This is a genomic window from Streptomyces sp. NPDC051041, assembly GCF_044456065.1.
Taxonomy (GTDB): Bacteria; Actinomycetota; Actinomycetes; order Streptomycetales; family Streptomycetaceae; genus Streptomyces; species Streptomyces glaucus.
Genome location: NZ_JBITFM010000002.1, coordinates 470,774 through 524,962 on the forward strand (window position 1 = coordinate 470,774; position 54,189 = coordinate 524,962).

59 protein-coding genes (2 of these 59 only partly in view) are annotated in these 54,189 nt (G+C 72.4%); 34 read left to right on the forward strand and 25 right to left on the reverse strand.

What is annotated here, in order from left to right; translation table 11 throughout:
- The 5 genes from ACIBAI_RS05430 to ACIBAI_RS05450 form a co-directional block, all read left to right on the forward strand.
- Nucleotides 1-875: the 3' portion of a PfkB family carbohydrate kinase gene (locus ACIBAI_RS05430; protein WP_399031148.1), read on the forward strand. 280 nt of this gene lie to the left of the window's left edge; only the last 875 of its 1,155 coding nucleotides appear in the window; its start codon lies off the left edge, out of view; its stop codon occupies nucleotides 873-875.
- A complete protein-coding gene (locus ACIBAI_RS05435; RefSeq protein WP_344605859.1) occupies nucleotides 872-1,636 on the forward strand; it encodes an IclR family transcriptional regulator in 765 nt (254 codons plus the stop codon). Before ACIBAI_RS05430 ends, ACIBAI_RS05435 begins: the two co-directional genes overlap by 4 nt.
- Entirely contained in the window at nucleotides 1,633-2,043 is a 411-nt protein-coding gene (locus ACIBAI_RS05440) for a RidA family protein (RefSeq protein ID WP_399031150.1), read from the forward strand. Before ACIBAI_RS05435 ends, ACIBAI_RS05440 begins: the two co-directional genes overlap by 4 nt.
- Before the next feature lie 107 nt (nucleotides 2,044-2,150).
- Entirely contained in the window at nucleotides 2,151-3,626 is a 1,476-nt protein-coding gene (locus tag ACIBAI_RS05445) for a GntP family permease (RefSeq protein WP_399031152.1), read from the forward strand.
- A 65-nt stretch (nucleotides 3,627-3,691) separates the two neighbouring features.
- A complete protein-coding gene (locus tag ACIBAI_RS05450) occupies nucleotides 3,692-4,288 on the forward strand; it encodes a hypothetical protein (RefSeq protein WP_399031154.1) in 597 nt (198 codons plus the stop codon).
- 18 nt (nucleotides 4,289-4,306) lie between these two features.
- On the opposite strand, the gene ACIBAI_RS05455 is transcribed toward ACIBAI_RS05450, so the two are convergent.
- Nucleotides 4,307-5,644, reverse strand: a complete 1,338-nt coding sequence (locus tag ACIBAI_RS05455) for a M14 family metallopeptidase (RefSeq protein WP_399031156.1) — start codon at nucleotides 5,642-5,644, stop codon at nucleotides 4,307-4,309.
- 306 nt (nucleotides 5,645-5,950) lie between these two features.
- Between ACIBAI_RS05455 and ACIBAI_RS05460 the strand changes: the two genes are divergently transcribed.
- The 4 genes from ACIBAI_RS05460 to ACIBAI_RS05475 all read left to right on the forward strand — a co-directional run bounded on the left by ACIBAI_RS05460 (nucleotide 5,951) and on the right by ACIBAI_RS05475 (nucleotide 11,303).
- Nucleotides 5,951-8,323, forward strand: coding sequence for an ATP-binding protein (locus tag ACIBAI_RS05460; RefSeq protein ID WP_399031158.1), 2,373 nt, complete (start codon nucleotides 5,951-5,953; stop codon nucleotides 8,321-8,323).
- 75 nt (nucleotides 8,324-8,398) lie between these two features.
- Nucleotides 8,399-9,310: an anti-sigma factor RsbA family regulatory protein gene (locus ACIBAI_RS05465; protein WP_399031160.1), complete on the forward strand. Its 912-nt coding sequence runs from the start codon at nucleotides 8,399-8,401 to the stop codon at nucleotides 9,308-9,310.
- Nucleotides 9,311-9,409: 99 nt separating this feature from the next.
- On the forward strand, nucleotides 9,410-9,880 hold the full coding sequence (locus tag ACIBAI_RS05470; RefSeq protein ID WP_399031162.1) for an ATP-binding protein: 471 nt from the start codon (nucleotides 9,410-9,412) through the stop codon (nucleotides 9,878-9,880).
- A 100-nt stretch (nucleotides 9,881-9,980) separates the two neighbouring features.
- Entirely contained in the window at nucleotides 9,981-11,303 is a 1,323-nt protein-coding gene (locus ACIBAI_RS05475; protein WP_399031164.1) for an Nramp family divalent metal transporter, read from the forward strand.
- A 103-nt stretch (nucleotides 11,304-11,406) separates the two neighbouring features.
- Here the strand turns inward: ACIBAI_RS05475 and ACIBAI_RS05480 are convergent, their stop codons facing one another.
- The 7 genes from ACIBAI_RS05480 to ACIBAI_RS05510 all read right to left on the reverse strand — a co-directional run bounded on the left by ACIBAI_RS05480 (nucleotide 11,407) and on the right by ACIBAI_RS05510 (nucleotide 17,854).
- Nucleotides 11,407-12,648 carry a hypothetical protein gene (locus ACIBAI_RS05480; protein ID WP_399031166.1) on the reverse strand — a complete coding sequence of 414 codons (1,242 nt, stop codon included), beginning with the start codon at nucleotides 12,646-12,648 and terminating at the stop codon, nucleotides 11,407-11,409.
- Between the two features lie 58 nt (nucleotides 12,649-12,706).
- A complete protein-coding gene (locus ACIBAI_RS05485) occupies nucleotides 12,707-13,216 on the reverse strand; it encodes a SigE family RNA polymerase sigma factor (protein ID WP_399031168.1) in 510 nt (169 codons plus the stop codon).
- A gap of 155 nt (nucleotides 13,217-13,371) precedes the next feature.
- Nucleotides 13,372-15,069 carry a chitinase gene (locus ACIBAI_RS05490; protein ID WP_399031170.1) on the reverse strand — a complete coding sequence of 566 codons (1,698 nt, stop codon included), beginning with the start codon at nucleotides 15,067-15,069 and terminating at the stop codon, nucleotides 13,372-13,374.
- Between the two features lie 76 nt (nucleotides 15,070-15,145).
- Nucleotides 15,146-15,535 (reverse strand): hypothetical protein, encoded by a 390-nt coding sequence (locus tag ACIBAI_RS05495; protein WP_399031171.1) that lies wholly within the window; start codon nucleotides 15,533-15,535, stop codon nucleotides 15,146-15,148.
- Entirely contained in the window at nucleotides 15,535-15,714 is a 180-nt protein-coding gene (locus tag ACIBAI_RS05500) for a hypothetical protein (protein ID WP_399031173.1), read from the reverse strand. The genes ACIBAI_RS05495 and ACIBAI_RS05500 overlap by 1 nt, the downstream gene beginning before the upstream one ends.
- A gap of 2 nt (nucleotides 15,715-15,716) precedes the next feature.
- On the reverse strand, nucleotides 15,717-16,277 hold the full coding sequence (locus tag ACIBAI_RS05505; protein ID WP_399031175.1) for a hypothetical protein: 561 nt from the start codon (nucleotides 16,275-16,277) through the stop codon (nucleotides 15,717-15,719).
- Nucleotides 16,278-16,297: 20 nt separating this feature from the next.
- Entirely contained in the window at nucleotides 16,298-17,854 is a 1,557-nt protein-coding gene (locus ACIBAI_RS05510) for a hypothetical protein (protein WP_399031176.1), read from the reverse strand.
- Nucleotides 17,855-18,191: 337 nt separating this feature from the next.
- On the opposite strand from ACIBAI_RS05510, the gene ACIBAI_RS05515 reads away from it, so the two are divergent.
- From ACIBAI_RS05515 to ACIBAI_RS05580, 14 genes are all read left to right on the forward strand, one after another.
- Nucleotides 18,192-19,034, forward strand: coding sequence for a hypothetical protein (locus ACIBAI_RS05515; RefSeq protein WP_399031178.1), 843 nt, complete (start codon nucleotides 18,192-18,194; stop codon nucleotides 19,032-19,034).
- A 121-nt stretch (nucleotides 19,035-19,155) separates the two neighbouring features.
- Nucleotides 19,156-19,866: a Flp pilus assembly protein CpaB gene (gene cpaB, locus ACIBAI_RS05520; RefSeq protein ID WP_399031180.1), complete on the forward strand. Its 711-nt coding sequence runs from the start codon at nucleotides 19,156-19,158 to the stop codon at nucleotides 19,864-19,866.
- Nucleotides 19,867-19,875: 9 nt separating this feature from the next.
- Nucleotides 19,876-21,129, forward strand: coding sequence for a CpaE family protein (locus ACIBAI_RS05525; RefSeq protein ID WP_399031182.1), 1,254 nt, complete (start codon nucleotides 19,876-19,878; stop codon nucleotides 21,127-21,129).
- Nucleotides 21,126-21,536, forward strand: a complete 411-nt coding sequence (locus ACIBAI_RS05530) for a pilus assembly protein (RefSeq protein WP_399031184.1) — start codon at nucleotides 21,126-21,128, stop codon at nucleotides 21,534-21,536. Before ACIBAI_RS05525 ends, ACIBAI_RS05530 begins: the two co-directional genes overlap by 4 nt.
- Before the next feature lies 1 nt (nucleotide 21,537).
- A complete protein-coding gene (locus ACIBAI_RS05535; protein WP_399031185.1) occupies nucleotides 21,538-21,957 on the forward strand; it encodes a TadE/TadG family type IV pilus assembly protein in 420 nt (139 codons plus the stop codon).
- A gap of 40 nt (nucleotides 21,958-21,997) precedes the next feature.
- Nucleotides 21,998-23,335, forward strand: coding sequence for a CpaF family protein (locus ACIBAI_RS05540; RefSeq protein WP_399031187.1), 1,338 nt, complete (start codon nucleotides 21,998-22,000; stop codon nucleotides 23,333-23,335).
- 18 nt (nucleotides 23,336-23,353) lie between these two features.
- Complete coding sequence (locus ACIBAI_RS05545; protein ID WP_399031189.1) at nucleotides 23,354-24,298, forward strand: type II secretion system F family protein; 945 nt, start codon at nucleotides 23,354-23,356, stop codon at nucleotides 24,296-24,298.
- A gap of 21 nt (nucleotides 24,299-24,319) precedes the next feature.
- Nucleotides 24,320-25,207 carry a DUF5936 domain-containing protein gene (locus tag ACIBAI_RS05550; protein WP_399031191.1) on the forward strand — a complete coding sequence of 296 codons (888 nt, stop codon included), beginning with the start codon at nucleotides 24,320-24,322 and terminating at the stop codon, nucleotides 25,205-25,207.
- 20 nt (nucleotides 25,208-25,227) lie between these two features.
- Entirely contained in the window at nucleotides 25,228-26,853 is a 1,626-nt protein-coding gene (locus ACIBAI_RS05555; protein ID WP_399031193.1) for a sensor histidine kinase, read from the forward strand.
- A 47-nt stretch (nucleotides 26,854-26,900) separates the two neighbouring features.
- A complete protein-coding gene (locus ACIBAI_RS05560) occupies nucleotides 26,901-27,791 on the forward strand; it encodes a response regulator (protein ID WP_399031195.1) in 891 nt (296 codons plus the stop codon).
- A gap of 154 nt (nucleotides 27,792-27,945) precedes the next feature.
- Nucleotides 27,946-28,179: a hypothetical protein gene (locus ACIBAI_RS05565; RefSeq protein ID WP_344605668.1), complete on the forward strand. Its 234-nt coding sequence runs from the start codon at nucleotides 27,946-27,948 to the stop codon at nucleotides 28,177-28,179.
- Nucleotides 28,179-28,793: a pilus assembly protein TadG-related protein gene (locus ACIBAI_RS05570; protein WP_399031197.1), complete on the forward strand. Its 615-nt coding sequence runs from the start codon at nucleotides 28,179-28,181 to the stop codon at nucleotides 28,791-28,793. Before ACIBAI_RS05565 ends, ACIBAI_RS05570 begins: the two co-directional genes overlap by 1 nt.
- A 16-nt stretch (nucleotides 28,794-28,809) precedes the next feature.
- Nucleotides 28,810-29,388, forward strand: a complete 579-nt coding sequence (locus tag ACIBAI_RS05575; protein WP_399031199.1) for a hypothetical protein — start codon at nucleotides 28,810-28,812, stop codon at nucleotides 29,386-29,388.
- Between the two features lie 8 nt (nucleotides 29,389-29,396).
- A complete protein-coding gene (locus ACIBAI_RS05580; protein ID WP_399031388.1) occupies nucleotides 29,397-30,047 on the forward strand; it encodes an OmpA family protein in 651 nt (216 codons plus the stop codon).
- A 98-nt stretch (nucleotides 30,048-30,145) separates the two neighbouring features.
- Here the strand turns inward: ACIBAI_RS05580 and ACIBAI_RS05585 are convergent, their stop codons facing one another.
- The 3 genes from ACIBAI_RS05585 to ACIBAI_RS05595 form a co-directional block, all read right to left on the reverse strand.
- Nucleotides 30,146-30,337: a hypothetical protein gene (locus ACIBAI_RS05585; protein ID WP_399031201.1), complete on the reverse strand. Its 192-nt coding sequence runs from the start codon at nucleotides 30,335-30,337 to the stop codon at nucleotides 30,146-30,148.
- Nucleotides 30,338-30,415: 78 nt separating this feature from the next.
- Nucleotides 30,416-30,610: a Scr1 family TA system antitoxin-like transcriptional regulator gene (locus ACIBAI_RS05590; protein WP_399031203.1), complete on the reverse strand. Its 195-nt coding sequence runs from the start codon at nucleotides 30,608-30,610 to the stop codon at nucleotides 30,416-30,418.
- 13 nt (nucleotides 30,611-30,623) lie between these two features.
- On the reverse strand, nucleotides 30,624-31,145 hold the full coding sequence (locus ACIBAI_RS05595; RefSeq protein ID WP_399031205.1) for a Scr1 family TA system antitoxin-like transcriptional regulator: 522 nt from the start codon (nucleotides 31,143-31,145) through the stop codon (nucleotides 30,624-30,626).
- A 438-nt stretch (nucleotides 31,146-31,583) separates the two neighbouring features.
- Here ACIBAI_RS05595 and ACIBAI_RS05600 point away from each other — a divergent pair, with 438 nt between their 5' ends.
- Complete coding sequence (locus ACIBAI_RS05600) at nucleotides 31,584-33,935, forward strand: hypothetical protein (protein ID WP_399031206.1); 2,352 nt, start codon at nucleotides 31,584-31,586, stop codon at nucleotides 33,933-33,935.
- Nucleotides 33,932-34,795, forward strand: a complete 864-nt coding sequence (locus tag ACIBAI_RS05605) for a hypothetical protein (protein ID WP_399031208.1) — start codon at nucleotides 33,932-33,934, stop codon at nucleotides 34,793-34,795. Before ACIBAI_RS05600 ends, ACIBAI_RS05605 begins: the two co-directional genes overlap by 4 nt.
- Before the next feature lie 176 nt (nucleotides 34,796-34,971).
- Here ACIBAI_RS05605 and ACIBAI_RS05610 read toward each other — a convergent pair whose 3' ends face one another.
- A complete protein-coding gene (locus ACIBAI_RS05610) occupies nucleotides 34,972-35,346 on the reverse strand; it encodes a DUF192 domain-containing protein (RefSeq protein ID WP_399031210.1) in 375 nt (124 codons plus the stop codon).
- Nucleotides 35,347-35,427: 81 nt separating this feature from the next.
- On the opposite strand from ACIBAI_RS05610, the gene ACIBAI_RS05615 reads away from it, so the two are divergent.
- The 6 genes from ACIBAI_RS05615 to ACIBAI_RS05640 all read left to right on the forward strand — a co-directional run bounded on the left by ACIBAI_RS05615 (nucleotide 35,428) and on the right by ACIBAI_RS05640 (nucleotide 43,453).
- Nucleotides 35,428-36,234, forward strand: a complete 807-nt coding sequence (locus ACIBAI_RS05615) for a prepilin peptidase (protein ID WP_399031211.1) — start codon at nucleotides 35,428-35,430, stop codon at nucleotides 36,232-36,234.
- A gap of 286 nt (nucleotides 36,235-36,520) precedes the next feature.
- Nucleotides 36,521-37,309 (forward strand): class I SAM-dependent methyltransferase, encoded by a 789-nt coding sequence (locus tag ACIBAI_RS05620; protein ID WP_399031212.1) that lies wholly within the window; start codon nucleotides 36,521-36,523, stop codon nucleotides 37,307-37,309.
- A 1,111-nt stretch (nucleotides 37,310-38,420) separates the two neighbouring features.
- Complete coding sequence (locus tag ACIBAI_RS05625; protein WP_344605691.1) at nucleotides 38,421-39,194, forward strand: isoprenyl transferase; 774 nt, start codon at nucleotides 38,421-38,423, stop codon at nucleotides 39,192-39,194.
- 327 nt (nucleotides 39,195-39,521) lie between these two features.
- Nucleotides 39,522-40,847: a PhoH family protein gene (locus tag ACIBAI_RS05630; RefSeq protein ID WP_399031214.1), complete on the forward strand. Its 1,326-nt coding sequence runs from the start codon at nucleotides 39,522-39,524 to the stop codon at nucleotides 40,845-40,847.
- A gap of 440 nt (nucleotides 40,848-41,287) precedes the next feature.
- Nucleotides 41,288-41,995 carry a transglycosylase SLT domain-containing protein gene (locus tag ACIBAI_RS05635; RefSeq protein ID WP_399031216.1) on the forward strand — a complete coding sequence of 236 codons (708 nt, stop codon included), beginning with the start codon at nucleotides 41,288-41,290 and terminating at the stop codon, nucleotides 41,993-41,995.
- A gap of 132 nt (nucleotides 41,996-42,127) precedes the next feature.
- Nucleotides 42,128-43,453, forward strand: coding sequence for an AI-2E family transporter (locus ACIBAI_RS05640; protein WP_399031217.1), 1,326 nt, complete (start codon nucleotides 42,128-42,130; stop codon nucleotides 43,451-43,453).
- Between the two features lie 67 nt (nucleotides 43,454-43,520).
- Here the strand turns inward: ACIBAI_RS05640 and ACIBAI_RS05645 are convergent, their stop codons facing one another.
- Together ACIBAI_RS05645 and ACIBAI_RS05650 are read right to left on the reverse strand one after the other, a co-directional pair.
- Entirely contained in the window at nucleotides 43,521-44,054 is a 534-nt protein-coding gene (locus ACIBAI_RS05645) for an alkyl hydroperoxide reductase (RefSeq protein WP_344605699.1), read from the reverse strand.
- A gap of 6 nt (nucleotides 44,055-44,060) precedes the next feature.
- Entirely contained in the window at nucleotides 44,061-44,624 is a 564-nt protein-coding gene (locus ACIBAI_RS05650; protein WP_399031219.1) for a peroxiredoxin, read from the reverse strand.
- Between the two features lie 229 nt (nucleotides 44,625-44,853).
- Here ACIBAI_RS05650 and ACIBAI_RS05655 point away from each other — a divergent pair, with 229 nt between their 5' ends.
- Entirely contained in the window at nucleotides 44,854-45,948 is a 1,095-nt protein-coding gene (locus ACIBAI_RS05655) for a hypothetical protein (RefSeq protein ID WP_399031220.1), read from the forward strand.
- A 48-nt stretch (nucleotides 45,949-45,996) separates the two neighbouring features.
- Here the strand turns inward: ACIBAI_RS05655 and ACIBAI_RS05660 are convergent, their stop codons facing one another.
- Nucleotides 45,997-46,314 (reverse strand): hypothetical protein, encoded by a 318-nt coding sequence (locus tag ACIBAI_RS05660; RefSeq protein ID WP_399031222.1) that lies wholly within the window; start codon nucleotides 46,312-46,314, stop codon nucleotides 45,997-45,999.
- A gap of 62 nt (nucleotides 46,315-46,376) precedes the next feature.
- Nucleotides 46,377-47,591, reverse strand: a complete 1,215-nt coding sequence (locus tag ACIBAI_RS05665) for a helix-turn-helix domain-containing protein (protein ID WP_399031224.1) — start codon at nucleotides 47,589-47,591, stop codon at nucleotides 46,377-46,379.
- Between the two features lie 179 nt (nucleotides 47,592-47,770).
- Here ACIBAI_RS05665 and ACIBAI_RS05670 point away from each other — a divergent pair, with 179 nt between their 5' ends.
- Both ACIBAI_RS05670 and ACIBAI_RS05675 read left to right on the forward strand, forming a co-directional pair.
- Nucleotides 47,771-47,983, forward strand: coding sequence for a hypothetical protein (locus tag ACIBAI_RS05670; RefSeq protein ID WP_399031225.1), 213 nt, complete (start codon nucleotides 47,771-47,773; stop codon nucleotides 47,981-47,983).
- A gap of 162 nt (nucleotides 47,984-48,145) precedes the next feature.
- Nucleotides 48,146-48,388, forward strand: coding sequence for a hypothetical protein (locus tag ACIBAI_RS05675; protein ID WP_399031227.1), 243 nt, complete (start codon nucleotides 48,146-48,148; stop codon nucleotides 48,386-48,388).
- 127 nt (nucleotides 48,389-48,515) lie between these two features.
- Here ACIBAI_RS05675 and ACIBAI_RS05680 read toward each other — a convergent pair whose 3' ends face one another.
- The 9 genes from ACIBAI_RS05680 to ACIBAI_RS05720 form a co-directional block, all read right to left on the reverse strand.
- Nucleotides 48,516-48,791 carry a hypothetical protein gene (locus ACIBAI_RS05680; RefSeq protein ID WP_399031228.1) on the reverse strand — a complete coding sequence of 92 codons (276 nt, stop codon included), beginning with the start codon at nucleotides 48,789-48,791 and terminating at the stop codon, nucleotides 48,516-48,518.
- 74 nt (nucleotides 48,792-48,865) lie between these two features.
- A complete protein-coding gene (gene nrdJ, locus ACIBAI_RS05685) occupies nucleotides 48,866-51,010 on the reverse strand; it encodes a ribonucleoside-triphosphate reductase, adenosylcobalamin-dependent (protein ID WP_399031390.1) in 2,145 nt (714 codons plus the stop codon).
- On the reverse strand, nucleotides 51,007-51,414 hold the full coding sequence (locus ACIBAI_RS05690) for a hypothetical protein (RefSeq protein WP_399031230.1): 408 nt from the start codon (nucleotides 51,412-51,414) through the stop codon (nucleotides 51,007-51,009). The genes nrdJ and ACIBAI_RS05690 overlap by 4 nt, the downstream gene beginning before the upstream one ends.
- On the reverse strand, nucleotides 51,411-51,794 hold the full coding sequence (locus ACIBAI_RS05695) for a hypothetical protein (RefSeq protein ID WP_399031232.1): 384 nt from the start codon (nucleotides 51,792-51,794) through the stop codon (nucleotides 51,411-51,413). Before ACIBAI_RS05695 ends, ACIBAI_RS05690 begins: the two co-directional genes overlap by 4 nt.
- Entirely contained in the window at nucleotides 51,791-52,111 is a 321-nt protein-coding gene (locus tag ACIBAI_RS05700) for a hypothetical protein (RefSeq protein ID WP_399031233.1), read from the reverse strand. Before ACIBAI_RS05700 ends, ACIBAI_RS05695 begins: the two co-directional genes overlap by 4 nt.
- Nucleotides 52,108-53,304 (reverse strand): hypothetical protein, encoded by a 1,197-nt coding sequence (locus ACIBAI_RS05705; protein WP_399031234.1) that lies wholly within the window; start codon nucleotides 53,302-53,304, stop codon nucleotides 52,108-52,110. The genes ACIBAI_RS05700 and ACIBAI_RS05705 overlap by 4 nt, the downstream gene beginning before the upstream one ends.
- Before the next feature lie 206 nt (nucleotides 53,305-53,510).
- Nucleotides 53,511-53,666, reverse strand: coding sequence for a hypothetical protein (locus ACIBAI_RS05710; protein WP_399031235.1), 156 nt, complete (start codon nucleotides 53,664-53,666; stop codon nucleotides 53,511-53,513).
- A complete protein-coding gene (locus ACIBAI_RS05715) occupies nucleotides 53,663-54,028 on the reverse strand; it encodes a hypothetical protein (protein ID WP_399031236.1) in 366 nt (121 codons plus the stop codon). Before ACIBAI_RS05715 ends, ACIBAI_RS05710 begins: the two co-directional genes overlap by 4 nt.
- Nucleotides 54,025-54,189, reverse strand: partial view of a hypothetical protein gene (locus ACIBAI_RS05720; protein ID WP_399031238.1) — the final stretch only. Its footprint extends 300 nt past the window's final position; only the last 165 of its 465 coding nucleotides appear in the window; the start codon falls outside the window, past its right edge; it ends in the stop codon at nucleotides 54,025-54,027. Before ACIBAI_RS05720 ends, ACIBAI_RS05715 begins: the two co-directional genes overlap by 4 nt.

Here is a 54,189-nt window from a genome sequence, read left to right on the forward strand (position 1 = left end):
CGGAGCGCCCCACCGGCGTCTACTTCCGCACCGCCGGGGACCGGGCGTCCGCCGCGCACGAGGTGGCGTACTACCGGGCCGGATCCGCGGCCTCGGCGATGGCGGTAGGGAACGTGGACCTGGACGCCGTCCGCTCCGCGCGGATCCTCCACCTGTCCGGCATCACGGCCGCCCTCTCCGGCGACTGCCTGGAGCTGATGCGCGAGCTCACCGCCCGCCGCCCCGGACGCCCGCTGGTCTCCTTCGACGTCAACCACCGGCCCGGGCTGTGGCGGGACGCCGACGGCCCGCGCGTGCTGCTGGAACTGGCGCGCGGCGCGGACATCGTGTTCGTCGGCGACGACGAGGCCCGCGCGGCCTGGGGCCTGCACGGCCCGCGGGCCGTGCGCGACGCGCTGCCCGAGCCCGGGACGCTGGTGGTCAAGCAGGGCCCCGCCGGCGCGCTCGCCTTCGGCGGGCGGGCCGGCGGGCCGGCGGCGGACACCGACGGCGCCGTCACCCGCGTTCCCGCCCCGCGCGTCGAGGTCATCGCCGCCGTCGGCGCCGGGGACGCCTTCGCCGCCGGGTTCCTCTCCGCCACCCTGCGCGGGCTGCCCGTGCGCGACCGGCTGCGGTACGGGCACCTGGCGGCCGCCGCCGCGCTCACCGTCCCCGGCGACCTCGTCCCGCCGCCCGCCCGCCCGCCGGCCACCGTCCCGCCCGGGGCCGACCCGGAAACCGGGCGCCCGGCGCCGTCCCCGGCGCGCCGCCCCTCCTGGATCGACCACGCCGGCCGCCTGGCCGCCCTCGACGACCGGGCGTGGGGGAGACTTCGACTCGGCCCCGGGTGGACCGACGCCGTGGACCGGGCCGAGGAGGAGGTACGCACGCCATGAGCCAGACCGTCGACCGCGCGCTCAGCATCCTGCCGCTGCTCGCCGAGGGGCCCGCCGACCTCGGCCAGGTCGCCGACCGCCTCGGCGTGCACAAGTCCACCGCCCTGCGCCTGCTGCGCACCCTGCACGAGCACGGCTTCGTCTACCGCCAGTCCGACCAGCGCTACCGCCTCGGCGCCCGCCTGATCGCCCTCGCCCAGGAGGCGATGGAGAACCTCGACGTCCGCGAGATCGCCCACCCCCACCTGGTCCGCCTCAACGAGAGGTGCGGGCACACCGTGCACCTCGCCGTCCACGAGGAGGACGAGGTGCTCTACATCGACAAGGTGGAGAGCCGCTACCCGGTGCGGATGTACTCCCGGATCGGCAAGCCCGTCGCCATCACCGTCGCGGCCGTGGCGAAGCTGCTCCTGGCCGACCTGCCCGAGCCCGAGCGGCGGGCGGTGGCCGAGAAGCTCGACTACCCCCTGTACACGCCCCGTTCGACACCGAACGCCGAAGCCTTCCTGGCGGAACTGGCCAAGGTGCGCGAACAGGGCTGGGCCACCGACCTCGGCGGCCACGAGGAGTCCATCAACTGCGTCGCCGCGCCCATCCGCGGCGCCGACGGCCGGGTCGTCGCCGCGATGTCGGTCTCCGCGCCGAACGTCGTCGTCACCGCCGACGAACTCCTCACCCTGCTCCCCCTGGTGCGCCGCACGGCGGACGCCATCAGCGGCGAGTACTCCGGCAGGACCCCAGCCAAGGAAGCCAGTTCATGACCGAGAAGACCGCACTCACCCCGAAGACCCACACCACCCCGCCCGCCCGCTTCTCGCACGGCGTGCGGAAGGGCAACATCCTCCAGGTCGCCGGCCAGGTCGGCTTCCTGCCGGCCGAGCCGGGCAAGCCGCCCACGCCCGCCGGGCCGACCCTGCGCGAACAGACCCTGCAGACCCTCGCCAACGTCGAGGCCGTCCTCCGGGAGGGCGGCGCCGGCTGGGACGACGTGATGATGATCCGGGTCTACCTCACGGACACGGACCACTTCGCCGAGATGAACGAGATCTACGACGCCTACTTCGAGGAGCAGGGCCTCACCCAGCCGCCCGCCGCCCGCACGACGGTCTACGTCGGCCTCCCCGCCGGGCTCCTCGTCGAGATCGACGCGCTCGCCGTCCTGGGCTGACACCCCCTCACCTCCCGCACGCCGCAGTCCGGCACGGCGCACCCGGTGCGCCGTGCCGCGATCCCCCCTGCCCGAAAGCTGTATGCGTTCACGTAGAGGACCCCCGAATGCCCCATCCGCTCGCCGCCGCCACGCCCGAAGCGCCACCCCACACCGGAGGCCTGCTCCTCCTCGTCGACGGCACCGCGGGCCTGCTGCTGGTCGCCGCCCTCGGCATCGCGCTGCTGCTCTTCCTGATCATCAAGGTCCGGCTCCAGCCGTTCGTCGCCCTGCTCGCGGTCTCCATAGCCGTCGGCCTGCTCGCCGGGCTCTCCGTCACCGAGCTCTTCGGCACCGTCCAGCGTTCGGACGCCGTCTCCACCATCGAGTCCGGCATGGGCGGCATCCTCGGCCATGTCGCCGTCATCATCGGCCTGGGCACCATGCTCGGCGCGATCCTCGAAGTCAGCGGCGGCGCCGAGGTCCTGGCGTCGCGGCTGCTGAACCTGTTCGGCGAGAAGCGCGCGCCGTGGGCCATGGGCCTCACCGGCCTGATCTTCGGCATCCCGGTCTTCTTCGACGTCGGCATCTTCGTCCTCGCGCCGCTCGTGTACGCGGCGGCCAAGCGGTCCGGCAGGTCGATCCTGCTGTACTGCCTGCCCCTGCTGGCCGGCCTGTCCATGACCCACGCCTTCCTGCCGCCGCACCCCGGCCCGGTGGCCGCCGCCGGCCTGCTGCGCGTGGACCTCGGCTGGGTGATCCTCATGGGCGTCGTCTGCGGCGTCCCCGCGGTGCTCGCCGCGTGGGCGTTCTCGGCGTGGATCGGGCGGCGCGTCTTCGTCCCCGTCCCGCAGGACATGGCCGAGGCGGCCGACGAGGCGAGGAACGCCGTACTCGCCGAGCAGCGCGCGGCCGGGGTGGAGCCCCGTGAGCAGCCGGTCGCCCTCGGCACCGTCCTCGGCATCATCGGCACGCCGCTGGTCCTGATCCTCGCCGCCACCTTCTCCTCGATCGCCCTGGACCCGTCCACCCTCCGCTCGGTGATCGAGTTCCTCGGCCACCCGTTCGTGGCCCTGACCCTGGCCCTGCTCCTGGCGTACTACCTCCTCGGCGTCCGCCGCGGCTGGTCCCGCACGTCCCTGGAGACGGTGTCGACCTCCTCCCTCAAGCCGGTCGGCAACATCCTGCTGGTGGTCGGCGCGGGCGGGGTCTTCGGCGCCGTCCTCAAGGCCAGCGGAGTGGCCCAGGCCCTGTCGGACACCTTCGCCGACGTGGGCCTGCCGGTGATCGTGCTGTCGTACCTGCTGTCGCTGGTGCTGCGGGTGGCCCAGGGCTCGGCGACGGTGGCGATCGTCACGACCGCGGGCATCGTGGCCCCGCTGGTGTCGGAGGGGGACCACTCCCAGGCCTTCGTCGCGCTGGTCATCATGGCCGTCTCGGCGGGGTCGATCTTCGCCTCGCACGTCAACGACGGCGGCTTCTGGATCGTGGCGAAGTACTTCGGCATCAGCGAGCGGGACACGCTCAGGACCTGGACGGTGCTGGAATCGGTGCTGTCCGTCGCGGGGTTCGCGGTGGCGGCCGTGCTGAGCGTGTTCGTGTAGGCGTCTGATAACGAAGTCGGGACCGGCTGTGCCCGGCACAGGTTTGTCGACCATACTGCTCGGCTGTGGAGCAGCGCATAGGTTCGAGCAGCCAGCCCCTGGAGACCGTGCCCCTGAAGGGCGCCGGGTTCGACCCGGCCTTCGTCCCCGGGCTCACCCCGCCCGCGTCCGGCGAGGCGCGGGACGCGGAGCCGGAGCGGACGGCGGAGGCCGAGGACGCCGTCGGGCCGGAGGAGACCGAGGCGGCCGGGGAGTCCGAGCAGGCGGAGGACGCCGGGGAGGTGAAGGACGCCGGGGAGGCGGAGGACGCCGAGGAGGCCGTACCCGACGGCCCCGTCTTCGAGGCGTCCGACCGCCGCGCGCGGATCGTCGCCGACCACCGCGGCATCCGGCTCGCCCTGGACGACCAGGAGTGCGAGTTCCGCTGGGACGAGATCGGAGCGGTGGAGACGGAGACCGCCCGCTTCGGCAAGCGGTTCACGGTCACCGTGCACACTCCTGACCGGCGCTGGTACCCGATCGAGATCGAGGCGCCGGCCAGGAGCCGCTTCAAGGAGTGGGACGCCCGGCTGGACGCGGTCCTGGACGCCTACTTCGAGGACGGCGGTGACGCCGAGGACGCGGCGGAGGCGGCGGAGGCGTCCGGCGAGGACCGGGGGTAGTCCCCGGCCGACCCGGACCTAACCGCAGTACTGGGCCTGCTTGCCGATGGACCGGTACATGCAGTCCGCGTTCTCCAGCAGTTGCAGCACCGCGTCCCGGTTGCGCGACGTCTCCCGCTCGATGACCTCGTCGGGCGGGTAGAACCCGCCGCCCGCGCTGGAGGACGGGTACATCTCGAAGGTGTACGCGAAGATCCTGTGGGTGCCCCAGAGGTAGTCGTCGATCGACCCGTCGGTGATGTACAGGTCGCTGGACTGCTGGGCCGTGTAGCCGTTGCTCGCGCCCATCCTCCGCCCCACCGTCGCGAAGGCGTTGCGGTCGTCGGCGGTCATCCCGGTCGTGGTGTCGGAGTAGGTGTGCCCGAACGGCCACAGCACCAGTTCGCTGTAGGTGTGGAAGTCGATGCTCGCCTTGATCTGCTGCACCCCGCCGACGACCCGGCTGCGCACGAAGTCGGCGACCACCTTCACCTCGGGCGCGGACTCGGGCGCCGGACCCCGGTAGGTGTCGGAGGACGGCGACCCGGAGGAGCCGCCGCAGCAGCCCCAGCGGTAGCTCCAGTTGCGGTTCAGGTCCGTCCCCACGGCCGTGGAGCCGGAGTTGGGCTGGCGGTTCTTGCGCCAGGAGCGGTAGGAGCCGGTCGCGATGTCGTACTCGCCGCCGTCCGGGTTGAGGTCGGGGACGATCCAGATCTCCCGGTTGTCCACCATGTCGGTGACGCGGGAGTCGGAGCCGTAGCCGGCGCCCAGCTCGCGCAGCAGGTACAGGGCCATCTCCACGGTCAGGTGCTCGCGCGCGTGCTGGTGGTGGGTGAACAGCACCTCCGGCTCGGACTCGTCGGCCGTCACGTTGTCGCTGATCTTGATGGCGACGATGTTCCGGCCCTGGTACGACTTTCCGATGACCCGCTTGCTCATGATGGTCGGGTGGGCGGCGATCCGCTGGTCGATCTCGGCGTTCATCTCGGCGTAGTTGTGGTAGCGCGAGTCGGCCGAGGGGAAGTCGTACAGCCGTACATCGTCCGCGCCGCCGGACCGGTCCGGGACCGCGCCCAACGGCGTGACGTCGTAACCCAGTTGGCGCAGTTTCCGGATCTGGCCGGTGCGGCCGGAGACGACGACGGTGCGGTCGCCGGCCTCGTCCACCGTCACGCCGGCCTGCTGCAGCGCGGTGCGGGACCGGGCGTCGGAGGGCGTGCGGACCTCGTACTGCCGGATGTCGTCGGCGGCCGGCGCCGCCTCGGCGGCGCTGTCGGCGGTGGCCTGCGTCGCCGTCGCGGACAGGGGCGCCGCGAGCGCGAGGGCGAGGAGGGCGGCCAGGGCGGCGGAGCGTCTGCCGCGGATGCGAAGTCGCATGAAATCTCCTGGTGGGAGGTGGGGTCGTTCCGTGCGACGTGCGAAGGTGCGTGGTGCGGTGCCGCTCATCGTCCGCTTTTGTCATGCGCAGGTCAATAGGGGGTGGAGGGGCGGCGTCCGGATTCCGTCGCCCGCAGGCCGCGCAGTCTACGGGGGCCGAAGGCCCGCGGCGCGATCCTGGACGAAGTGCACTCGGGGGTGTGACCTCGCGTGTGCATATATGTAGGGATCGGGGAATAGTGGGGTCCGCATGAGAGGGGCCGGAGTGTCCGGTTCCTCGGACACACCCCAGAGGACTGGCTGATCATGGGCGGATCAGCGCCACGACGGGACCATCACCTGCCGGTCGAGACGACCAGCTTCGTCGACCGGCGCGGCGAACTCACCCAAGGCCGCGAGTTGTTGGCCCGGGCGCGTCTGGTGACCCTGACCGGGCCGGGCGGCGTCGGCAAGACCCGGCTCGCCGCGCGCATCGCGGCCCGCGTCGCCCGCGCCTTCCCGGACGGCGTGCGCTTCGTGCACCTGTCCGGGCTGCGCGACGCGGCGCTCGTCCCGCTCACCGCCGCCGAGTCGCTCGGCCTGTGCGACCACTCCGCGCAACCGCCGCTGGACGTGCTGGTCGAGCACGTACGGGACCGCCGGCTGCTGCTCGTCGTCGACAACTGCGAGCACCTGCTGGGGGCGTGCGCCGACCTGGCCGCGGCGCTGCTGCGCGGCACCCCCGGCGTGCGGATCCTCGCCACCAGCCGCCACCGCCTCGGCCTGACCGAGGAGCACCTCATGGAGGTGCGGCCGCTGGCGGTGCCCGACCCGGACGGCGACCTCTCCGCCGCCGAGGGCTACCCGGCGCTCACCCTCTTCGCCGACCGGGCCGCCGCCGTCGTCCCCGGCTTCCGCCTCACCCCGGACAACCGGGCCGCCGTCGCCCGCCTGTGCCGGCGCCTCGACGGACTGCCCCTCGCCATCGAACTGGCCGCCGTCCGCATGCGCGTCCTCGGCGTCGAGCAGCTCCTCGAACGCCTCGACGACCGCTACCGCCTGCTGTCCGCCGGCAGCCCCGCCGTCCTGCCCCGCCACCAGACCCTGCGCGCCGCCGTCGACTGGAGCCACGACCTGTGCACCGAGCGGGAGCAACTGGTGTGGGCCCGGCTGTCGGTGCTGGCCGGCGCCTTCGACCTGGAGACGGCCGAGGCGGTGGGCGCGGACGAGGCGGAGGCGGGCGAGGGGGGGCCCGGAACCGGGAAGCGCGCCGCGCACGTCCCGCGCCACGACGTCCTGGAGGCCGTCGCCGGGCTCGTCGACAAGTCCGTGCTCTGCCGGGAACCGGGGCCCGGCGGCGCGCGGTACCGGCTGCTCGACACGTTACGGCACTACGGCCTGGACCGGCTGCGGCGGCTGCCGGGCGAGGAGGACGCCGCCCGGACACGGCTGCGGAACTGGGTGCTGAGCCGGGCCGCGGACTGCGAGCGCGGCTGGTTCGGGCCCGGGCAGCGGGAGATCGTCGCACGGCTGCGCGCCGACCACGACAACCTGCGGGCCGTCCTCGACCACAGCCTCGACACCCCCGGCCAGGCCCGCGCCGCCCTCCGGCTCGCGGGCACCCTGTGGTTCTACTGGCACGCCTGCGGCCTGCCCCGCGAGGGCCGCTACTGGCTCGACCGCGCCCTCGACGCCGATCCCGAGCCGACCCGGGAGCGGGCCCGCGGCCTGTGGACGGCCGGCCTGCTCGCCGCCGTCACCCGGGACTTCGCCCGGGGCCGCCGCCTCGCCGAGGACGCCCGCGCGCTGGCCCGCGCCCTCGGCGACCCGGCCGAGGAGGCCCACTCCGAGTACGTCATCGGCGTCCTGACGCTCTTCGGCGACGACCTGCCGGGCGCGCTGGCCCACTTCGAGGCCTGTGTGGCCCGCGGTCCCGTCCCCGGCCAGCACCTCGGCGTCTTCGGCCTCGACCGGGTCGAACTCGCCTGCGCGCTCGGCCTCCTCGGCCAGGCCGACCGGGCCATCGCCGTGGGGGAGGAGACCCTGCGGCTGTGCGAGGAGCACGGCGAGGAATGGGTGCGCTCCTACGTCCTGCGGATGCTCGCCCTCGCCCAGACCGTGCGCCGGGACTGGGCGCGGGCCGAGCGGTACGCCCGTGAGGCGCTGCGCCTCAAACTCGCCCTCCACGACGTCACCGGCAGCGCGCTCACCCTCGACCTGCTGGCGGTGATCGCCACCGAGCGCGGCGCCCACGAGCGCGCCGCCGTCCTGCTGGGCGGCGCCGACCGGGTCTGGGCCGGCATCGACCGCGACCGCTGGGGCTCGGCGGCCCTGACCTCCGTGCGCCGGGACAGCGAGGAGCGGGTCTGCGCGGCCGTCGGACGCCGCGACTTCGAGCGGGCGTACGGGCGGGGCGCCGGCCTGGGCCTCACGGAGATCGTCGGCTACGCGCTCCAGGAACCGCCCCGCGAGGAGCCGCCCGCCGAGGCCGGGCCGCCCGGCGGCCCCACGGGCGTGCGCCTGACCCGCCGCGAGACCGAGGTCGCCCAGCTCGTCGCCGAAGGACTCGCCAACCAGCAGATCGCCGACCGCCTGGTCATCGCCCGGCGCACCGCCGAAGGCCACGTGGAGCGCATCCTCAGCAAGCTCGGCTTCAGCAACCGCAGCCAGATCGCCGCCTGGGTGACGGCCCAACGCTGAACGCCCCACCAGGACGCCACCCCCCACCAGGACGCCACCCCCCACTGGAGCACCATCCACCACCAGGGGAGACACATGGACACCCGACCCGCACCGGCTCCCGGTGCCTTCGACCACCGCATCGCCGTCTTCGACAGCGACGACGGCTTCCTGGCCGCCGCCCTGCCCTTCCTCGCCGAGGGTCTCGCCGCACCGGACGAGCCCTCGCCGGTGGCCATCGCCGCCCCCCGCAAGCTGGACCTGCTGCGCGACGCCCTCGGCGGCGACGCGGGACGCGTCCGCTGCGTCCCGCACACCGACTGGTACACCGGCTCCGCCGCCAACGCCGTGGCCCAGGGCGCCGGCTACCTCGCCGCGCACGCCGGCCCCGGCGGCCGGATCCGCCTCCTCATGGAACCGGTCTGGGGCGGCCGCGCCGGACGCTCCGTGCGCGAGAGCGCCGAGTGGATCCGCTACGAGGCCCTCACCAACCTCCTCTTCGCCCCCTTCCCGACGACCGCCCTGTGCGCGTACGACGTCCGCGTCGCCGGCCCCGCCGTCGTCGCGGCGGCCCGCCGCGCCCACCCGGACACCGACGTGTACGAGGACCCGGTCCGGCTGGCGGCCGAGCTGGACGCCGTACCGCTGCCGGCGCCCCCGGCCGACGCGCACCGCCTCGCCCCGCCGGACGCCGACGCGGTGCAGGCCTGGGCGGTCGCCCGCGGCCTGCCCGTGGCGGAGGCCGAGCTGTTCGCCACGGCCGTCGCCGAGACCGCGGCGTTCCTCGGCCCGCTCACCGGCGCCGCCCTGCTGTGGGGCGAGCCGCCGGCCTGCGTCTGCGAGCTGCGCGCCGCCCGCCGCGTCGACGACCCGCTGGCCGGCTTCGTCCCGCCGCCCGCCACCGCCCCGCAGCCCGGCCAGGGGCTGTGGTACGCGCGGCAGGTGTGCGCGTACGTCGACGTCCGCGACGACGCCGCCGGGGCCGCCGTGCGCCTGCAGTACGCGTAGCGGCGCGGGTACGGCCACCGCCGGGCGCGCGGAAAGCAGGTAGGGGAACGGGTAGTCCTCCCCCTGCGCCGGACCGGTCCGCGCGGTCACCCTGGGGACATGCTGCGACTCTCCGGGGACCCCGAGGACCGGTACGGTGCGTTCCCCCAGCCGCCGCTGGGCGCGGGCCATCTGAGCATCGAGTACGACCCCCGCCCCTGCGCCGTCCGTGAGGCCCGTGCGGAGGTCCGCCGGCAACTGGAGGCGTGGGGGCTCGCGGAGCGGGACGACGTGGTGGAGGTGGCCGAGCTGCTCGTCAGCGAGCTGGCCACCAACGCCCTGCTGCACTCCGCGACCCGCTTCCGGCTCACCCTGTTCGCCGCGCACGGCGTCCTGCGCTGCGAGGTCACCGACGCGGACCGCCGGGTGCCGCAGGTGATCGACGCGGGCGGCGCGGAGAACGGCCGCGGCATGCTCCTGGTGCAGGCGCTCGCCCGGCGCTGGGGCTGTCACCGGGACGGGCAGGGCAAGACCGTGTGGTTCGAGCTCGGCACGTGCGGGTCGGACGGCTGCGGCCGGCGCCGGCCGTAGGACCGCGCGCGGGCGCAGGGCCCGCCCGTTGGGCACGGCGGGTGAAGATCCGCGCACGCCCCCTTGTCCCCACCGGCGGCTTTGGGCTTACGTGGCCTGCATGGCGGACACCACGGGAAACACACACAGCACTGCCACGGCACCGGTCCCCGAACCGGCCCCCCGCAAGCCGAGCTGGAAGTACATCGGCCCCGGCATCGTCGTCGCCGCGACCGGCGTGGGCGCCGGCGACCTGGTCGCCACGCTCATCGCGGGCAGCAACTTCGGCTACACGCTCCTGTGGGCCGCGGTCGTCGGCTGCCTGGTGAAGATCGCCCTCGCCGAGGCGGCCGGCCGCTGGCACCTGTCCACCGGCCGCACCCTGTTCGACGGCTGGGCGAGCCTCGGCCGCTGGACGACGTACTTCTTCGTGGTCTACGCCGTGATCTGGGGCTTCGTCTACGGCGCGGCGGCGATGTCGTCCAGCGCGCTGCCGCTGCACGCGCTGTTCCCGGACGTGATGGACCTCAAGTGGTGGGGCGTGGCCTGCGGCGTGGTCGGCCTGGCCTTCGTCTGGTTCAACAAGTACGCGGTCTTCGAGAAGGTCATGACGGTCCTGGTGGGCGTCATGTTCGTGGTGACGGTGTACCTGGCGGTCCGGGTCACCCCGAACCTCGGGGACGCCCTGGCCGGCCTGGTGCCGGTCCTGCCCGACGAGAAGGACTCGGTGCTCAACACCCTCGGCCTGATCGGCGGCGTCGGCGGCACCATCACGCTCGCCGCCTACGGCTACTGGGTCAACGCCAAGGGCTGGACCCACACCGGCTGGATGAAGGTCATGCGCCTGGACAACCGCGTCGCGTACGCCACCACGGGCGTGTTCGTGGTGGCCATGCTCTTCGTCGGCGCCGAGCTCCTGCACTCCGCGAACGTCGCCATCGCGAGCGGCGACAAGGGCCTGATCCAGCTCGGCGACATCCTGGCGCAGGAGTACGGCACGGCCACGGCGAAGTTCTTCCTCATCGGCTTCTTCGCCACCTCCTTCACCTCCCTGATCGGCGTCTGGCACGGCGTGAGCCTGATGTTCGCCGACTTCGTGGCGCGCTACCGGGGGCGCGGCGCGCTGAAGGGCGAGGAGGTCGCCGCGGGGGCCCGGGAACGCTCCTGGCCCTTCCGCGCCTACCTGCTCTGGCTGACCTTCCCGCCCATCGTCCTGCTCTTCCAGGGCCAGCCCTTCCGGCTGGTCGTCCTCTACGGCGTCCTGGGCGCGGCCTTCATGCCGTTCCTGGCGCTGACCCTGATCTGGCTGCTCAACTCCTCCCGCACCCCGGCCCCGTGGCGCAACGGCCCGCTGAGCAACGCCACGCTCGCCGCCGCCGGGCTGCTCTTCCTGGTCCTGTGCGTGAAGCAGGTCTGGGACCAGCCGTGGTCGGAGTTCTTCTAGCGCCCGGCTCCTCCCGTGCCCGGCAGGCCCGCCGGGGGCCCGCACCGGACGGCGCCCCCGGCGGGCGGACGCCGCCCGCCGGGGCCCTGGCGCGGGGCGGTGCTCAGGCCACCTCCAGCCACTTCGGGCTGAGCGCGATCCGCCGCAGCTCCGCCATGGTCAGCGCGGGGGTGTCGCGCGTGGCGTCCGCCTGCTGGGATCCGGCGTTGAAGGCGCTGACGACGACCCGCAGGCCGTTGTGCCGGGCGTCGGTGCGCAGCGTGTCGACGGTCCACATGACGAGGTCCGCGCGGTCGCCGGGCCCCTGCCGGGTGGCCACCAGGGTGCCGTCGGGGAGCGTCTCGGCGGAGCCGTACAGGTCGCCGGCCGCGTCGGACATGCCCGGCTGCACGTTGATCTGCACGAAGCTCTCGCCCCGGCCGTCGTCGACGACGGCATAGGCGTACCCGCCGTCCTGACCTCCCCGCGCGACCACCTCCACGTCCTCGGGCAGCAGCCCGGCGAGCGTCTCGCCGACGGCCCGGCCCGGCACCTGCTGCGGAGTGCCCGGCGTCGCCGTCGGCCGCGGCCTCTTCGGGATCGAGTCCACCACCTCGCGCCACACCTTCGCCGTGGCGACCCGCTTCAGCCGCGCCGGGGACAACGGGGGCTCCTCCCGGGTGGTCGCGGCGTCCTTCTGCGCCGGGGCGTTCCACTCGCTCACGGAGACGTGCTGCCCCTCGGGGGTGACCAGTTCCGCGTTCCACCACTTGGTGTCCACGCGCCGGTCCGGATACTCGTAGCCCTGGAACAGCATGAGCACCGAGCCGTCGGGCAGCCGGCTGGTGGTGCAGCTGTCGTGCGGGACGAGCGCCCGGTCCGGGCAGCGCGTCGTCTCCCGGGCCCGCTCGCTGCCCGGCTCGATCCGGTCCAGGCTCACGGAGATCGCCGCCGCGCCCTTCCCGTCGTCGTACACGAGGCGCACGGACGGGCCCGGCTGTGCGCCGGAGCCGCGCGCCGACTCCTCGCCGAACCCGCCCTTCGGCAGCAGCCCCTTGAGCGTGCGGACGAGGTCCGCACCGGAGAACTCCGCGGGCGCCGGGGCCGCGGTCGGTGCCGCGGCGGCGGACGGGCGCTGGGGGCCGGAGGCCTCGCTCCCGGGCAGGACCAGCGCCCCGCCCACCCCCGCCAGGGCGACCCCGGCCGCCCCGCCCGCCACGGCGGCCCGCCGCAGCAGGGCCCGGCGCCCCCGGGCCCGGCCGGCGGCGGCGAGCGCGGCCCGGTCGGTCTCGAAGGAGTCGCCGGCGGAGCGCAGGGCTGTGGCGAGCCGCTCCTCGAAGGGATGGCTGTGCTGTTCGTCGGGCATGGCGACCACCGCTTTCCGTGAGGTGAGAGAACTGGGCGGCCCGGAACGGCGGGCGCCGTCAGGGGCGGGCGTACTCGGCGAGGTCCTCGCCCAGCAGCTCCCGCAGCCGGGCCAGGGCGCGGACGCACCGCGTCCGCACCGCCGCCGAACTGGAGTTCATCGCGGCGGCGGTCTCCTCCACCGAGCGGTCCTCCCAGTAGCGCAGGACGACCACGGCCCGGTCCTTGGCGGGCAGCAGGGACAGCGCCTGCAGCAGGGTGAGCCGCAGCGAGGCGTCGCCGTCGGCGGCGCCGGGCACGTCGGGGAGGACGTCCGTGGCGCGCTCGGCGCTGCTGCGGCGCCGGGTGTGGGCGAGGAACGCGCGGGTGAGGACGGTCTGCGCGTACCCGGCGGGGTTGCCGACCCGGGACACCCGCGCCCAGCGGACGTACAGCCGCCCGAGGGTCTCCTGCACGAGATCCTCCGCGAGATGCGTGTCCCCGGCGGTGAGCAGGCACGCGGAACGGTACAGGTGCCCCGCGCGTGCCGCCGCGAACTCCGCGTACCCGTCTCCCCGGCTGTGTCTCATCCGGTCGCTCCCCCTGCCGCCTACGGCGTACGCGTCATCCACACCTCTTTGATGCGGTGGGCCCCGGGAAATGTTTCACGGCTCCCGCACGGCGACGCCGAGGAGCCCCCGGCCCGCGAGACGCGGGGCGGGGGCTCCTCGGCCGGGCGGGCCGGTCACGGCAGCGCGTGCACGTGCGGGCCCACCGCGCCGGACCAGGCGTTGCCCGCCGTCGCGTCCCAGTTCGTCGACCAGGTCATCGCGCCGCGCAGGTCGGGGTAGGTCCTCGCCGGCTTGAAGGAGCCGCAGCCGGTGCCCCGGGTGAGGCAGTCGAGGGCGTTGTTCACCACCGCCGGGGACACGTACCCGCCGCCCGCCGCCCGCGTCGACGCCGGCAGGCCGAGGCCGACCTGGGACGGGGCGAGGCCGCCCTCCAGCTGGATGCAGGCCAGCGCGGTCAGGAAGTCCACCGAGCCCTGGCTGTAGACCTTGCCGTCGCAGCCCAGCATCGAACCGCTGTTGTAGTACTGCATGTTGACGACCGTGAGGATGTCCTTCACGTTCAGCGCCGTCCGGAAGTAGGAGTTCGACGTCGACTGCATGTCGATGGTCTGCGGCGCCATCGTGAGGATCATCGACGGGCCCGCCTTCGCCGACAGCGCCCGCAGCGCCTGCGTCATGTAGGTGGCGTCGAGGCCGTTCTCCAGGTCGATGTCGACGCCGTCGAAGCCGTACGTCCGCATCAGGGAGTGGACGCTGTCGGCGAAGTTCGCCGCGGAGGCGGCGTCGTTCACCGCCACGGTGCCCTTCTCGCCGCCGACCGAGATGATCACTTTCTTCCCGGCGGCCTGCTTGGCCCGGATGTCCGCCTTGAACTGGTCGACGGTGTAGCCGCCGAGGCCCGCGGAGTCCAGGGTGAAGGAGACCGCGCCCGGTGTGGCGGTCGCGTCCGCGAAGGCCACCGCGATGATGTCGTACTGGGCCGGCACGTCCGACAGCCGCTGCACCGCGGCCCCGTTGTCGAAGTTCTGCCAGTAGCCCGTCAGCACGTGCTTCGGCAGCGTGCCCGGGCCGTCCCCGGTGGCCGCCGTCCGCGAGGTCACGGCCGCCGACCGCACCGACTCGCCCGCCGCGTTCACCGCCGTGACCTGGAAGGAGTACGACGTCGCGGCCGCCAGCCCGGTCACCGTCGCCGACGTGCCCGTGACCGCGGTCGCCTTCGCGCCGTCCCGGTAGACGGTGTAGCCGGTCGCTCCCGGAACCGGGTTCCAGGCCAGGGAGACGGACGAGGACGTGGTGCCGGTGACCGCCACGCCGCCCGGCGCGGCCGGCACCGCCGGCGCCGGGTCACCGCCCCCGCCGCCGTCCGGGCCGAACACCGACACGTCGTCGACGTAGTAGGCCGCCTGGCCGTACCAGCCGTGGGTGTGGACCGTCACCGAGGTCGTGGCCGGGCCGGTGGTGAAGGTGGTGGTGAGCTGTTTCCAGGAGGCGGAGTCGGGCGTCCAGGCGGACACGTCGGTGGTGCCCGTGCCGGTCACGCCGAGGTAGGCGTATCCGCCCCGCACCCAGGCGCTCAGCGAGTACGTCGAGCCGGGCCGCACCGCGACCGTCTGCGCGCACCGGGCGTTGTCCTGCCCGGCCGGGGTCGCCTTCAGCGCGGCCGAGCCGCCGTGCACGGGCGAGGACACGGTCGCGGCGCTGCCGGCGGAGCAGGTCCAGCCGCTCAGACCGGACTCGAAGCCGCCGTTCCTGACGTTGTCGACGTCCGCGGCCGACGCCTGGCCGGCGCCCGCCAGGCTCAGGGCCAGTGCCGCGGCGACGGCGCCGGACCACAGCCGGGCCCGTCCGGTCCGTCTGCGTACGAGGTCCACAGGGGCCTCCGGTGGGGGAGAGGGATGGGGACGGTGGCCACCGCACGTACAAGTTGGTCCAGACCAATCCGGGCTGTCAAGAGGTCCAGACCGACTTGTCCAGCAGCATCCCCGCCGCGCACCCCGCCGGCAGCACCGCCAGGGACATCCAGAAGGCCGGCCCCGCGATCCCCGCCGGGTCCCGGCGCAGGGCCAGCGCCAGCAGCTGCGCCGCCGCCGGCACCGCGCACGCCGCCGCCGCGTGCCGCACCGGCGCCGCCCGCGACGGCTCCGGGTGCACCCGCGCCGCCGCCCAGGTGGCGAGGGCGACGCAGAACAGGTTCGGCAGGTGCACCAGGGCCAGGGCGGCACCGAGGGAGCCCACCCCGTCCGGGCCCACGAACGGGCCGTTCACCAGCGTCATCTGCGCGACCTCGGTGACCACCAGCACGACGATGCCCACGGCCCAGGACCGGACGAGCGCCATCAGCCGCCTCCCGTGATCCCGGCGTACAGCAGCGCCGCGGAGCCCGGCGCCGCCAGGCCGCAGCCCGCGGTCAGCGCCGGCGCCACCGTCGCCAGGCGGCGCGCGTACTTCACCGCCACCGCGCCGAACAGGGCGACGAGCGGGGTGAGGACGACGTGACCGGTGCCGGGCACCCCCATGGCTAGTGCACCTGCACCGAGTCGACGATCCTCTCCAGGTCGGCGTCCGGCAGTTCGCCCCGGGCCGCGTCGACGCGGATCGCGAAGGTCGTGCCGGCCGAGTCCAGGCCGGTCAGGATCACTCCCTCGACCGGTGTGCCCCTGGGCGGGCCGGCGTCCTCGCCGGTCGCGGTGAAGGCGAAGTCGATCCGCCTGGCCTCGTCCGCGCCGGCCAGCTCCACGTCCTTCTGGCCGCGCACGTCGGCGCCCAGCTGGATGCCCGCCTCGGCGGCGATGGCGGCCTGCTCCGCGGAGTCGGCCCGGGTGAAGTCCAGCTGCACGGTGATGACGGACACCCGCCGGCCGTCCTCCATGCGCACCGCGGCGGCGGCGTTGTGCGGGCCGCGCCCGGCGGCGCCCTGCTCCTCGAACCCTTGTGGGTAGGACACCGACACGCCCTTCGTCTCCAGCGTCCCCCAGCCGTCGGGCACGGCGGCGGAGCCGGGGTCCGGGTCCGCGCAGCCGGCGAGCACGAGGGCGGCGGTCAGCGCGGTGGCGGCCAGGTACGGACGGCGGGTCTTCATCGGCGGGGGCTCCAGTCTCGTCAGTTCGCACAGTAGCTGTAGGGAAGGTAGGAACGGCTGTCCCCGCGGGGCGCACCCAGGAACCGCGCGTCGGTCAGCGTCTCCGACCTCTCCTCCGTGCTGATCGTCATGCCCAGACTGAGGCCCAGATTCAGCTCGAACCCGTACTCGGCCGCGTTCAGCCCGCCCGTGTACGTCATCCGGCTGGACCTGCCCTTGTCGAACATCAGCCGCCCGAAGGGGTCGTCGGCGCCGGGCCGCCGGGTCGGGGCGTGGTCGCCGAACATGTACCGGAACGGCGTGCCGGCCCGCGCGTCGGCGCCGTCCAGCCACCGCTCGGCGACCGCCCGGTCCGCGTCGCCCGCGGGCCCCGGGTCGAAGGCGAGGGTGTGGGTGACGACCTCGATGCCGGTGGCGCCGTCGGTGCCCTTCGCCCCGGCGCTGCCGCCCCGCTTGTCGCCGCCGCTCCCGCCGTTGTCGCCGCCCGCCTTGGCGCCGTCCTTCCGGCCGCCCTCCTCGACGGTGCGGGTCATGTCGATCCGGACCAGCTTGCCGGTCCTCTTGTCGTAGGTGACCGTGAGGGTGCCGGTCCGCGTGGTGTTCGCCGCGTACTCGCCGCTGAGCGCGCCCGCCTCGTAGCCCGCCTTGCCGCCGTACTCGACGGACGAGGAGTACGTGTAGGACTTGGTGTCCTTGTAGGCGTTGTCCGTCCAGGTGATCTCCGGGGCGTACCTGAAGGTGCCGCCGAGCTGGACGCCGAGCTTCTGCTCGTCGGCCGGGGAGATCTTCAGGCCCGCGGCGGCCGACGCCTCCAGGCCCACCTTGCCGTAGGTGATCCTCCGGTCGCCGCCCAGGTGCTCCTCGATCCGGTTCCGGGTCTCCTCCTCGTCCTTGAGCGGACCGGTCCCGAACAGGTAGAGGATGCTGTCGCCGATACCGGCCTGCGCGCCGCCGGGCATCGTGCGCCGCGCCTCGTACATCTGGAGCTTCTCGACGTCCTCCCGGAACCGCCGGGCCTCCTGCGGGCTCTCGAAGACCCAGGTGTCGCCGTTGGTGACCTTGATGCCGAGACCGAGTTCGACCTTGTCGGCGCCGAACCTGCCCACCTTCATGCCGGGTTTGAAGTCCTTCTTCGCGGCGACGGACGCGGCGTCGGTGAAGGTGAGGTGGACCAGCTCGTCCCGGTCGTCGACCGTGCCGTCGCGGTTGACGTCCGTGTTCGCCCTCAGGCGCTGCTCCTGGAAGCCGTACTCCCTGCCGATCTCCCAGAAGAAGACCTTCGCCCGGGACCCCGCCTTGTCGGTGACGGAGGAGACCTGGCACAGGGCGGGCTCGAAGCCGGCGTCGGTGAGCGGCCTGCCCCGGTCGGCGCCGCCCGCACCGCAGTCGCCGCCGGCGATCCTGCAGACCTGGGCGGCGATCCGGTCGTGGACCAGCCGGCCGACGCCGGTGGCCGAGACGCCGAGCACGACGGCGGCGCCGACCACGATCACGCCGAGGTACTCGGCGGCGGTCGCGCCCCGGTCGTCGTACCCGTACGTCCGTCCGCGCGGCCGTATGCCTCCCCCGCGAGCCATGCCGCACCCCTCCTTGCCCAGCAGCACCTCTGTTCGGACGGCGAGGCTAGGTCCGTGACGGCCGGCGGCGCCTGGGCCCGGGGGCCCAAACCCCGGGCCCAAGATCCGGTGGGCCCGCCCGGACCCGGGCCGGGTGCGGGCACGGGGCCCTCGGGATGCCAACCTGACCCGGTTTGGAGTGTCTTGTGCGAGGACAGTTGCTCATCGGCTGCACAAACGCTGTTCTCCGGCCACAGAGGCGTGGATACAGTGCTGAGGTAGTCACGCAGTGAAGTCACCGAGGTGTGCCGGAACCGTGCCGGCGGACCGACGGGCATGGGGAAACGGGGAGCTGCGCGTGCCAACTGCCATTGCCGTGACCAGTGCCGACATGGCGCTGCCACCGCAGGACGAACGGACCCTGCCCGCCACCGTGCTGCAGGACCTGGACCGGCGCCCGCTGGAACAGGCGCTGACCGAGATGCAGGCGCTCCTCGACCGGCACGGTCATGTGATCGTGGTGTGCTCGCGGGCCGCCCCCGCGGGCGTGGAGCGCCGGCTGCACACCATCCGCTCCCTCCTGGAGAGCGACCGGATCGCGCTGTTCCGCCCGGACCTGCCCCCGCTCGGACTGGCCGCGCTGGCCCGCCAGCTGCGGCAGCTCGCCTCCTGCGACCTCAGCCCCGGCGTGCTCGCCTCGGCCGGCCGGCTGCTCACCCATTACATCCACGCCGGGGCGCTGCTCGGCTCCGTCGCCCGGCTCGACCGCGTCCCCGTGGGCCTGAAGGCGCACGCCAGGTCCTGGGTGCCGGGCAGTCAGTTCGGCGTCCTCGCCCATCCCGAGCCGCAGCTGGTGCGGATCGGCCCCGGAGCCACCCTGTCCGGGCCGGAGTTCGGCACCTGGATGCTGGTCGCCAAGGGCCAGCTCCAGTCCGACTGGGTCACCGCCACCCTGGCCCCGTCCTGGAACGTCCTCGGGCTGCGCGAGTGCCCGCCGCCCGCCGAGTCCGCCGACTGGTGGGGCACCGGCCGGCTGATCGAGTTCTGCACCTACCTGCCCGACCTGTCGGTCCTGTACCAGCTGGTGACGTCCGTACGGCGGAGCACCTGCCACTGGTGCGGCATCGACCTCATCGGGGACCGGTGCGTGTTCTGCTCCGCCACTCCGCCCGTCCACGAGAACCGAACGCCCGTCGGGTGAGTCCTGAACCACAGGGCGCACGACGGGACCGGCGTCCCCGGGACGCGCTCCCGGCCCGCCCGGACCACCGCTCGCACCCGTATTCCGCTCGACCGATATCCCCCATGAGGTTGTACGGTTCATGAACTCCCGTCAGCGCCGCGGCGTGATTCTCCTGCTCGTGTCGGTCGTCTGCGCCCTCGGCGCGTTCGCCGGCGTGCTGTCCGTCATCAGCGACGTGAAGTCCAAGGTCGGCCCCGAGGTCACCGCGTACCGGCTCAAGGACGACGTGGCGCCCTACACCACCCTCAGCACCGGCCAGTTCGAGAAGATCTCGATGCCCGAGCGGTGGCTGTCGAGGAACGCGGTCACCGATCTCTCCCAGATCCAGGGCAAGATCGCGGTGACCACCCTGCGCGAGGGCTCCCTGCTGCAGAGCGACATGATCGTCGACCGGCCCGCCCTGCAGCCCGGGCAGCAGGAGGTCGCCATCATGATCGATGCGGCGACCGGTGTCGCCGGCAAGATCACGCCGGGCTCCACCGTCAACGTGTACGCCACCTTCGAGGGAGAGCGTGAGGGTGACCCCGCTCAATCCAAGATCATCGTAACAAACGCCAGAGTCCTCGACGTGGGCGAGCTGACCGCGCTCAAGCCCGGCGAGAGCGACCGGAACCGGCAGCAGCCCACCGACGCCGTCCCCATCACCTTCGCGCTGTCCACCATCGACGCCCAGCGCATCACCTACGCCGAGTCGTTCGCCCAGCGGGTCCGGCTCGCGCTGGTGGCGCCCGGCAGCGACACCACCGTCCCGGACTCGCAGCGGACGTACGAGCTCGCGAAGGACAAGTGAGAGGCCCGCATGCCCACGAGGATCCTCCCGGCGATCGGCGACGCGGACGCGGTCCGGTCCATCACGACACTGCTCAGCCAGCTCCCGGACGCCGAGCCGGTGGCCCCGGTGGCCGACTCCACCCAGCTGGTCGACACCCTCGCGCGGCTGGCCGCCGAGTCGGTCGACGAACTGCCCGAGGTCGTGGTGGTGCACGAGCGGATCGGTCCGGTGCCCGCACTGGAGCTGATCCGCGAGGTCGCCCTGCGCTTCCCGGCCGTCGGCGTCATCCTCGTCACCTCCGACGCGAGCCCCGGCCTGTTCCAGGCCGCCATGGACTACGGCGCCCGCGGCCTGGTCGCCCTGCCGCTGAGCTACGAGGAGCTGGCCAGCCGCGTCCAGGCGGTCGCCCAGTGGTCCGCGGGCGTACGGCGCCACCTGGGCTCCGGCGGCGACGTGTTCACCGGCGTCGGCGGCACGGTCGTCACGGTCAGCGGCGCCAAGGGCGGCGTGGGGGCCACCCTGACGGCGATCCAGCTGGCCCTGGCGGCCCAGGCGTCGGGCCGCAGCACGGCCCTGGTGGACATGGACCTCCAGACGGGGGACGTCGCCTCCTACCTGGACGTCCAGTTCCGCCGGTCGGTGGTGGACCTGGCGGCCATCACCGACATCTCCCCGCGCGTCCTGGCCGACGCCGTCTTCCGCCACGACACCGGCGTCGCCCTGCTGCTCGCCCCCGCCGAGGGCGAACGCGGCGAGGACGTCACCGACCGCGCCGCCCGGCAGATCGTCAGCGCCCTGCGCTCCCGCTACGAGGTCGTCGTCATCGACTGCGGCGCCCAGCTCAGCGGCGCCGGCGCGGCGGCCGTGGAGATGGCCGACCGGGCGCTGCTGGTCACCACCCCGGACGTGGTCGCGGTCCGGGGCGCCAAACGAGCGGTGCGGATGTGGGACCGGCTGCAGATCCGCAAGGCGGAGGAGACCACGATCGTCGTCAACCGCCACACCCGGGGCACCGAGATCCAGCCCCCGCTGATCCAGAAGATCACCGGCACGGCGGTCGCGGCCACCGCGATCCCGGCCCACTTCAAGGAACTCCAGGGCGCCGTGGACGCCGGACGCGTCCACGAGCTGGACAGCAAGGGCGCGGTCAAGCAGGCTCTGTGGGGCCTCGCGGGCGAACTCGGGCTCGTCAAGGCCGCCGAGGGCGCCCGGAAGGCGGGCAGGCTCCGGGGCGACCGGGGCGCGGTGAGCCTCCGGCGGCGGAAGGACGGTGGGGGATGACACGGCGCGTCCCGACACGGGCACGGGAGCGGCGGACGGCGCGCGACCGGGGCCAGGTCACGATCGAGTTCCTCGGCATGACACCGACGATCCTCGTCACGCTGGTGGCGCTGTGGCAGGCGGTCCTCGTGGGATACACCTTCACCCTCGCGGGCAACTCCGCCGACGAGGCCGTACGGGAGGGCACGGCCGCGGCGCCGGGACAGCGGCAGGCGGCGTGCGAGCAGGCCGGCCTGGACAAGCTGTCGGACGCGTGGCGGGAGGGCGCCGACGTCAGCTGCGCGACGGCCGGCGGCTACGTCACCTCCGACGTGACGCTGAGGGTCCCCGTCCTGTTCCCGGGCACGATCGCTTTTCCCTTCGAGGTCGAGGGCCACGCGGGCGCCGTCGAGGAGGCGAAGAACTGAGATGCCGTACGGCAACGACGACCGGGAGCGGCTGCGGCGCGACCGGGAACGGCGGGAACACGAGCGCCGGGAGCGGCAGCGGCGGCGCGACGCCGGCCAGGTCGCCCTCGAGTACCTGGGCTTCCTCCCGGTCCTGCTCGTCGTGGCGATGGCGGCCGTACAGCTCGGCCTGATCGCCTACACCGCCCAGCAGGCCGGCACCGCCGCCCGGACCGGCGCGCGCAGCGCCTCGCTGGACGAGGACTACCAGCGGCACTGCAAGGCCGCGCTCAGCGACTGGCTGGCCGACCGGACCACCTGCACGGCGGCGTACTCGGGCGAGGAGGTCACCGTCACCGCCTCCGTGCGGATCCCCTCGGTCGTCCCCGGCTGGACCTTCGACGACGCCGAGAAGACGGCGACGATGCCGCTCGACCGCTGAGGCACCCAGAAAGCCCGGAACGAACGAGGAGCACCGGACCATGAGCCTGCGGGCACGCATCCACTCCCCCGAGGAGAACGGCAACCGGGGCGAGGACGGCCACCTGGTCGCCTCCTACCGCGCCAAGCTCCTGGAGGAGATCGACCTCGCGGAGATGAGTTCGCTGGCCGCGGCCGAACGCAGGGCCCGGCTGGAGCGCGTGCTCGGACACATCATCAGCCGCGAGGGCCCCGTCCTGTCGACGATCGAACGCTCCCAGCTGATCCGCCGGGTCGTCGACGAGGCGCTGGGCCTGGGCATCCTCGAACCCCTCCTGGAGGACGCCTCCATCACGGAGATCATGGTGAACGGCCCCGACGCGATCTTCGTGGAGCGCGGCGGCCGGGTGGAGCAGCTGCCGCTGCGGTTCGCCTCGAACGACCAGCTCATGCAGACCATCGAGCGCATCGTCTCCACCGTCAACCGCCGCGTCGACGAGTCCAACCCGATGGTCGACGCCCGCCTGCCCTCCGGCGAACGCGTCAACGTCATCATCCCGCCGCTGTCCCTGACCGGCGCCACCCTCACCATCCGCCGCTTCCCGCGCTCCTTCACCCTGCACGAGCTGATCGGCCTCGGCTCGCTCGACGAGCCCATGCTGTACCTGCTGGCGGCCCTGGTGCAGGCCAAGTTCAACATCATCGTCTCCGGCGCCACGGGCACCGGCAAGACGACGCTGCTCAACGCCCTGTCCGGGCTCATCCCCGAGGGCGAGCGCATCATCACCATCGAGGACTCCGCCGAACTCCAGCTCCAGCAGGCGCACGTGATCCGCCTGGAGTCCCGCCCGCCGAACGTGGAGGGCAAGGGCCGGGTCACCATCCGCGACCTGGTCCGCAACTCGCTGCGGATGCGCCCCGACCGCATCGTGGTCGGCGAGGTCCGCGGCGGCGAGTCCCTGGACATGCTCCAGGCGATGTCGACGGGCCACGACGGCTCCCTGGCCACCGTCCACGCCAACAGCGCGGAGGACGCCCTGACGCGCCTGCAGACCCTGGCCTCCATGTCCGACGTGGAGATCCCCTTCGTGGCGCTGCACGACCAGATCAACAGCGCGGTCGACGTCATCGTCCAGCTCACCCGCTTCGCCGACGGCGCCCGCCGCATCACCGAGATAGCCCTGCTGGACAGCCACGGCGGCGAGCCGTACCGGCTGGCCACGGTCGCCCGCTTCAACGCCCGGCCCATGACGGCCGACGGCCGCGTCCACGGCGCGTACGAGCACCTCCCGCTCCCGCGCCGCGCCGCCGACCGCCTCCACATGGCCGGCCAGCCCGTCCCCCAGGCCTTCGGCGTCGCCCGGTCCGCGGACCAGCTGGCCACCCGAGAAGCCAGGTAGGAGGGAGGAACCGTCCCCATGGATCTTCAGACCCTGATCACGCTCACCACCGGCGTCACCCTGCTGACCTGCGTCCTCGCCGTCGTGGGCCTGCACTCCTACGCCATGGGCCGGGCCCAGCGCCAGGCCCTGGTCGACCGCCTGTCGGCCACCGGCCAGGTCCCGGCCGCGGGCCGCCGGCGCCGCTTCCGCACCCTGGACCGCCGCCTGCGCCGCACGGACCTCGGCCGCAGACTGGAACTGCGCCTGGCGGCGACCGGCCTGGACATCACGCCGGGCGAGTTCTTCGTCGCCATGCTCGCCGCGGTCGCGGGCCTGTGGCTGATCGGCCAGGCGACGCTGGCCCCCTTCTTCGGCCCGCTGGCCGGCCTGCTGGGCGTCTGGGCGGCGCTGCAGTTCCTCAACTGGCAGCGCCAGAAACGCATCGAGAAGTTCATCAACCAGCTTCCCGAACTGTCCCGCATCCTGGCCAACGCCACCCAGGCGGGCCTGGCCCTGCGCACCGCGATCGGGATGGCCGCGGAGGAGCTGGAGGCCCCGGCGGGCGAGGAACTCGGCAAGGTGGCCGCCCAGCTCGCGGTCGGCGCCTCCCTGGACGACGCGCTGGGCGAGATGGCGGACCGGCTGCCCTCCCGCGAACTGGTCGTCCTGGTCACCACCCTGGTCCTGTCGAACCGGGCGGGCGGCCAGGTGGTGAGCGCGCTGCGCAACCTGACGGAGACGCTGGAGGAGCGCAAGGAGACCCGCCGCGAGGTCCGCACCCAGCTGTCCCAGGTGAACATGACGTCGTACGCCGTGCCGGTGCTCGGCGTCGGCTCCCTGTTCCTGATGAATGGGGTGAAGGACGGCGCACTGGAACGCATGACGGGCTCGCCGTTCGGCCAGGGCGCGGTGATCGTCGCGTTCTCGCTCTACGCGGTCGGCTTCGTCCTCATCCGCCGCCTGTCCCGCATCGACGTCTGAGAAGGCAGGGGAGAACAACCGATGGGACTTCTGCTCGCCCTGCTCATGGGCCTCGGCGTCTGGGGCGTCTTCGCCGGCATCCGCATGTACCGGGCGGAGGCGAAGCTCCCCGGCGACCTCGCGCTGGCCCTGGAGGTCGGCGCCACCCGCACCGGCGCGGTCGACTCGCTGGTGGACCGCCTCGGCATGCGGTACGCCCCCGCCGTGCTGCGCCTGATGGGCCCCAAGCAGGTCGCCAGGTACCGCCGCAGGATCGACCTGGCGGGCAACCCCGGCGGCCTGACCATCGACCGCTACGCGGCCCGCCGGGCGGTCTACGGCTTCCTGGGCGCCGTCGGCTTCCTGGTCTTCCTCCTGCGCGGCCAGCTCCTCGTGGCGCTGCTGCTGCTCGCCTTCGGCGCGTTCTGGACGGAGGTCGGCATCTGGTCGGCGATCCGCATCCGCAAGGACGTCATCGAACGCACCCTTCCCGACTTCCTCGACGTGCTCGCGGTCGTGGTGAGCGCGGGCCTGGGCTTCCGCCAGGCCCTGGACCGGGTGGCGTCGAAGTACGAGGGCCCGTGGGCGGACGAGCTGCGCATCACCCTGCGCCAGATGGACCTGGGCATGAGCCGCCGCCAGGCCTTCGCGGAGCTGCGGCGGCGCAACGACTCCGAGCAGGTCGCGATGTTCGTGACGGCGTTGCAGCAGGGCGAGGAGCTGGGCGCGCCGATCGTGGACACGCTGGTGGCGCTGGCCAAGGACATGCGGCGCACGGACGCGCAGAACGCCCGCCGCAAGGCCGCCCGCGCGGTCCCCAAGGCCACCATGATGATCACCACGTTCATGGTCCCGGCCACCATGATCCTCCTCGGCGCCGGACTGATCCTCGGCTCGGGCACGGACTTCGGCTCGATCACGGGCAAGTAGGGCGGAGACGGGAAACGGCCATGTCGACCACGGAACCCAGGGAACGCGCGGGGCTGCTGCGCCGCCGCCCCAGAGCCCCGGAGATCACCACCCCGCCGGCGGGCACGGTCCTGCCGGCCCACGTCCGCACGGGCGCCCCCGACGTCCCGGTGACGTCGGTGACACCGGCGCTGCCGCCGGGGTGGGAGCCGGTGGACAGGGCGGCGGCGCCCCGGCGGGGGCGGCCCGCTCCCGCACCACCGGCGGCGAAGCCGGACCCGGCCCGGCCGGCCGCCGGCGCCGCGGACGCCGCACCGGGGCCGGCCGGGGGCGCCGCCGTGCCGGAGCCGGCCGCGGGCGCCGTGCCGGGGCCGCCCGCCCCCGGCGGCGGAACCGGCGCGGACACCGCCGGCGGCGCCCCCGGCAGCCCCACCATCCCCATCCAGGTCAACGCCCTGCAGGCGATGTGCCGCCAGGTCTTCGGCTTCCGCCTGGCCATGATCGCCCTGGCTTCCCCCGCCGCCCTCCTCAACGCCACCCCGGGCCTGGCCACCCGCCTGGTCGGCGCCGCGGTGGTGGTCACCTTCATGGGCTCCTACGTCCTCTTCCGGGACTGGGAGCGCTTCGGCCCCCTGCTCCTGCGCCACCCCACCCTCCTGGCGGTGGACACCCTCTTCGGCGCCCTCCTCCTCATCGCGGCGGGCCCGGACACCACCCTCGCCTACGTCAGCGTCTGCACCCCCCTCCTCGCCGGCATCGTCTACGGCTGGCGCGGAGCCGCCTGCTTCGCCTCCCTCCAGGGCCTGATCCTCCTCCTCGTCCACGCCACCCTGGAGGACCAGCACCGGCAGCCGGGCCTCGCGGAGTCCCTGCTCCTGCCCGGTCTGTGCGTCATCGCCGGCGCGGTGGGCTCCAGCCTCCGCAACCTGATGCTCCGCTTCGGCGCCGCCACCCAGGCCCTGACCACGGTCCAGTCCCGCCTGGCCGTCACGGAGGCGGTCGGCGCCGAACGCGCCCGGCTGGCCCGCGAGATGCACGACTCGGTCGCCAAGACCCTGCACGGCGTGGCCCTGGCCGCGGACGGCCTGGCGGGCTCGGCGGGCGCGGACCGCATGGACCCGGCCCTGGTCAAACAGCAAGCGGAACTGGTGGCCCGGTCGGTCCGCCGCGCGGCCGCGGAGGCCCGCGAACTCCTGGCGGACCTGCGCCGCGAGTCGGACCCGGACCACGGCACGGACGTGCTGGTCGAACTGGCCGCCCGCACCCGCGACTTCAGCGCCCGCACCGGCCTGGCGGCCACCTACCGCCCCACGGGCGACCACGCGGTCCCGCCCGTCCCGCCGGCGGTGGCCCGGCAACTCCTGACGATCGCCTCGGAGGCGATGGAGAACGCCCACCGCCACGCCTGCGCCACCCACGTCGACGTCCGCGCGGGGGTCCACGGCGACCTGCTGCGCATCAGCGTCCACGACGACGGCCGCGGCCTGCCGCCCGGCACCACCCTCGAACAGCTCCGCCGGGCCGGCCACTTCGGCCTGGTCGGCATGGTCGAGCGCGCGGCCTCGGTGGGCGCCCGCATCCGCATAGGCCGCGGCGGCCACCCCAGGGGCACCGAGGTCCGCCTGGAACTGCCGCTGGCGGCCCTGACGGCCCCGCCCCCCGCGTGAAGCACGGCGCAGCACCCGTCCCCCACCCCACGAGAGGAGGCAGCCCGATGCCGGACCAGACGACGACGCCCCACCCCGGCCCCCCGCAGCCGCCCCCGGACCCGTTCGAGCACGTCCCGCCCCCGGCCCCCCTGCGGGTCGTCGTGGCCGACGACAACCCGGTGGTCCGCGCCGGCCTCACCGCCCTCCTGTCCGGCCGCGCGGACATCACGGTCGTCGCGGAGGCCGCCGACGGCCGCCAGGCCTACGAGGCCGCCCACCACCACCGCCCCGACGTCGTCCTGCTGGACGTCCGCATGCCGGGCGTGGACGGCATCTCGGCGCTCCCGTACCTCGTGCGGATCGCCCCGGTCGTGATGCTGACGTACAGCAGGGAGTCGGAGATCGTCCAGGAGGCCCTGCGCAGGGGAGCGGGCGGCTACCTCGTCCACGGCGAGTTCACCGCCGACCAGCTGGTCACGGCCGTGCGGGACGTCAAGGAGGGCAGGGCCCACTTCACCCCGACGGCGGCGGGGGCCCTCCTGGCCCAGCTCCGCCAGGGAGCGGGCCCGAGCGGCCCCCCGCTCCCGGACGGCCTGGGACAGACGAATGCGACTGCACACGAGAACTCCAGCCCAACAACCTTACAGCCAAACACTTCTACGGAAAACCTTTCGCAACTGCAACCGAATGTGAGACAGTCGTCGGGATGGTCGGGCGGCCACCCGGCCGCCCACGACAGGTCACGGTTCCAGCTGAGCACGAGGGAGGCGGAGATCATGGACCTCATCGCGTCCGGCATGACCAACCAGCAGATCGCCGCCACCTGCTTCATCAGCGAGAAGACGGTCAAGAACCACATCAACCGCATCTTCGCCAAGCTCCACAGCACCAGCCGCTCCGAGGCCGCCGCCAAGTGGCTCGGCACGGCCCCGGACCCACGCCGGGGACTGGGGTGACACGCGATGACGTTCCGGGGGAGTGAGACACCGCCCTGGGCCCGCGAATGGGCCCGGGAATGGGCCCTGGGGCCCTCCGGGCAGCGAGGAGTTCCGCCGTACGGTTCCGGAGTCGGAAGCGGCACCGGTCAAGCGACACCCGGAGGGGAACACCATGAGCGACCTGATGCTGAAGACTGCCGTTGCCACCAAGGTCCGTGTGAACGGCTGGAAGAACACCACGGTCGAGGCGGTTCAGCGCCGCGCCGGCGACCGGGGGCAGACCGCGGTGGAGTACCTGGGCATCATCGCGGTGGTCGTGGCGATCGTGCTGGCGATCACGGGCACGGACATCGGGCAGACGATCCTCGACAAGATCAAGGCACAGGTCGCCAAGGTCGCTCCTTGATGCGACCGCGCAAGTACGGCGACGCAGGGCAGGCCTTCCCCATCTACATCACGGTGGTGGGGGGCCTGCTCTTCCTCGCGTTCGCGTACTTCGCGGTCGGCCAGGCCGCGGCGAATCGGAACGGCGCCCAGACGGCCGCTGACGCGGCGGCCCTCGCGGCGGCCCAGGACACCCGGGACAAGCTGGCGGGCGAGTGGGTGGAGAACGTGCTCGACCCGACCAAGTGGCAGGACATCTTCGACGGGGACGTGCAGTTGGCGACTGGCGCTTGTGCGCGGGCAGCTCAGCTCGCCGCGCAGAACGACGCCGAGGTGCGGGGCTGCAATCCGGACGGACTGCTGGGGTGGACGGTCGAGGTCGAGACGAACAAGTCCGTCGGAGACTCCATCGTGCCCGACACGGAGAACCAGAGGGCGAACGCCTTCGCCACCGCAGTGGTAGAACCTCGGTGCACGTTCCCGCCCCCCGCCGAGGACGCGGAGAACGACGTACTGCCCAGGCTCTCCTGCGAGGGCGAGGACTGGGATCTGGATCCGAAAAACCTTATCGATCTTCCGGAACCCAAAGACCTCTTCGATGTCCATCTGGCCGATCCACAAGCGAACGACGAGTGATGAAGGAAGCAGAGAGATGAGCATTCGGTTCACTGCCAAGGCCCGCAGGGGGATGGTTGCGTTGACTGCGGCAGCCGGCCTGGTCCTGGGTGTGGCCGGCTGCGGCGGAGGCGGTGATGACGAGAAGCCGGACACATCGGCATCCGCCACGAAGGGCGATGGGTCCGAGCCGAGTGCTCAGGAGGGGCAGGCAGAAGAGCCGTTGGCCGAACTGAAGGGACCCCAGAGCCTCTTCCTTCAGATCACTTCCGCCAAGCGGGATTCAGGCGGGTTCGTGACGGTGAACGGAACCCTGAAGAACGACGGCTCGGAAACAGTGGTCGTTCCCTCCAACCTGAGTGGCAACGAGACCGAGATCATCAAGAACGGGAGTTCTCTCGGTGGTGCCACGCTTGTGGACCCCAAAGGGAAGAAGCGCTACTACGTCCTGCGTGACACGGACGGCCGCCCTCTGACCACTATCGGTCTGCCTACTCTGAAGGCCGGTGAATCCGTTCCGGTCTTCATGCAGTTCCCGGCCCCGCCGGCCAGTACGACCGAAGTCGGTTTCCAGCTGCCGGGTTTCCCCACTGCCACCATCACGATCTCCGGGTGAGGCGCACGATGACCGTCACCCCCACCTCACTCCGAGCGGGAACCCCCCGCCTCGCCCTCACCCTGACCGCCGCCACCGTCATGGTCGCCACGAACGTCTTCGGCGCGGTGGCTTACGCCGACGACGGCCCCAGCGTCCCTCCGGGCACCGAGGCGACGGCCTCCGCGCCCGTGGAGGTGGACGCCAACGATCCGGACCTGAAGCTTCCGGACGGCGCCACCCTCGCCGAACCCAAGGTCCTCGACATCAAGTCGGTCGTGGAGGACGAGAGCGGTGACGAGCGCCGCGAGGACACCAACTCGGACGTGAAGTTCGCGCTCCAGGCCGAGGTGCTGTTCGGCAAGGACAGCGCCAAGCTCAGTGCCGCGGCGAGGGCGCGCATCGAGGGGATCGCCGAGGAGATCAAGACGCAGAACGCGACGCAGGTCCGCGTCTTCGGCTTCACCGACGACCTCGGCTCCTCCGCTCACGGCGACGTCCTGTCCAAGCAGCGCGCCAACGCCGTCCAGGAGGTCCTGGACCAGCAGCTGAACGACTCCAACATCACCTACGAGGTGCGCGGCTACGGCGAGCAGTACCCGATCGCCGACAACTCGACGGAGGCCGGCCGCAAGAAGAACCGCCGGGTGGAGGTCTCCTTCCCCCGCACGGAGAGCTGACGCACGCCCGGAATCCGTGCCGGAGCCGAGGGGCCCGTCCCGCGCCGTCGCCGACAGGCACGGGCCCCGCTTCCCGGCCGGCTCACCGGCGGACGGCCCTACAGCAGGTGGTCCGCCTTGCCCGCCTCGATGTCCTGGACGAGGGCACGGAGGGCCTCCCGGCTGTCGGTGAGGTACCGGTCCTCCTGCCCGGCGACGGCGATGTAGGCGTTGCCCTCGCCGTCGGTGCCTGTGCGGAAGCAGTTGTTGCTCTCGGCGCAGAAGGGTTCTTCCCAGGTGATCCCGGCCATGGTGACTCCTCGGAGATGGCGGGCGATGGTGTGCATGAAGTTCCGTGACGCCTTCGGGTCCAGCGACTTGGCGTGCCATCAGTCGATATGAGCACGGTACTTGGGGAGCTGCGCCTCGGCGTGAGTGAACTCTCCGCCGTGGGCCGAGTCCAGTTGCACGGTGTCCAGCTGGGGAACGACTCCGCTGGCGTACAGCACCGCGTGCCCCGCTCCCGGAAAGGCACCGACCTTGACGGGAAGGACTCGCACCTCGACATTGGGCCGCTCGGACATGTCACACAGATGCTCAAGTCGTTCCCGGGCCGTACGGCGTACGCCGTACGCCGAACTGCATCCGCAGTGCCCGCTCGTGGACGTGGGCCACGTATCCGACGGGATTCTCCCGCTCCAGGGCCTGCTGCCGTTGCACACGCTGTGCGACCCGCAGTTCGGCCTCCGACTTCGGCAGCGGGGGCAAGGCCGCCTCGAAGATCGCGCGGGCGTATCCGCCCAGTCGGAGCAGTCCGGGTACGCGCACGGTCTGCAAGCTCCGCAGCCGCGTGGAGAACCACTCCGATTCGGCAACGTCCAGCAGCCCTTGCGGCAGACTGCCTCGGTACTGGTCCCACCAGCCCCACGTGCGGGAATCGGCCATGGCGACCAGTCCTTCGAGGTACGCCTGGTCGGCGCAGTCGTAGTTGCTGGCGCGTATCCGGATGCGCTCGGGTGAGACGGCGCGGATACCCGACTCCATGTTGGACACCTTCGTACGGCCCAGGCCGAGCAGCCCGGCGGCGTACTCCGTGGTCCTGCCCGCCGCAAGCCGCATCTGGTGAGCGAACTGGCCGCCTGCCGCCTGCCGCCTGCCGCCCGTCGCGGAGGTGTACCTGTCGCTGCGCTACCGGGACGATGCCCTCCGCGTGATCCGCTACGACGGCCGTCCCTGCCACACCCACCCCCGTCTGGCCGCTGCCCGCGACGCCCGCCGCCGCGCCGTGCTGCGCGTGCCGGCCTGCGTGGTGAAGGCCTGCGCCGGGGACCGGGGCTTCGGCGACGCACGTGAACCGGGCGGCGGCACGCGGATGTGGGCGGTGCTGCCGGGCAGGGCGCCGCGGCCTGCCTGGACGCGGAGCCGTGGAGCGGGCGCGGGCCCCGGCTTTGGGCGCCGATTTGGGCCCGCGGGCCCATGCCGCCCCACCGGCCCCTTCCTACCCTCGGCCGTGTCGTGGACAGGCCTCACGCGGAGCGAGCCGAGGGGGAGCGGGCAATGGCCTCGATCGGGGGAGCAGGGGGAGCGGGAGAAGCGGGCGGAATACCCGGATCCGGGGCCGCGTGGTTCCCGGAGCACGGCCGGCGCCGGGACCTGCCCGGTCCGCTCCGCGCGGCGCTGGTCCTCGTCCACGCCCTCTTCCTGATCACGGTCGTCGGCGGTCTCGGTCTCCTGCTCACCGCCTCCTCGTACGACGCCCTCGACGGCGGCGTTCTCGCCCTGACCGCCTACGGAGCCGCCCCCGGCGTCCTCGGCTGGTGGCTGGCCCGGCGGAGCCGGGAGGGCGGAATCCGGACCTGGGCCGGTCTGATCGCCGTACAGGCATGGCTGGTCCTCGGAGCGGTCGGCAACATCGTCCAGGGCTCGTCCCGGGGCTGCGTCCAGCTCTTCCTGCCCGTCCTGATCCTGTACTTCCTGACCCGGCCGGACAGCCGCGCCTGGTACCGCCTCCCCGAGCCGGACCGCCGGGAACGCCGCCCCTTCTCCCTGGCCCGCATGATCCGCTGGCGCCGGGACGAGGGCCAGACGGCGGTGGAGTACGCGGGCCTGGTCGCGGTCGTGGCGGCGATCATCGCCGCCCTGGTCGTCAGCGGCCTGGGCACGCGGATCCACGCCGGCGTCCAGGCGCAGGTCTGCAAGGTCACCGGCATGGGCTGCGCCGCCCCGGCGGGCGACGGCACGGACGTGACGGCGGGCGACGGCCCGAAGACCGATCCCGGCTCCGACCCCGATCCCGGCCCCGGCCCCGGCCCCGGCAGTGACGGTGATGACGGCGACAAGACGGAAGCCGGCGACGGCGACGCCCCGGAGACGGACGACGACGGCGGGAAGACCGAAAGCGACAACGGGGACGGACAGGCCGGGGGCGGGCAGACCGGGGACGGACAGGCCGGGGACGGACAGGCCGGGGACGAGCGGAGCGACGAGGCGACCGGGCGGGGCCGGCAGGACGAGGAGGAGCCGAAAACCCCGGAGAACGCGGAAGAAACGGAGAACGAGGGGAGCGAGCAGAACGAGGGGAGCGAGGAGAGCGCGGGGAACGCGGAGGACACGGACGACGACGGCTGCTTCTCCGGCTTCGGCGCCTTCCTCGGCTGCGCCGGGGACCAGGTCGAACAGGTCGGCGAGGGTCTCTTCGTCGACGGCATCGGCGGTGACCTCAAGGGCGTCTGGGACACGGTATCCAACCCCCTGGACACGCTGGAGGGCCTAAAGGACTACGGCGGCACGATCGCCGACCAGTGGTCCGAGGGCGCCAGGGAAGCGAGCGACAAGTGGGCCAGGGGCGACTACCTGGACGCGCTCACCGACTGGGGCGGCGCGACCGTCGACTCGGGTGTGAAGATCCTCGACGACATGTTCGTCGGGGACGAGGTCCGCGACCACTGGGACAAGGGTGACAAGACCCGGGCCGCCACCACGGTCATCTGGAACGTCGGCTCCCTCTTCATCCCCGGCTACGGCGAGGCCAAGGTCGCCGGGAAGCTGGGCAAGCTCGGGAAACTCGGCAAGCTGGGCAAACTCGCCGACGAGGCGGCCGAGGCGGCGGAGCGGGCCCGGAAGGCGGCCGGGGCGGGGGACGCCGAGGGCGCCCGGAAGGCGGCCCGGGAGGCCGACGAGGCGGCCGACGAAGCCGAGCGCAAGGCCCGCGAGTCCGGCTGCACGATCGCGGCACCGGCCCGCCGGACCCCGTACGGGGGCGGCCCGCAGCTGGGCGGCCCCGGCACCGGCACCACGGTCCTGGCCCTCACCGCCGCCACCTCTCCGTACGTCGTCCTGGCCGACGACGGCTGCGACGAGGAGGCCCGCGAACAGGCGAAGCAGGCCCGCGAGCAGGCCGAGGCGGCCGAGAAGGCGGCGGACGAGGCCGAGAAGAAGGCGGACGGGGCGAACGGCGGCAAGCCGGCCAACGAGTGGCGGGCGAGGGACGACATCGCCGGTCCGGCGCGCGGGAAGACCCTGAGGTTCCCCAACAAGCGGCACACCGTCAGCGGATCGGCGGGCGGCCAGGTCAAGGAACGCAACACCGTGATCCTCAGAGGGAACGAGGACCTGGTCCGCGCCGACATCGAGGGAATCGCGAACGGCCGTGCCACCCTGTCGCCGGACGGGAACACGTACGAGATCAACGGGCGGACGTACGAGGTGGAGGGCAACGGGACGGTCTTCCCCAAGTCCGGTCCGGGACTCGTCGAGATGGACCGCATCGAGTACGCCGCCCTGAAGGAGATCGCGCGGAACAAGGGCGACATCGGCAAGTCGCAGCAATTGCAGCGCGATCCCAAATTCGTCGACAATCCGGCGAAGGTGCAGAAGGCCAAGCAGATCTACGACGGGACGTACAAGTGATCGGAAACCTCTTCACCGTCGCGGAATGGGACGCGGGAAGGCTCCGGCGCGTTCTCGCGGACCTGCTGGCGGTCCCGGACGAGGAGGTCGACGTGGCCGACGCGGACGCGGACCAGGAGGGGCGGCGGTGGGAAGCCCCCGTGCTCTGTACGTACCGCCGGCTGCCGCCGGGCGACCTGGCGCTCGAACTGGACGTCACGGTCGGGGAACGGGCCGCGGGCGGTCTCACGGAGGAAGGCCTCGCCCACGGCGTCGCGGCCGGGGCGGGGGGATCCGTGCTCTACCCCTCGGACCTCGACCTGCCCAGTGCCTACTGGATCGCGGTGCCGGACGGACGTGCGGTCAGGTGCCGGCTGGAGGCGGTGGAGACCGGCGAGGACACCGCCTACCGGGTGGACGCCGTGGAGGAACCGGTGGCCGACCTGCCCGGTGCGCACGTGGGCCCGCTTCCGGAGGTCATCGACCGGCAGCCCGTCGCCACGCCCCTCTCCGACGCCTTCCTCGCCGGCCGCCCGACGGGGCCGGCGGCGAGCGTCGAGGGCCGCCTCCACCACCACCTGCGCGTGTGGGAGCGGCTGGCCCGCCGCATGGAGTCCGGATGGAGCCCGTCGGGCCGGTACCGGGAGGACCTGTTCCGACGCGATCTGGAAGCCCGGGACGAGCTGGCGCGCCTGGCCGGCGAGGCCGGCGGCACCTGCGCCGACGCCCTGCGCTCCGTGGTCGGCCGGCTGGACCGCGTCGTCCTGGAGCACACCGAGCCCGAGGGGGACGCCGCGGCCCGCGCGGACGAACGGCCCGGCCGGGACGAGAGCGCGGAGGGCTGGTGGTGGCACCGGCGGCCCCGGCGGATCCCCTGGTGAGGGCCGGCACGGTGATCGGGGAGCGCGCGGCGCCCGTGCCACGGGACCACCTGCCGCCCGCCGCGGTGCGTGGATTCCCCGGCCCCGGAGCGGCCTGACCCGCCACAGGCCCCGGCGCGGCGGCACCCGGCCCCGCGCGCCCGCCGACGGCCAGGGAAGCCGCCGGCCGGGGCGCCCTACTCCGCGGCGGCGACCTCCACCCGCCCCCCGACCCGCACCCCCCACCCGGCCATCGCCCCGGCCTCCGCCTCCAGCACGTGCCGTGACCGGATCCGCGGCAGCCCGAGCCGGCCCGGCCGCATGGTGCGCACGGCGACGACCCGCAGCCGGCGGTCGAGGTACGCCACGTCGATGGGGAACCGCATCCGGAAGGTGTGCACGCCGCCGGCCGGCGACAGCAGGATCGCCCCGTCGACCGAGTCCCGCCCCAGCAGTCCCCTGGTGCGGGCCCGGTAGGAGGCCGCGATCTCCAGCGGCACCCGGACGGGCGGGGCCCCGCCGTCCCCGTGCACGACCAGCGTCCCCCGCCCGTCCCGCCAGCGCCGCCCCATACCGAGGCCACCTCCCTGCCCGTCACCCGCCGTAGGGCCGACTGCCCGGACCGAACGTATCCGCGGGGAAGTGGGTCCCGCATGGGCCCACGGGCCCATGCGCGGCGGGACACGGCGGCATACGGTCCCGGAGTGCTGTTCCTCCTGACGACCGCGGCAGCCCTGTGGGGCGCGGGCGCCGGCCTCCTGCTGCCCCGCGCCGCCCACCGCCTCTCGGTCGACCCCGGACAACCGTGGAACGACCGCTGCCCCGGCGGCCACGCGATCACCGGCGCCTTCGCCGGCTGGCTCGGCCGGGCCCGCTGCCCGCACACCGGCGCCGCACCGCGGCCCTGCGGACCCTACGGCCCCGGCACACCGGCCGTCGCGACGCTGACGGCCCTGGTCTGCGCGGCCCTCGCCGCGGCGGCCGGTCCCCGCCCCGAGACGGCCGTCTGGCTCCTCGCCACCCCGGCAGCGGTCCTCCTGGCCCTCGTCGACCGCCGGGTGCACCGCCTCCCCGACGTCCTCACCCTCCCCCTCGCCGCCGCGCTCGCCGTCCTCCTGGCCCCGGCGTCCGCCCTCCCCGCCGCCGCGGGCTCCTGGCCGAGGAGCCTGCTGGGCGGTCTCGCCCTGGCCGGCGGCTACTTCCTCCTCTTCCTCGTCAACCCGTCCGGCATGGGCTTCGGCGACGTCAAACTGGCCCTGTCCCTGGGGCTGGCCCTCGGCTGGTACGGCTGGCGGCCCCTGCTGACCGGCGCCTTCGCCGGCATCCTCTACGGCGCCCTGTACGGCCTGGCCCTCGTCGCCCTGCGCCGGGCGAACCGCAGGTCCGCCATCCCCCTGGGGCCCTTCATGATGGGCGGGGCGTTCACCGGCCTGGTGCTGGGAGCGGCGACGGCGACGTGACCCCCGTCCGGCGCCGTGCGGACCAGCCGGGACCGCCGGACGGGCCAACCGGGCGGATCGGCCGGGCGGACCAGCCGGACGGACCAGTCGGGACCGCCGGACGGGCCAACCGGGCGGATCGGCCGGGCGGACCAGCCGGACGGATCAGCCGGGACCGGCCGTGCGGTCCGGCCGCGCGGACGCCGGGACGCGCCGGCGCAGGCGCCCCGGCCGAAGCCGCCGACGCGGACGGACGCCGGCGGGTACGGACATCCGGACAACCCCGACACCGTGGAGATCGTTCCCCATGCCTCACCACCACCTCCGCTCCTTCGAGGACCTCGTGACCGAGGGCGCCTCCGTGCCCACCGAAGGCTGGGACTTCTCCTGGTTCGAGGGCCGGGCCACCGAGGCGCGGCCCTCCTGGGGGTACGCGCGGACGATGGCCGGGCGGCTGGGCGGCGCCGCGGCCGTGCTCGACCTCCAGACCGGGGGAGGGGAGGTGCTGGACTTCGCCCTCGGCCGAGCCCCGCGGCCGCCCCGGCTCACCGTCGCCACCGAGGGCTGGCCGCCCAACGCCGCCAGGGCCACCGCCCTGCTCCGTCCGCGCGGCGTGGCCGTCGTCGCCGTGCCCGAGGACGCGGCCCTGCCCTTCGCGGACGGCGCCTTCGACCTCGTCGTCAGCCGCCACCCCGTCCGGCCGCGGTGGGCGGAGATCGCCCGGGTCCTGGAGCCGGGCGGCACGTACTTCGCCCAGCACGTGGGACCCGCCAGCGCCTTCGAGCTCGTCGAGTTCTTCCTCGGGCCCCAGCCGGACGGCGCCCGAGGCGACCGGCACCCCGAACGGGAACGGGCCGGCGCCGAGGCCGCCGGGCTGGAGGTCGTCGACCTGCGCGCGGAACGGCTGCGCATGGAGTTCCACGACATCGGGGCCGTCGTGCACTTCCTGCGCAAGGTGGTCTGGATGGTGCCCGGCTTCACCGTGGAGGCGTACGAGTCCCGGCTCCGCGCCCTGCACGAGCGGATCCGGGACGAGGGGTCCTTCGTCGCCCACAGCGCCCGCCAGCTCGTCGAGGCCCGCAGACCCCGCCCGTGACGCCCCCGCGCGTCCCCGGGGCATCCCTGAACGTCCCCCCCCCGGCGCGCCGCGGCTCTCTCACGGAGGACCCCGTGCGCCTCTCCCGCCGCCACGGGACCCGATTGGGAACTGCCGTTCGACTCGACCCGCCGCGCGGGGGGCGAGTCCCCGTCCTCCTCGCACGCGCCGTCACACGGCGGCCGCCGGGCCGGACGGGACCGGAACCCGTTTCCCGGAGCGCCCGTGCGCGGCTCGCCATGTGACGGTACGGCGGGTGACGGGAGCGCCGCAGGATTCTCACGGGGTTTCCGCATCGTTATGCCGGCGGTTGGATTCCACGACCGCGCCTGACGTAAGTTCAGACCAAGGTAATTCGCGTAAGTGAAGCTGCGCGGGCGGTACCGCGCAGTGGAGGGGGCTGCGCGGTGCCGCTTCCTCGTGCCGCCCCGTCGGCGCGGGCCCCGGGCGCACGGGCCGGGCGAGGGGCCGCGGGAGACCGAGCGGGCGCCCGTCACCGGGTCCGCCCGGAGGGAGGGCGCCTCCCCCGGGACGCGCCGAAGCCCCGGAGACCCGCCGCGCTCCGGCCGCGGGGCCGCCGCGAACGGCGGCTTCCGCGACGAGCGGCGCGTCGCCGGGCGACTCCGGAGAGTAGTTGTGGCGCGCCGATGCACGCAGCATCACTTACGAAGGGTTATGGTGGAAGCCCCCCCTCGGGCCGGTCCGTCTCCCCCCCACGGACCGGCCCGTTTTTTCGTCTTCCTTCCGGCGCCCTTCCCCGGCCCCGCTCCCGCGCCCTTCTCGCCCCTCTCCCCGCCCTTCGGCCGCGCCCCTTTCCGCGCCGGTCGCCCCGCCCGCCCCGCCGCCCCTCCGGCGGACTCCCATCACCCCTCCGGCGGACACGGCGGCGGCGAGCCCCCGGCCGGCCAACACCGGCACCGGGAACGGGAACCCGGGGAGCCGCCCGGGACCCGGGGACCCCCGCCACAGGCCACCCCCGCCCCCGGCCCGCCCCCCGCAGCGGTAGGCTTCGCCCCCGGGGACCGCCATCCGGACAGGGACCGCCCTCGGCCGAATCCGACGGCCGGGCCCGTCGCGCCTGTCCGATCCGTACGGAGGGGCTGACAATCTCGTGAACCTGCGCGACAAGCTGCGCGGCCTGCTGGTCAGGCTGTACGCGCGCCGGGTGGAGGGCCACCTGGACCACGCTCAGGTGCCCAAGCACATCGGCGTCATCATGGACGGCAACCGGCGCTGGGCGAAGGCCGCCGGTTCCACCACCGCACAGGGCCACCGGGCCGGCGCTGACAAGATCGAGGAGTTCCTCGGCTGGTGCAGCGAGACGGACGTCCAGGTCGTCACCCTCTGGCTGCTGTCCACGGACAACTTCGAACGGCCGCAGGAGGAACTGGTCCCGCTGCTCGGGATCATCGAGGACGTCGTCCGCACCCTCGCCGCCGACGGCCGCTGGCGCGTGCACCACGTCGGCACCATGGACCTGCTGCCGTCCGGGATGCAGCGCACCCTCAAGGAGGCCGAGGAGGCCACCGCGCACATCGACGGGATACTCGTCAACGTCGCCATCGGCTACGGCGGCCGCCAGGAGATCGCCGACGCCGTCCGCTCGATGCTCCTCGACGCCGCGGCCAAGGGCACCTCCCTCGACGAGCTCGCCGAGGCCGTCGACGTCGAGATGATCGGGCGCCACCTGTACACCGGCGACCAGCCCGACCCGGACCTCGTCATCCGGACCAGCGGCGAGCAGCGGCTGTCCGGATTCATGCTGTGGCAGACCGCCCACTCGGAGTACTACTTCTGCGAGGTCTTCTGGCCGGCCTTCCGCAAGGTCGACTTCCTGCGCGCCCTGCGCGACTACGCGGCCCGGCACCGCCGTTACGGCGGCTGACCCGCCGGCAGGGGCCCCGCCCTCCCCCGGCTCACGAGGGACGTAACGAGGAGTTCACCGGACCGCCGTCATATGCCCTGGCATGGCCGCGCCTGTTCGAGGGCATAACGCAGACAGGTCGACGCCCGAACCACGGGTGTCGGATCTCAGCGGGCGGCTCGGGGCCGCCCGCCCGGGAGGCCCTTTGCACCAGCCCGACCGTGCGGTCACGGCACGGAAGCAGACGCGGAGGGCCGGTTCTCGGCCCGCGCGCGTGCAGGGCGGCCGACGACCGGTCCAGCTCCTTCCCGTCGCTCCCCGACCTCATCCGAGGGGGTACGTCCTTCCGTGGTGACCAGCGCAAAGCGCCACAAGCCAGACCGGCGCACGTATGTTCTCGACACCAGCGTCCTGCTGGCCGACCCGAACGCCCTGAGCCGCTTCGACGAGCACGAGGTCGTGCTCCCCATCGTCGTGGTCACGGAGCTGGAGGCCAAGCGGCACCATCCCGAACTCGGCTACTTCGCCCGGCAGGCCCTGCGCCTGCTCGACGACTACCGGATCCGGTACGGCCGCCTCGACGCCCCCATCCCGACCGGGGACCTCGGCGGGACGCTCCGTGTCGAGCTCAACCACTCGGACCCCAGCGTGCTGCCCACCGGCTACCGCCTGGGGGACAACGACTCCCGCATCCTCGCGGTCGCCCGCAACCTGCAGGCCGAGGGGTTCGACGTCACCGTCGTGTCGAAGGACCTGCCGCTGAGGATCAAGGCCTCCTCCGTCGGCCTCCTCGCCGAGGAGTACCGCGCCGAGCTCGCCATCACGGACGCCTCCGGCTGGACCGGGATGTCCGAACTGACCCTGCCCGGCGAACAGGTGGACATCCTCTTCGAGGAAGGGCGCGTGCACGTGCCCGAGGCCGCCGGGCTGCCCGTGCACACCGGCCTGACCATCCAGTCGGAGCGGGGCAGGGCGCTGGGCCGGGTGACCGCCGACGGCGACGTCCGCCTCGTGCGCGGCGACCGGGAGGCGTTCGGCGTCAAGGGCCGCAGCGCCGAGCAGCGGATCGCGCTCGACCTGCTGCTCGACCCGGACATCGGGATCGTGTCGATGGGCGGCCGGGCCGGCACCGGCAAGTCGGCCCTCGCCCTGTGCGCGGGGCTGGAGGCGGTCCTGGAGCGCCGCCAGCACGAGAAGATCATGGTCTTCCGCCCGCTGTACGCGGTGGGCGGGCAGGAGCTCGGCTACCTGCCCGGCACCGAGGCGGAGAAGATGGGCCCCTGGGCGCAGGCGGTCTTCGACACGCTGTCGGCGGTCACCAGCCGCGAGGTCATCGAGGAGATCACCGCGCGCGGGATGCTGGAGGTCCTGCCGCTCACCCACATCCGCGGCCGCTCCCTGCACGACGCGTTCGTGATCGTGGACGAGGCCCAGTCCCTCGAACGGAACGTCCTGCTCACCGTTCTGTCCCGGATCGGGGCGAATTCTCGGGTCGTCCTGACCCACGACGTGGCGCAGCGGGACAACCTCCGGGTCGGCCGGTACGACGGTGTCGTCGCCGTCGTCGAGAAGCTGAAGGGCCATCCGCTCTTCGCGCACGTGACGCTGACGCGGTCCGAAAGGTCCCAGATCGCCGCCCTTGTGACCGAAATGCTGGAGGACGGGCCGATCTGAACGCAGCGCCCCGAACGGGGCGGTGATGCCCCGACCGGGGCCGGTAGCGCACTCGTCGGCGCCGTCCGGGAAAGGCGTAGAGCCTAGCCGGGCGGCGCCTTCGTGTGTGGTGGTTTCCGGGAAATCCCTGGACCGAAACCGGGTGTGAGCTTTCACACGCAACTCGGAATTGCCTTGCGGCGTCGGATTGCGGCAGAGTCTCACTCCTGTCAGGCCCCGCATACGACACACCTGTACCCCCAGCGGTACGGCACCACAGAGCATCAGCGTCAACTGCATAGCGCCGTCGTATGCCGCCCGAGCACCACGCGGCGCTCCCCCCGCGGGAGTTGCCCACCGGGCCCGCGCCTCCCGTGACCCCGTAGTTGGGGAGGCCAGTGCCAGGGGCACGATTGCGTCCGCCAGGGTCACCTAAGCGGGCGATGCTGGAAGGAAACCGTGTGAGCCGGATCTCGGTCCGGGGATTCGCAGTGGCCTCGGCCACGGCGGTCACCGCTGTCGGAAGCGTCGTCGGCGTTGCCTCGGGCAGCACCGCGCAGAACAACGACGCCGAAACGACGGCCGCTGGCACCACGCTGCTCGCGGACATACCCGCGGGACAGCAGGCCCAGGTGCAGACCGCGTCCCTGACGCAGCAGGCCGACGCACAGGCCATCGCAGCGGACGTGAGCGCCAAGAAGGACGCCGAGGAGGCGGCCCGCAGGGCGGCCGCCGAGACCGCCATCGCGAAGAAGAAGGAAGCCGCCGAGAAGGCGGCCAAGGCGGCCGAGGAAGCCAAGGAGCGCGCCGAGGCCAAGGAGGCGGCCAGCCGCGACGCCGCCCGCGAGGCGACCAGCTTCGCCGTCCAGTCCTCGTACACCATCGCGCAGATCCAGGCGATGGCGCGGCAGATGGTGCCGAGCGGCCAGTTCCAGTGCTTCAGCAACATCGTGGACCACGAGTCCAGCTGGAACTACAAGGCGGTCAACCCCTCCTCCGGCGCCTACGGCCTCTTCCAGGCCCTGCCCGGCTCCAAGATGTCCTCCGTCGGCGCCGACTGGCAGACCAACCCGGCCACCCAGATCAAGTGGGGCCTGAACTACATGAACGAGCGCTACGGCAGCCCCTGCGGCGCCTGGTCGTTCTGGCAGGCCAACCACTGGTACTGAGCCGCCCCCGGCCCCTGCGCGACTCCACGCAGCCCCTCACCGTCCTACGGTGGGGGGCTTTCGCCCTGTACGGTCGGATGCGAACGACTCCAGGGGGGAGTGGTGCGCAGCTACGGGGGAAGAGGACGGATCATGTCGCGAGTGCCAGGGTGGCTCGGCCGGCTCGGCGCGGGGCTCACCGAGATGAGCGAACGGTGGAACGAGCGCCGCGCCGCGGCGGAACGGGCGCGGGCCGAGGACGAACCGGTGCCGCCGCAGGACCACGTCCCGCCGCCGCCGGACTACGCGCCCGCGGTCCCGGCCCGCCCGGACCCCGTCCAGGCGGTCCCGTGGGGCCTGCGGGTGGCGGCCGAGGCCGGCTGGCGGCTGCTGGTGCTGGCGGGCACGCTGTGGGTGCTGATGCGGGTCATCAGCGCCGTCCGGCTGGTCGTGCTGGCCTTCGCCGCCGCGCTCCTGATCACGGCGCTGCTGCAGCCCACGGTGGTGCGGCTGCGGCGGCACGGCGTGCCGCACGGGCCGGCCACGGCGCTGACGGCCGTCCTCGGCTTCGTCATCATGGGGCTGATGGGCTGGTTCGTGACCTGGCAGGTCATGGAGAACATCGACAACCTCTCCGGCCAGGTCCAGGACGGCATCGACGAACTGCGCAACTGGCTGCTGAACAGCCCCTTCCACGTCACGGAAAAGCAGATCAACGAGATCGCCACGAACCTGCGCGAGGCGGTCGGCGCCAACACCGACCAGATCACCTCGGCGGGCCTGGAGGGCGTGACGGTCGTGGTGGAGGCCCTGACGGGTCTTCTGCTCGCCGTCTTCTCCACGCTGTTCCTGCTCTACGACGGCAAGCGCATCTGGCAGTGGACGCTGCGGCTGGTGCCGGCGGCGGCGCGGCCCGGAGTGGCCGGGGCCGGGCCGCGGGCGTGGCGGACGCTCACGTCGTACGTGCGCGGCACGGTGATCGTGGCGCTGATCGACGCCGTCTTCATCGGCCTCGGCATCTACTTCCTGGACGTGCCGATGGCCGTGCCGCTGGCGGTCTTCATCTTCCTCTTCTCCTTCATCCCCCTGGTCGGCGCGGTGGTCTCGGGCGCGCTCGCGGTCGTGGTGGCCCTCGTCACCCAGGGCGTCTTCACGGCCGTCATGACCCTGGCGGTGGTGCTGGCGGTGCAGCAGATCGAGGGGCACATCCTGCAGCCGTTCATCCTGGGACGCGCGGTGCGGGTCCATCCGCTGGCGGTGGTGCTGTCGGTGAGCGCCGGGGGACTGGTGGCCGGGATCGGCGGGGCGGTGGTCGCCGTACCACTGGTGGCGGTCACGAACACGGTGGCGACCTACCTGCGGGCGTACTCGCGGGAGGCGGCCCTGCGCCAGGCGCCGAGGCCGAGGGGCGCCACGGCGACGGACGCGGCGCCGGGCGCGGAACCCCCGCCCGCGCCGCCCTCCCCGCCTTCCGCGTGAGCCGTGACGACGACCGGGCCCCGGCCACCTGACGGGTGGCCGGGGCCCGGTCGGGCGTGCCGGGAGGTCACTCGGCGAGGACGGCTTCCGCCTCCAGCGTCGTGCCGACCGCCTGGATCACGGAGGCGATCTTGAAGGCCTCCTGGACGGTGTCGCGGTCCAGGCCCGCCTTGCGGAGCACCTGCTCGTGGGAGTCCAGGCACATGCCGCAGCCGTTGATGGCGGAGACCGCGAAGGACCACAGCTCGAAGTCGACCTTGTCGACGCCCGGGTTGCCGATGACGTTCATCCGCAGGCCCGCGCGCAGGGAGCCGTACTCGTGGTCCGACAGCAGGTGGCGGGTGCGGTAGAAGACGTTGTTCATCGCCATGATCGCCGCGGCGGACTTGGCCGCCGTGTACGCCTCCGGCGACAGGTTCGCCTTCGCCTCCGGCTCCAGCTCACGCAGCACGATCGGGGAGCGCGAGGCGATCGCCGTCGCCAGCACGGTGCCCCACAGCCGCTGCGCCGACAGCTCCGAGTTGCCGATGACCGAGCCCAGGTTGAGCTTCAGGTCCTTGGCGTAGTCCGGTATACGGGACTTGAGGGAGTCGAGGGACATGTCAGGTCACTCCCCGGCCAGCAGCTTGACCGGGTCGAGCGTCTCGTCGCCCTTGGTCCAGTTGCACGGGCACAGCTCGTCCGTCTGGAGCGCGTCCAGGACCCGGAGGACCTCCTTCGGGTTACGGCCGACGGAGCCCGCGGTCACCATGGAGAACTGGATCTCGTTGTTCTGGTCCACGATGAAGACCGCGCGCTTGGCGAAGCCCTCCTCGTCCTCGATGCCCAGCGCCCGCATGAGCTCGTGCTTGGAGTCCGCCATCATCGGGAACGGCAGGTCGCGCAGGTCGTCGTGGTCCTTGCGCCAGGCGTGGTGGACGTACTCCGAGTCACCGGAGAAGCCGAGCACCTGCGCGTCGCGGTCGGCGAACTCCTCGTTCAGCTTGCCGAAGGCCGCGATCTCGGTGGGGCACACGAAGGTGAAGTCCTTGGGCCAGGCGAAGACCACCAACCAACCCTTTTCGTTGAGCTTAAGCCAATCGCGGTTGATCCGCGCGAACTCCTTGCCCTTCTCCAGTGAAACACAGGCCATGAGGTCGAACTCGGGGAACTGGTCACCGACGGTGAGCACAGAGAACCTCCGTGTAGAGCTTTCAGGGTTGGACGGCGTTACCTTTGCACACAGTGATCTATAGGGAGAAATAGCCTCGCCCTAGCTGATTGATAGGTGTTCCTGATGTTCGAGCCGCACTTTGCATGGAATAGAACAGTTCGAGTGAGGTAAGTCACTGTTCGATCTTGGTCGCTGTGCTTGAGTGCTTCACAGTAAGTGCACACTCCGCTTCGCACGGGAGTACAGCATGGGCCGCCACGAACCGTCATCACAGGAAGTCATCAGCAGTCACCCGGTCGGGAGATTGCTGGCGATACCTGCGAAGGGGCAGCGTGGCCGAAAGCTCGCGATGGCGGGTTATGGACTGTTCGTCGCCGGCACCTTCACGGCACTCACCGTGGCCCCGTCCGCCGACCGACCCCCATCCACTTCCGAACGTAAGGACGTAGGAGGGCCGGAGACAGAGACCTACCGAGCCCACGACGACCCCGGCTACCTCCCGACCTACCTCGACGGCGGAGGCGGTATCGCTGGCGTGCCGCTGACGGAGGAACAGCGTCGGGCCCTCATTCGTGAGGCGATGCGCCGCGGCATGTCCGAGCGGGACGCCTACGCCTTGGCCTATGGCGACAACGCCACGATCCACAGGGCCCCGGACGGCACGATGCACGTGCACCCGGAGAAGGTCGTCGTGCCCAACGGGCCGGTCTACCGCAAGGCAGCCCCATCCGAGCTGAAGGCGGTTGTGGCGGGCGCCGGACGGACCCCCGTAGCCGCGCAGGGGGCGTCCGATGCGAGTCAGGGGACGAAGACCTCGGGCGAGTCCTCTTCGGCCGCCGGGAAGCCAGAGAAGGTCACGGAGGCGGAGCCAAAGGCGAAGGGGAGTGCGGGCGGAAGTGCACCTGACGCCGGCACGGTGTCCGATGACTCGTACTATCCGACCAGCGGCGAGCGCGTTTACGAGGACGAGAGCAAGCTGAAGGATGCCCTGCCGCCCCCTCTGGAGCGGATCGTCGACCAGATCGGCGTCTTCTCGGCCTGGCTGGACACCACCTCACCCAGCACGCCGCAGTCGTTCGGGGTCGTGGGGGCCGAAGGGGACACGCTGAGGATGACGGTAGCGGCGCCGCTCGCGCACGACCTCGCGGTGGCCACCACCGTTGAAGCGTCGCTGGACGGCGAGCCGGAGATCGAGCCCGTGGTGACGAGCGTCGTCACGGACGCGGGGACGGGCGAAGTCCTCGCCAAGAACACGGACACTTGCCCGAGCGTGGCGGCCGTCGATGCGGTCGCAATCGGTCAGGTCGTCGATGTGGTCCTTGAGGCGCGCGGGGCTGCGTGAGGCCAGGGCCCGACCGCCGCTTTCGGTGGCCGGGCCCGCCTGCCGCGCTCAGTACCCGAGGGCGTCCTCGACGGCTTCGAAGATGTCGCTGTCCGTCTCCTTCTGCCAGTCCGGCAGATCCGGCCAGTCGGCCACGTAGGCAGGCTTCGGATCGCCGAAGTGCCGGTACATCTGCGCCGTCCAGCAGGTTGCTACGAAGCGGCCCTTCTGCTCGCGGGAAAGTCGCTTTGCGTGTCCCTCGGACGCGGCGAGGAAGTGCTCGACCTGCGCCCAGACGGCTGCGGCGGCCTGGCGCTCCCAGTCCGGCGTCTCCTCCCACGGGGCGACGTAGCTTGGCTTCGGCTCGCCGGGGAAGTGCTTCCGCACGCCCGCGATCCATGCCTCACGGAACCGTCGCCCGTTCTCCTCCGTCACGCTGTCCCCTCTCGTCAGGCGGCCAACTCGGCAAGCTCGGCGTCCAGCTCGGCCGCGCGCACGTCGCTGGTGACCGGCCGCAGCTCGACCCGGAGCGTTCGCAGCTTACGGGCCACGTACCCCGAGCCCGAGCGTCGGGCGAGGTCCATCGCCTCGCGGGCGTAGGCCGTTGCCTCGTCCAGATCGCGCCGCTTCGCGCCTATGACGGCCAGGTCGGCGAGGACGGCGCCCCGGCGCCTGTAGGACTGCCCCCGGCCCAGCTCGGCTTGCTTCAGGGCCTTTTGCAGGGCGGCCTCGGCGAGATCCAGGCGTCCCAGCTCGACGTACCGGGCCCCGCGCTCCTCGGCCAGGCGGGAGGAGTCGAATCGCAGCCATCCGCCGTTCACCGAATCCGCGGCGAGGTCAAGGACCCGCTCGGCCTCGTCCAAGGCCCGTTCGCAGGACTTGAGGTCGCCCATGCCGGCGAACGCTTGCGCCTGCACGGCCGCAACCCAATGGCGGGTGGCAAGGCGACTATCCCCACGCTGGGCGACCCTCGCGGCGGCTGTGAGCACGCTCGCCGCGTCCGCCCACTGCCGTTCGTATAGGGAGACGTAGGCGTGCCGGGTCAGCGCGCACGCCCATAGGTCGTAGTGTCCGGCTTCCCGGCTGGCCGAGGCGGCCAGGCTGTACGAGGCCGCCGCGTCTGTGTAGCGGTTCTGGTCGAACGCAAGCTCGCCCGCAAGCTGGAAGAGGTCCCCGGCTGCCATGCACAGGCCCGTGGTGTCGCGGCTGGCCTTCATCTCCTCCGTCAGGGCGGCGAGCTGGTTTCGCACGATTGGGTAGACGCCCTGCTTCGAACGGGCGAGCTGGTAGACCTGCCAGAGGTGGCCGTTCATCGCGTGGAAGTCGGAAGCCGCGTCGAGGGCCTCATCCGCCGGCAGGGCGGGAAGGGTCCCGGCTACCGTGAGAAGGCGCAGGAAGTCGCGTCGGATCATGTCGTCACCGCCGTCTGGAGTCGGATCGTCGAGGTTCCCCTCGGCCTCCGGAGTGACGGCTTGTGGCGAAAGAAGGGCGTCTAGCTCGGCGAGGCCCAAGCCTAGGAGTCCGGCGAGCTTCGGCCGCAGGGGCGGTTGAGGTTCAGTCTCTCCACGCTCCCAGCGGCCAACCGTGGTGCGGTCGACGCCCATCGCGGAGGCGAGGGACTCCTGACTGTAGCCGCACGCCTTTCGTCGCTCCTTTAGGCCCACGGCCTACCCCCTTCGTCGCCTGTCACCGGTCTGCCCAGTGCAACGACGTGCATCACGAGTGCGTCATCACTGCATCAATCCTGCCGTGGCCGTAGTGATCGCGCAGGCGAAAACTGGACGTCGGGGGTTGGCGATGAAGGACTGTTAGGAGAGACGGGATGCCGACTACACAACAGCTCATGATCGACAACCAGGGTAGGGCTGGTGAGTATCAGGCCACGGTCGGCGGGAAGTGGCTGCTTCGCCCCATTGGCGGAGGGAGGGAGTGGGAAGTCGACAGGGGGGCCGCTCGCCCCGCCACCCCGGAAGAGGAGAGGCGCCTTCGGCCGCGACCGGCTAGCGGCGAGCCCGAGTACGACTTCTTGGAGGCGATTCGTGTCGAACGCCGATGATCCGCAGCCGATCAAAGGGTGCTCGCTCTGTCGGACCATCGCGAGGACGAGGGCGATAAAGCGCGGGGAGCGCGACATAAGCGCGGTGGTCGACTGCAACGTCCTGCTGCGCCGGCACCTGGCCCAGGAGCACGGGGATGCCGTGAAACTTGAGGCCGCCGAATGACCCGTCGCATCTTCCGCTTCGTCGACTACCGGGTGGACCCGGACCCCTTGGCCGCTCTCGTCATGCAGGCGAAGTGCATCTCGGGCGACGAGGCCGACTGCGGGGAGAAGTCCCCGGAATTCTCCGAAGATCAACAGCAAGACATGACGCGCTGGATCGCCAAGCATCGCGCCGAGAAGGGGCACGGGAGGTTTGAAGAGACCTATCGGCGCATCGTCGTTGCCACGGCAAAACTCTGAGACTTGCGGGCGAGTGCGGTACCCCTGTCCACGCGCCCGCAGGCGGCAGTTTCCCCCGAGGCTGTCGTGACACAGAGACCCCCCTCTGGAGTGAGCGCCCGGAGGGGGGTCGGTGTTGAAGGGGGTGTTACGCGGCTGGAGTGAGAACGACCAGGAGAGGGCCAGCCGCGCCGTCCCACGGCTGCCCGGCCTCAACTGCGGTCCGACCCTCGCGAGTGATGCTGTCCCGGACCGGGGCGAGGAACTCGCGGCGAAAGTGCGCCTGCGCCTCGGGGGCCATGCCGCTCCCCGCGACGGCCTCGCCGACCTTCTCGTTCAGAACGGCCGCGGCCTGGCCGAAGTCGTCGCCGGTCCACTCGTCCACATGCTCGGCGACCAGCGCCCACGTCATCTTGAACGTCATGGTCACATCTTAACGTAGGCCGTGCGGAAGGGACCTCCTCGCGGAGGTCCCAACTTTACACATGGGCAAGAGTGTCAGCGCACCGGACACGCACCGGTCGAGCACTCCTCGTCAGTGGAGTCCTCGACCCTGTACGCCTCGTACGCCTCGAACTCCGCGCGGGTGATCCGCTCGTACGGCGCCTGCGGCCGGGTCCCGTCGACCATGATCGTGGTCCCCTTCAGGTGGGGCAGCCACTTCTCGATCACGTCCGCCGTCTCGTCCAGGTCCAGGCCCTCGGGCACGTTCGCGGTGAACGACACGGCGTTGTCGGCGTACTCGGCCTGGTACATGGCCTGGAAGGCGAGCATCTGGTCGAGGGACAGCTCGTCGGCCGACTCCACCAGATCCGCCGGGTAGCCGCGGGCCTCGACCTCGGCGACGAGCTTGTCCAGCGTGGGGAACTCGACGACCATCGTGTTCCCGCTGGGGTCGTAGACGCAGGGCTCGACCTTGTACCCCTCGTACTCGAAGGCGGCGACCTTGGCGGCCTGGTCCGGGTCGGCCATCGAGAAGCGCACGCGCCGCAGGAACGTGCGGGCGTAGATGGGGTGGATGCCCTCCGTGACGCCCGGCAGCTTGGCGATCGTGCCCGTGGGGGCGACGGTCGTGACCTTGACCGGCTCGGGGATGCGCAGCTCGAAGGCGTAGTCGCGGGCGGCCTGGCGGACGACCCTCTTCAGGCGGCCCAGCAGGAGCCGGAAGCGAGTGTGCGCCGGCGCCTCGCTGTAGCGAATGCCCTGCTTGGCGAGGAAGCCCTGCACGCCCAGGTGGCCGACGCCGATCCGGCGCTGTGCGGCCAGGCGCTCGGCCTGCTCGGCGTCGTTCACGTCGCCGTACGTCGCGCGAATCAGGAAGCGCGCCATCAGCTCGTGCGCCCGCTTCAGGCCCGTCTCGTCGAATGCCGCGTGGCCGTCGAGCACGAAGGCGTCGAGGTTGACGTGCCCGAGGTTGCAGTTCTCCCAGGGTGTGAGCGCAATCTCGCCGCACGGGTTCGTGGCGATGACTTCACTGGGCTCGCCGACGTTCGAGGCGGTTGAGTGCCAGTAGCCGGGCTCGCCGTTCTTCAGCATCCCCTCGACGACCTTGCGGTGCACCATGTAGGCCCACTCGGCGCCGCCGGGCCCGAAGTCGTCGTACTTCTCGCCGGACAGGTAGTCGATGAAGTCCTGGTCAATCTCGACAGAGATGTTCGTGGTCCAGTGCTTCGAGGGGTCCTCCTTGCAGGTGAGGAAGTCCTCGATGTGGGGGTCGTCCCAACGGCAGATCGCCATGCGGGCCGAGCGCCGGTTGCCTCCGGAGACGACGCACTCCGCGATGGCGTGGTCGATCTCCATAGCCTCGGTCGGGGTGATGTAGGACCCGGCCCACTCGTCCGGCTTGTCGACGGCGCTGGACAGGACGCGGCCGATCTCGCGCATCATGCGGGCGAACGGGGCCGGGCCCGAGGCGACGCCGCCGAAGGTCTTCAGGCGGGCGCCCTTGCCGCGCACGCGCGACACGTCGTACACGCGGTCGCGGTGTCGCACCTCGGCGTCGGTCATGAAGGTGTCGATCAGGTCGACGAGCGCGGCGGCCCAGCCCTCGCGGGAGTCCTCGACCTCGAAGGCCCCAGCCCAGTCGGAGTCGTAGTCCGCGGACAGAAGGCCGGCAGACTTCATGTCCTCGTAGTCGGGGTGGGAGGGGTCGCACACGATGTGCACAGTCAGCTCGCGGCGAGGGGCGCCGTACGGGCGGAGGTACTTCGTGCTGTAGTTGGAGCCGACGCCGCCGCCCTCCATGAGCCTCATGAAGGTGAACTCGAAGTGGCGGCTGAGCCTCTCGCCCCATCCTGCGACGTGGCAGTTGAAGAGATACTGCCTCCCCTTGACTCCGCTTGCCCACAGATGGCGGCCAGCGGGCAGGACGGCGAAACGGTCCATGAGCGCAACCAGCTCGTCATGCTCGGCCCGTACGTCCTCGCTCCAGTTCTCGGCCGGACCGTAGACCAGGGCGAGGTTTCCGGCGACGACGCGGCGGACCGTCTCGGGCCACGTCTCGCGAGAGCCGTCCGCCTTCGTGCGGCTGTACGTCCTCTCGTACACGGTCTGGCCGGTGGGACCGAACGGAACAACGGCGGTGGTGATGGAAGTCTCCTTCGTGTTGGTGTTGGTGTTGGCCAGCGGCTCGGCCAGGGTCAGATCGGCCGGTTCAACATGACGGACAGGACCTTGATGAGCCGCTTCAGGGCGCCAGCGCTGTACGCCGCGAGGTCGGCGAGCACTCTGGTCTGTGCGTCCTTCTCCTCCTGGGTCGGTTCGGCCAACGCCAGATAGGCGAGGCACAGGTCGATCCGCTCGTCGAGGTACTGGATTGCGGTCGCGGCCTCTGCGTGCAGGCTGTCGAGCGCCAATTCGTTCTGGTATTCCGCGACTTCAGCCTCGGTGTATGGCCGGGACGAGATCGAGCCGTCCGGCTGCCGCTCGTAGTAGGTCAGGGTCGAGTCGTCCCAGAACTCGTAGTCCTCCGGGCCCATGCCGGCGGGCGGCTCCACGCTCGGCGCGGGCTCCTCGACGGGCGGCTCCTCGGGCGGGGTCTCGCTCACGCTGCGGCCTCCAAGTCGTCGTAGCTGTCGATGTAGTCGGTGCCGTTGAGGTGGGCGGCGAGCTTGCCGACCCCGCGCTCAAGGCGGTAGCGGATGGCCCGGTCGGTGACCGCCTCGCGGGCCGCGATCCGCCGGTCCTCCCAGTCGAGGGCGAAGCGCATGAACAGCGCTCGCCGCTCGCCCAGGGACAGGGGGGCCGTCTTCCAGGCCCGCCGAATGTCGGCCAGATGGGCGAACAGCACGCCCGCGGCCTTTTTGTCGACGGTCCCCTTCGGCATGTCCGCGTCCGGGGCGTACGGGTTGCGGATGCCGTACGCGGCTTCCACGTCCCACACGGCCGGAAGCAGGTGCTCGACGAGGCGTCGGTCGTACCCGCTCACACGCGCCCCCTCTCGGCCGCGTCGCAGGCCGCCTCGTAGGAGGTGTGGCGGATGCGGTACTTGGCCTCGGTCTTCACTCGGTCGATCAGGTCGCGGACGAGGCGGTGATAGAGGACGCCGAGGCCGAGGTCGGGGTCGGCCAGGCACTCGTTCACCATCGCGGGCTTCGTCGCGAGGATGATCAGGGCCTCTTGTCGGGCGTCCTCGTACTCCATCGTCAGCGTGTCTTCGTAGCCGTCCGCGATGCGGCGGGCGGCCCGGCCCGCGAGGGCCACCACCTCGGGCAGGTCCAAGACCCGCCAGTCGGGGGCGGTCACCGGATCACTTCCTTGACCGGCACGGCGCCGTCCTTGGTGACCATCACCATCAGGCCCGGCGCCCCGCGCGTGCCCTTCATGTGGCGCCACCACGTCGACTCGGACTCCATCGCCGGCACCTGCACGAAAGTGCGCGGGCCGTCCGTGTCGACGAACTCGTGGTGCAGGTGACCGGCGAGAAGGAGATCCGCGGTGTGCATCGCTGAGGTCTTGTCGAACGCCTGCCCTCGCCACCAGTCGAAGTGGCGGCCCGGCTTCCACTGGTGCCCGTGGGCGTGGGCGACGACGGTCCCCGAGCACTCGACGACGACCGTCAGCTCGTCCGTCTCGGGGACGTAGAACTCGACGTGCCCGAAGTCGTCCGGGGCCAGGGCGACAGCCTCCGCCACGGAGATCAGGGCGTCGGTGTCGTGGCTGTCGTCGTAGCGGGTCACGCCCCGCCCGCCCGGCCGGACGGCCTCGCCGTGGTTGCCGGGGACGGCGACGACCGTGAGCCGCTCGGCGAGCGGGGCGAAGGTCAGCACGCCGTGCGCCATGACCCGGCGCGTAAGCCGGATCTGCTCCGTGAGGGTGAGCTGCGTCCGCCAGACGTTCGCGCCGCCCTGGCTGACGAAGCCCTCGACGTGATCGCCGAGCCAGCTCAGGTGGACGTGCCCGATCCGGAAGCGGTGCCGCAGCTCGCCGAGCACGACGGCCGCACGGTCGAGGCACTCCAGTGTGCGCCGCAGAGTGCCCGCCGGGCCGTCGCCGTCCATCTTGCCGAGCTGCATGTCGCCCAGGGCGACGATCAGGGTGTGGTCGCCGTCCCGATCCGCCGGCGCCGCGGACGGGGTGTAGTTCTCGAAGACGCGCAGCAGCTCGTCCACGTTCGGGCGCTCGGCGACCGGCCCGCCCTTGCGGCGGCCGAAGGAGAAGCGGGCCGAGACGCCGGGCTCGCCGTTCGGCATCGTCCACTCGGAGGAGCGGAAGCCGGTCAGCTCCCACTCGGCGGGGTCGAGCTGGTGGGCGCGGAGCACGTCGGCCGCCGTGGACTCAGGGTCGATGCCTTCAGGGCCGCGCACGGTCACCTCGGCCGCGTCGCCGGTCACCTCGATCTGCCGGGTGAAGTCCTTCTCCGGGTCGGTCTGGCGGCCGGGGACGGCCGGGGCGGTCGGTGTGCGGAGAAGGTCGTTCAGCAGCTCGGATCGGTCCAAAGTTTACATCCCATCACGGAGAGAGCGGCGGTACGTGCGGATCGTGGAAGCGGACACGGTGTGCCCGTGCTTACGCAGGACGAGGGCCAGGCGCTCGGCCGACGAGCCGTGGTCGAGGAGACGCAAGACGACGGTCTCTCGCACGTCCGGCTCCAGCTCCTCGCACAAGCGCCGCAGAGTCGGGCCAGGGTTGCCGGGAAGCTCGGTCACCACAGCCTCACCGAATGCCCCATCGAGAGCTTCACCAGCTCGTACGCCTGCTCGGGGGTGAAGCCCTGCGCGATCAGCTCGGCGCGCATCCGCCCGAGAGCTTCCGCCGCTTCCTTCGTCGCGTCCTCGGCGGCCTGATTCTTCTCGCTCACTTGCCCTCCCGGTCGATCTGCGCGATGGCAGCCACGGCGAGCGAGGCCAGGCGGACGAGGCCGCCGCGGATCTCGTTGACGGTGCGTCCGCCGAAGGCGGCGAAGGCGACCTGTACGGCCAAGCCGTCAATGCCGAGCACGCCTTCCGCCTGGCGGGCCTCGTTGATCGAGGACCAGTCCTCCGCGCGGGACAGGTAGCTCTCCCGGCCTCGCGAGGGCAGGTGGCCGCCGACGAGGTTCGAGGGCAGGTCCCCAACCCTGTAAGCCGCGTCGCCGACCTCGGCGAGGACGGCCGCGAACGGGTCGGCCTTACGCGCCGGCGCCTTGCGGGGGGCGGTCTTCTTGGCGGGAGCGGTGGTCACTGGTCGTTCTCCTTGATCAGGTCGAAGAGGGCTTGTGCGCCCCCGTGCAGGTACGTCTCGGTCACGTCGCCGTCCCGCAGGCGTACGCCCTTGGCGCGGAGTAGGGACCGGCAGATACGGGCGGTGAACTCGGCGCCCGCGTCGTCCGGGTCGCCCCAGAC

What these genes read in the sequence shown, in the direction of transcription:
- ACIBAI_RS05670 (WP_399031225.1), top strand. Translation starts at nt 47,771, where the DNA reads ATGATCGACAACCAGGGTAGGGCTGGTGAGTATCAGGCCACGGTCGGC.
- ACIBAI_RS05510 (WP_399031176.1), bottom strand. Translation starts at nt 17,854, where the DNA reads ATGGCTCGCGGGGGAGGCATACGGCCGCGCGGACGGACGTACGGGTAC.
- ACIBAI_RS05495 (WP_399031171.1), bottom strand. Translation starts at nt 15,535, where the DNA reads ATGGCGCTCGTCCGGTCCTGGGCCGTGGGCATCGTCGTGCTGGTGGTC.
- ACIBAI_RS05620 (WP_399031212.1), top strand. Translation starts at nt 36,521, where the DNA reads ATGCCTCACCACCACCTCCGCTCCTTCGAGGACCTCGTGACCGAGGGC.
- ACIBAI_RS05485 (WP_399031168.1), bottom strand. Translation starts at nt 13,216, where the DNA reads ATGAGACACAGCCGGGGAGACGGGTACGCGGAGTTCGCGGCGGCACGC.
- ACIBAI_RS05680 (WP_399031228.1), bottom strand. Translation starts at nt 48,791, where the DNA reads ATGACGTTCAAGATGACGTGGGCGCTGGTCGCCGAGCATGTGGACGAG.
- ACIBAI_RS05575 (WP_399031199.1), top strand. Translation starts at nt 28,810, where the DNA reads ATGAGCATTCGGTTCACTGCCAAGGCCCGCAGGGGGATGGTTGCGTTG.
- ACIBAI_RS05475 (WP_399031164.1), top strand. Translation starts at nt 9,981, where the DNA reads ATGGCGGACACCACGGGAAACACACACAGCACTGCCACGGCACCGGTC.
- ACIBAI_RS05530 (WP_399031184.1), top strand. Translation starts at nt 21,126, where the DNA reads ATGACACGGCGCGTCCCGACACGGGCACGGGAGCGGCGGACGGCGCGC.
- ACIBAI_RS05565 (WP_344605668.1), top strand. Translation starts at nt 27,946, where the DNA reads ATGAGCGACCTGATGCTGAAGACTGCCGTTGCCACCAAGGTCCGTGTG.
- ACIBAI_RS05570 (WP_399031197.1), top strand. Translation starts at nt 28,179, where the DNA reads ATGCGACCGCGCAAGTACGGCGACGCAGGGCAGGCCTTCCCCATCTAC.
- ACIBAI_RS05615 (WP_399031211.1), top strand. Translation starts at nt 35,428, where the DNA reads ATGGGCCCACGGGCCCATGCGCGGCGGGACACGGCGGCATACGGTCCC.
- ACIBAI_RS05585 (WP_399031201.1), bottom strand. Translation starts at nt 30,337, where the DNA reads ATGGCCGGGATCACCTGGGAAGAACCCTTCTGCGCCGAGAGCAACAAC.
- ACIBAI_RS05550 (WP_399031191.1), top strand. Translation starts at nt 24,320, where the DNA reads ATGGGACTTCTGCTCGCCCTGCTCATGGGCCTCGGCGTCTGGGGCGTC.
- ACIBAI_RS05535 (WP_399031185.1), top strand. Translation starts at nt 21,538, where the DNA reads ATGCCGTACGGCAACGACGACCGGGAGCGGCTGCGGCGCGACCGGGAA.
- ACIBAI_RS05445 (WP_399031152.1), top strand. Translation starts at nt 2,151, where the DNA reads ATGCCCCATCCGCTCGCCGCCGCCACGCCCGAAGCGCCACCCCACACC.
- ACIBAI_RS05540 (WP_399031187.1), top strand. Translation starts at nt 21,998, where the DNA reads ATGAGCCTGCGGGCACGCATCCACTCCCCCGAGGAGAACGGCAACCGG.
- ACIBAI_RS05675 (WP_399031227.1), top strand. Translation starts at nt 48,146, where the DNA reads ATGACCCGTCGCATCTTCCGCTTCGTCGACTACCGGGTGGACCCGGAC.
- ACIBAI_RS05500 (WP_399031173.1), bottom strand. Translation starts at nt 15,714, where the DNA reads ATGGGGGTGCCCGGCACCGGTCACGTCGTCCTCACCCCGCTCGTCGCC.
- ACIBAI_RS05655 (WP_399031220.1), top strand. Translation starts at nt 44,854, where the DNA reads ATGGGCCGCCACGAACCGTCATCACAGGAAGTCATCAGCAGTCACCCG.
- ACIBAI_RS05460 (WP_399031158.1), top strand. Translation starts at nt 5,951, where the DNA reads ATGGGCGGATCAGCGCCACGACGGGACCATCACCTGCCGGTCGAGACG.
- ACIBAI_RS05480 (WP_399031166.1), bottom strand. Translation starts at nt 12,648, where the DNA reads ATGCCCGACGAACAGCACAGCCATCCCTTCGAGGAGCGGCTCGCCACA.
- ACIBAI_RS05505 (WP_399031175.1), bottom strand. Translation starts at nt 16,277, where the DNA reads ATGAAGACCCGCCGTCCGTACCTGGCCGCCACCGCGCTGACCGCCGCC.
- ACIBAI_RS05600 (WP_399031206.1), top strand. Translation starts at nt 31,584, where the DNA reads ATGGCCTCGATCGGGGGAGCAGGGGGAGCGGGAGAAGCGGGCGGAATA.
- cpaB (WP_399031180.1), top strand. Translation starts at nt 19,156, where the DNA reads ATGAACTCCCGTCAGCGCCGCGGCGTGATTCTCCTGCTCGTGTCGGTC.
- ACIBAI_RS05645 (WP_344605699.1), bottom strand. Translation starts at nt 44,054, where the DNA reads ATGTCCCTCGACTCCCTCAAGTCCCGTATACCGGACTACGCCAAGGAC.
- ACIBAI_RS05440 (WP_399031150.1), top strand. Translation starts at nt 1,633, where the DNA reads ATGACCGAGAAGACCGCACTCACCCCGAAGACCCACACCACCCCGCCC.
- ACIBAI_RS05580 (WP_399031388.1), top strand. Translation starts at nt 29,397, where the DNA reads ATGACCGTCACCCCCACCTCACTCCGAGCGGGAACCCCCCGCCTCGCC.
- ACIBAI_RS05455 (WP_399031156.1), bottom strand. Translation starts at nt 5,644, where the DNA reads ATGCGACTTCGCATCCGCGGCAGACGCTCCGCCGCCCTGGCCGCCCTC.
- ACIBAI_RS05640 (WP_399031217.1), top strand. Translation starts at nt 42,128, where the DNA reads ATGTCGCGAGTGCCAGGGTGGCTCGGCCGGCTCGGCGCGGGGCTCACC.
- ACIBAI_RS05525 (WP_399031182.1), top strand. Translation starts at nt 19,876, where the DNA reads ATGCCCACGAGGATCCTCCCGGCGATCGGCGACGCGGACGCGGTCCGG.
- ACIBAI_RS05555 (WP_399031193.1), top strand. Translation starts at nt 25,228, where the DNA reads ATGTCGACCACGGAACCCAGGGAACGCGCGGGGCTGCTGCGCCGCCGC.
- ACIBAI_RS05590 (WP_399031203.1), bottom strand. Translation starts at nt 30,610, where the DNA reads ATGTCCGAGCGGCCCAATGTCGAGGTGCGAGTCCTTCCCGTCAAGGTC.
- ACIBAI_RS05470 (WP_399031162.1), top strand. Translation starts at nt 9,410, where the DNA reads ATGCTGCGACTCTCCGGGGACCCCGAGGACCGGTACGGTGCGTTCCCC.
- ACIBAI_RS05610 (WP_399031210.1), bottom strand. Translation starts at nt 35,346, where the DNA reads ATGGGGCGGCGCTGGCGGGACGGGCGGGGGACGCTGGTCGTGCACGGG.
- ACIBAI_RS05465 (WP_399031160.1), top strand. Translation starts at nt 8,399, where the DNA reads ATGGACACCCGACCCGCACCGGCTCCCGGTGCCTTCGACCACCGCATC.
- ACIBAI_RS05545 (WP_399031189.1), top strand. Translation starts at nt 23,354, where the DNA reads ATGGATCTTCAGACCCTGATCACGCTCACCACCGGCGTCACCCTGCTG.
- ACIBAI_RS05595 (WP_399031205.1), bottom strand. Translation starts at nt 31,145, where the DNA reads ATGCGGCTTGCGGCGGGCAGGACCACGGAGTACGCCGCCGGGCTGCTC.
- ACIBAI_RS05435 (WP_344605859.1), top strand. Translation starts at nt 872, where the DNA reads ATGAGCCAGACCGTCGACCGCGCGCTCAGCATCCTGCCGCTGCTCGCC.
- ACIBAI_RS05560 (WP_399031195.1), top strand. Translation starts at nt 26,901, where the DNA reads ATGCCGGACCAGACGACGACGCCCCACCCCGGCCCCCCGCAGCCGCCC.